Source organism: Streptomyces sp. NPDC001450, from assembly GCF_053597295.1.
The window spans coordinates 171,910-229,580 of the sequence record NZ_JBSFHY010000012.1 but is presented as its reverse complement, the minus strand read 5'-3'; the positions used below and the strand labels follow the sequence as shown (position 1 = coordinate 229,580).

Here is a 57,671-nt window from a genome sequence, read left to right as displayed (position 1 = left end):
CTGGAACAGGGTGAGTCCGAGGCGCCGTACGACGAGATGGCGCAGCGCAGGGAGCGGGCCGCCTATCTCGACGCGAAGCTGAAGGGCGTGAGCACGCCGGACGGGGGCGACGGACACACCTACCAGCAGTACGTGGTGCGGGTGCCGGGCAATGGCCGGCCCGACCGCGATGCGTTCGCCCGGGCCCTGCGGGCCAGGGGAGTTGAGTGCCGTGTTCCCGTGAAGACGCCTGTGCACCGGCTGCCCGAGTTCCGGCGCTGTGTGGCTCTGCCGGAGACCGAGCGGGCCGCGGACGAGACGCTCGCGCTGCCCGTGGACGCCTCGCTGACGAAGCGTGAGATGCAGCGGATCGTCTCTGCCTGCAACGCCCTTGGTGGCCTGCTCCAGCCCGCCTTCTGAACGGGCACCGAACGAATTTGGGAAACGGCCCTGTTCAGGGTATTCTTTTCCTGTCGCCGCGAGGGAAACCTCGAAAGCGACAAGGCCCCTATAGCTCAGTCGGCAGAGCGTCTCCATGGTAAGGAGAAGGTCAACGGTTCGATTCCGTTTGGGGGCTCAGCAATGAAGGCCTCGCCCTATCGGGCGAGGCCTTCGTCGTATGTGCGGGTGGGACCCGCGCGGGCCCGGGGCCCGAGGGCCTCAGTCCTTGTGAAGCCCCGGGACCCGCATCGCCAGGATCGCCATGTCGTCGGACGGGGCATCGGACGCGAAGCGTTCCACGGCGCGCATGACGCGTGCAGCGACCGCGCCCGCGGTGAGGCCCGTGCAGGCGGTGAGGACGTCGGCGAGGCCGTCGTCGCCCAGCATGCGCGTGCCCTCGCGGCGTTCGGTGACGCCGTCCGTGACGCAGAGGAGGACGTCACCGGGGTCGAGGGTGACCGTCTCCTCGTACAGCTCCAGGTCCTCGATGACGCCGAGCAGCGGCTGGGGTTCGGCAGCGGCCGCCACCGTTCCGTCCTGGCGCAGGCGCAGCGGGAGCGGGTGCCCGGCGCAGACCACCTTCAGCTCGGCGCTGCCGTCCTCCTGGGGCCGCAACTCGCCGTACAGCAGCGTCAGGAAGCGGCTGCGGTCGCCCTCGTCGAGGATCGCGGAGTTCAGGCGCTCGAGGACTGCCGGGCCGGACAGGCCCTCGCGGGCCAGCAGGCGCAGCGCGTGCCGCGCCAGGCCCGTGACCGCCGCCGCGTTCGGGCCCGTACCGCAGACGTCGCCGATGGCGAAGCCGTAGGCGCCGTTGCCGATCGGGAAGAGGTCGTAGAAGTCGCCACCGACCTCGTTGCCCTCGCCGGCCGCGCGGTAGATGACCTCGACCTCGACGCCGTTGATGTGCGGCAGGCCGGGCGGGAGCAGGCTGCGCTGGAGGGACTGGCTGATGGCTGTGCGTTCCGAGTACAGCCGGGCGTTGTCCAGGGCGAGGGCGGCCCGGCGGCTGAGGTCCTCGGCCAGTTCGAGGATCTCCTGCCGGAAGTGCTCGTCGGTGGGCTTGCCCAGGGTCAGCATGCCGATGACGCGGTTGCGGGCGACGAGCGGCAGGACGACCGTCTCGCCGCCGACGGCGGAGGCCGTCGCGAGCGTCGGGCCGATGCCCGAGGCGACCTGGTGGATCGGGCCGCCGGTCAGGCCGAGGCTGCGCATCGAGCTGCGCAGGGCGGCGTCGTGGGCGGCCTCGCCGGGGGCGGTCCAGACGCGGGCACCGGGCGTGGGTACCGGGTCGGGCGGGGGGATCTTCGACAGCAACGACTTGATGCCGTCGATGAGTTCCTCGTCCTCGTGCAGCACGTACGACAGGTACGGCTCGGAGGCCTGGTCGGCGATCGTGTAGACGGCACACCAGGTGGCCAGTGTCGGGACGGTCATCTGGGCCATCAGGGCCAGGGTCTGGTCGCGGTCCAGGGTGCCGGCCAGCAGGTCGGAGGCCTCGACCAGGAAGCTCAGGGAGCCGCGGCGTAGCCGCTCCAGCTCGCCGAGGCGGGCCGACTCCACCGCCAGGGCGATGCGGTCGGCGGCGAACTGCAGGCGCAGCGCCTCCTCGTTGGAGTACCGGCCGGGCGCCTCGGCCGCCACGCCGAGGGAGCCCGTGAGGCGGCCCTCGACCTTCAGCGGGACCGTGACGACCGAGCGCATGCCGGTGCCGGCCAGCAGCGGTACGGCGCCGGGTACGGCGCTGAGGTCGTCGTGGACGGCGGGCATGCGCGCGGAGCCGTAGCGGCCGGGGCCGGCCTCGACGGGCACGCGGGCGAAGCGCTGGCGGGCGGAGGGCAGGCCGGTGGAGGCACGGACCTCCAACTCGGTCTCGTCGTCGGTGGCGAGGAGCAGGAACGCGGAGTCGCCGTCGAGCATGTCGCGGGCCCGCTCGACCGTGCGCTGCAACAGGCCGTCGAGGTCGTCCGGGGCGGGGGAGCCGATGAACACCTCGAAGGGGTCGCTGCTCTGGCCGTCGGAGCCGGTTGTCTGGTCGGTGGTGGGGACGCGCAACGGAGTCTGCAGGACCGCGCGTTCGTGGTCCCGTACCAGGAGGCACACGGTGGAGGGTTCGCCGCCGGTGTCGCGGACCCTGAGATGGGAGGCGTAGACCCGGGCCACTCGGCCGTCGGAACCGCGGACGCCGTAACTGCCCTCCCAGCGTGAGAGCTGGAGAGCCTCGGCGATGCCGGTGCCGGTGCCCGGGGTGTGCGGCCAGGCGGCGAGGTCGGTGAGGGGCTTGCCGATGACCTCGGGGGCCGGGTAGCCGAACAGGTCCTCCGCGTCCTCGTTCCAGGCGCTGATGGAGCCCTTCCGGTCGATCTGGAGGACCGCGACGCGCACCCGGCCGTCGGCGAGCGGGAGGAGGTCGGCGGGGAGGGAGGGGCCGGCGGCGCGGGTGCCGACCGGACGCTCGGGCAGGTCGAGATGGAACCAGACGTTCTTGTGGGTGGGGGTGTAGTCCACGCCCCAGCGGGCGGCCAGGGCCGCGCACAGCTGCAGGCCGCGTCCGCCCTCGCGGTCGGGGCTGCCCATGGAGGCCGGCGAGGCCTGGAGGGGGACTTCGCGCTCCGGGTAGCGGTCCGAGACCTCGATGCGCACGCCGTCCTCGGTACGCAGGCACAGCACTTCCGCGTGTGTGCCCGCGTGTACCACCGCGTTGGTCACCAGTTCGCTGGTGAGGACCACCGCGTCGTCGACGACGTCGGCGAAGCCCCAGCCCTGGAGGGTGTCTCGGACGAAGGACCGGGCGGTCGCGACAGATCGTCCGACGGGCTCGAAACTGGCGGCCGCGCGCGCGGTGATCACAGAACTCCTCGGCCGGTTGTCGACGTGCAGGGCAGCGTGGCCGGCCGGCTCGCGCCGCTGCTGCGGCATCCGCTCGCCCGTCGGCCGTGGCTCCGGGGGATGTCCCCCGGGGATCAGTCCGGTGGTCATGGTCTGCGGCCGCCCCTCCGATGCCCGCTCGTGCTCGTGCCACCGCCCAGGCCGGTCGGACCGGTGTGGCTGGACAGCCGCATGCAAGGTTACTTACCTTCGCCCTCCGAGCGGATGCCGGTCGCCGGTGTTTACGCCCCCAGGGTGTGCGGACGGTGTGCGAAGCTGCCGAACTGTTATGGCCTGGTTCGGCCAGGGTGAAACACTGGGCAAGCTTCTGGTGAAGGTCCGCCCATGCTGCGTGTGTTCCGTGTACAGCGGGCAGCAGCCCCTGGTGTGGCCGGATCTCGTCTGGCAGAAATACCGAGCAGTAACGGGTACGCGGAATTATCCGGTAAGCCGGGTGATCGGCCTTCCGGGCCGACGCGGTGAGCACGGCAGTGATGGTCTACCCCTTCGGGAGGGACACAGTGGAGTCTGGCGCAGCGGCGCGGGGCACGAAGACGCGCGCGAAGGGCGGACCGTCCCTGGGCAGGAACGGCGGTACCACCGTGGTGGACACGGCCGCCCTGAACCGGCTGCTGGCGGCCCTCGTGTCGATGCGCGACGGCAACTTCCGCAAGCGGCTCACGGTGTCCGGCGACGGCGTGATGTCGGAGATCGCTGCGGTCTTCAACGAGGTGGCCGACCGGAATCTGCACCTGACCGGTGAGCTGTCGCGGGTACGGCGGATGGTCGGGCGTGAGGGAAAGCTCACGGAACGGCTGGAAACAGGCGCCTGCCAGGGCTCGTGGGCGGCCGCGATCGACAACTCCAACGCGCTGGTCGACGATCTCGTCTGGCCCGTCTCGGAGGTCAGCCGGGTCCTGACGGCGGTCGCCGAGGGTGATCTGTCGCCGCGGATGGATCTGCGCACCCAGGCGCCCGACGGCACCGGGCATCCGCTGCGGGGCGAGTTCCTGAAGGTCGGCCGTACCGTCAACAATCTGGTCGACCAGCTGTCGACGTTCACCGACGAGGTCACGCGCGTGGCCAGTGAGGTCGGCACCGAGGGCAAGCTCGGCGGCCAGGCCCGGGTACGCGGTATGTCCGGTTCGTGGAAGGACCTGACCGAGTCCGTCAACACGATGGCGAACCGGCTCACCGCTCAGGTGCGGGACATCGCTCTCGTGACGACCGCGGTCGCGCGGGGTGATCTGTCACGCAAGGTCACCGTCCATGTCGCCGGCGAGATGCTGGAGCTGAAGAACACCGTCAACACGATGGTGGAGCAGCTGTCTTCCTTCTCCTCCGAGGTGACCCGGGTGGCCCGTGAGGTGGGCACCGAGGGCATCCTGGGCGGCCAGGCGCAGGTGCCCGGGGTGGCCGGCGTATGGAAGGAGCTGACCGACTCCGTCAACACGATGGCGGGCAACCTGACCGCGCAGGTGCGGGGGATCTCCCAGGTCACGACGGCGGTGGCGAACGGTGACCTGTCGCAGAAGGTGACGGTTCCGGCGCGTGGCGAGGTCGCTCAGCTCGCCGAGACGATCAACCAGATGACCGAGACGCTGCGGATCTTCGCGGACGAGGTCACGCGTGTGGCCAACGAGGTCGGTGGGGAAGGACGGCTCGGCGGGCAGGCGAACGTGCCGGGCGCGGCCGGTACGTGGAAGGACCTGACGGACTCCGTCAACACGGTGTTCCGGAATCTGACCACACAGGTGAGGGACATCGCCGCGGTGACGACCGCCGTGGCGAGCGGTGACCTGTCGCAGAAGGTCACCGTGGACGTGGCCGGCGAGATGCTGGAGCTGAAGAACACCGTCAACGGCATGGTGGACCAGCTGTCGGCGTTCGGTGCCGAGGTGACGCGGGTCGCGCGGGAGATCGGCGTCGAGGGTGAACTGGGCGGCCAGGCGCAGGTGTCGGGCGCGGCCGGTACCTGGAAGGACCTGACGGACTCCGTCAACACGGCGTTCCGCAACCTGACCGGTCAGGTGCGCAACATCGCCCAGGTGACGACGGCGGTGGCCAACGGTGACCTGTCGCAGAAGGTCACCGTGGACGTCTCCGGCGAGATGCTCCAGCTGAAGAACACCGTGAACACGATGGTGGACCAGCTGTCCTCGTTCGCGGACCAGGTCACGCGGATGGCCCGGGACGTGGGTACGGAGGGCCGGCTGGGCGGTCAGGCCCGGGTGGACGGTGTCTCGGGCACCTGGAAGGAGTTGACGGACTCCGTCAACTTCATGGCCGGAAACCTCACCTCGCAGGTGCGCAACATCGCCCAGGTGACGACGGCGGTGGCCAACGGTGACCTCTCGCAGAAGATCGACGTCGACGCGCGCGGGGAGATCCTCGAGCTGAAGAACACCATCAACACGATGGTCGACCAGCTCTCCGCCTTCGCGGACCAGGTGACCCGGGTCGCCCGGGACGTGGGTACCGAGGGCCGGCTCGGCGGTCAGGCGCAGGTGCCGGGCGTGGCCGGTGTGTGGCGGGACCTCACCGACTCCGTGAACGGCATGGCCGGAAACCTCACCGCCCAGGTGCGCAACATCGCTCAGGTCGCCACCGCCGTGGCCCGCGGTGACCTCTCCCAGAAGATCACCGTGGACGCGCGCGGGGAGATCCTGGAGCTGAAGAACACGCTGAACACGATGGTCGACCAGCTGTCGTCGTTCGCCCAGGAGGTCACGCGTGTGGCCCGTGAGGTGGGCACGGAGGGCATCCTCGGCGGTCAGGCCGAGGTCCAGGGCGTCTCCGGCACCTGGAAGGACCTCACGCAGTCCGTGAACTTCATGGCGAACAACCTGACCATCCAGGTGCGCAACATCGCCGAGGTCACGACCGCGGTCGCCAAGGGCGACCTGTCCAAGAAGATCACCGTTGACGCGAAGGGCGAGATCCTCGAACTCGTCACGACCGTCAACACGATGGTCGACCAGCTGTCCAGCTTCGCCGAGCAGGTGACCCGGGTGGCCCGTGAGGTGGGTACCGAGGGCATCCTGGGCGGCCAGGCGCACGTTCCGGGTGTCACGGGCATCTGGAAGGACCTGAGCAACAACGTCAACCTGATGGCCAACAACCTGACCATGCAGGTGCGCAACATCTCCCAGGTGGCCGCGGCCGTCGCCAACGGTGACCTGACGCGTCAGGTGACGATCGAGGCGAGCGGTGAGGTGGCGCAGCTCGCCGACACCTTCAACACGATGGTGAAGACGCTGAGTTCGTTCGCCGACCAGGTCACCAAGGTGGCCCGTGAGGTGGGCACGGACGGCATCCTGGGCGGTCAGGCGCACGTACCGGGTGTGGCCGGTACGTGGAAGGACCTCACCGAGTCCGTGAACCAGATGGCGTCCAACCTGACCGGTCAGGTGCGCAACATCGCCATGGTGACCACGGCCATCGCCAAGGGTGACCTGACGAAGAAGATCGACATCGACGCCCGCGGTGAGATCCTCGAACTCAAGACGACGATCAACACGATGGTCGACCAGCTGTCCAGCTTCGCCGAGGAGGTCACCCGGGTCGCCCGCGAGGTGGGGACCGAGGGACAGCTCGGCGGTCAGGCACGCGTGCGTGACGTCGACGGCACCTGGCGGGATCTCACCGAGTCGGTGAACGAGATGGCCGGGAACCTGACCCGGCAGGTGCGCGCCATCGCGCGCGTGGCGACCGCGGTGACCCGCGGCGACCTGAACCTGAAGATCGACGTTGACGCGTCCGGCGAGATCCAGGAACTGCAGGACTACATCAACAAGATGATCGCCAACCTGCGCGACACCACGATCGCCAACAAGGAGCAGGACTGGCTCAAGGGCAACCTCGCCCGCATCTCCGCGCTGATGCAGGGCCGCCGGGACCTCGAGGACGTGGCGTCGCTCATCATGAGCGAGTTGACACCGGTGGTCTCCGCGCAGCACGGCGCGTTCTTCCTGACGATGCCGCTGATGGAGGGCCAGGACCTCAGCGGCGACGCCGAGGACCGCTACGAGCTGCGGATGCTCGGCTCGTACGGCTACTCGATGGGCTCCATGCCGACGTCGTTCCGGCCGGGTGAGGCGCTGATCGGCACGGCCGCCAAGGAGAAGCGCACGATCCTGGTCGAGAACGCGCCGAGCGGCTATCTGAAGATCTCCTCCGGGCTCGGCGAGGCCCCGCCCGCGCAGGTGATCGTGTTGCCGGTCCTCTTCGAGGGCAAGGTGCTCGGCGTGATCGAGCTGGCGTCGTTCACGCCGTTCACGCAGATCCAGAAGGACTTCCTCAACCAGATCGCCGAGATGATCGCGACCAGCGTCAACACCATCTCGGTCAACACCAAGACCGAGCAGCTGCTGAAGCAGTCGCAGGAGCTGACCGAGCAACTCCGTGAGCGGTCGGCGGAGTTGGAGAACCGGCAGAAGGCGCTGCAGGCCTCCAACGCCGAACTGGAGGAGAAGGCCGAGCTGCTGGCCCGGCAGAACCGGGACATCGAGGTGAAGAACACCGAGATCGAGGAGGCCCGGCAGGTCCTGGAGGAGCGCGCCGAGCAGCTCGCGGTGTCGATGCGCTACAAGAGCGAGTTCCTCGCCAACATGTCGCACGAGCTGCGTACGCCGCTCAACTCGCTGCTGATCCTGGCCAAGCTGCTCGCCGACAACGCGGACACCAACCTCACCCCGAAGCAGGTGGAGTTCGCCGAGACCATCCACGGCGCGGGCTCCGATCTGCTCCAGCTGATCAACGACATCCTCGACCTGTCGAAGGTCGAGGCGGGCAAGATGGACGTCTCCCCGACGCGTATCGCGCTCGTCCAGCTCGTGGACTACGTGGAGGCCACTTTCCGGCCGTTGACCGCGGAGAAGGGCCTGGACCTGTCCGTGCGGGTCTCCCCGGAGCTGCCCGCGACCCTGCACACCGACGAGCAGCGGCTGCTGCAGGTGCTGCGGAACCTGCTGTCGAACGCGGTGAAGTTCACCGACTCCGGGTCGGTGGAGCTGGTGATCCGGCCCGCCGGTGCCGGTGTGCCGCAGGTCATCCGTGAGCAGTTGCTGGAGGCCGGCTCGCTCGGTGATCCGGACGCGCCGCTGATCGCGTTCTCGGTGACCGACACCGGTATCGGTATCGCGGCCGGCAAGATGCGGGTGATTTTCGAGGCGTTCAAGCAGGCGGACGGCACGACCAGCCGCAAGTACGGCGGCACGGGCCTCGGCCTGTCGATCTCGAGGGAGATCGCGCAGCTGCTCGGCGGTGAGATCCACGCGCAGAGCGAGCCGGGCCGCGGCTCGACGTTCACGCTGTACCTTCCGCTGCACCCGAGCGAGCTGCCGCCACAGGGCTACCAGCAGTCGGTGACCCCGCTGGCGGCCGGCGAGCTGGTCGCCTCCGCGGCCGAGCCGTCGTCGGAGCTGTCCGCCGTGGAGATCGAGACGCCGGCGGAGGTGAAGTCGTACCAGGAGACGCAGAACGGCGCCGCCGCGCTCTTCCGGCGCCGCCGCCGTAGCCTGCTGCCGGCCGAGCAGCGGCCCGAGCAGTGGGCGACGGTCGGCGAGCTGGAGAGCACGCCGCAGCCGGCCCGCGCGATGCGGTTCGGAGGCGAGAAGGTGCTGATCGTCGACGACGACATCCGCAACGTGTTCGCGCTCACCAGCGTCCTGGAGCAGCACGGGCTGTCGGTGTTGTACGCCGAGAACGGCCGCGAGGGCATCGAGGTGCTGGAGCAGCACGACGACGTGGCGGTCGTGCTGATGGACATCATGATGCCCGAGATGGACGGGTATGCGACGACCACGGCGATCCGCAGGATGCCGCAGTTCGCCGGGCTGCCGATCATCGCGCTGACCGCGAAGGCGATGAAGGGCGACCGGGAGAAGGCGATCGAGTCGGGGGCCTCCGACTACGTGACGAAGCCGGTCGATCCGGACCATCTGCTGGCGGTCATGCGGCAGTGGATGCGTGAGGAGTGACGGGGTGACCAGCGCGGATGTGAACGGTGCGGGAACCCTGGGTGTGTATATGGAGTTGTCGTTCCGAGGGGGCCGGGGGCGTGCGGGAATCCCGGATTCCGGGAACTTTCCGGTCTCTCGCCGCGTTTCCGTTGCGTGCACAGTGACATCGCGGTGACAGGGTGTGGCGACAGGCGGGGTGCGGCTACGATGACCGGCACAAGGACGGGCGGCGAAAGGGAGTCGTCCCCTGGGGCGGCGCCCGGTGTACCGCCGGGGCGAGGAGGGCGGGCCATGGTGCAGAAGGCCAAGATCCTCCTGGTCGATGACCGGCCGGAGAATCTGCTGGCGCTGGAGGCCATCCTCTCTGCGCTCGATCAGACACTGGTGCGGGCATCGTCCGGGGAGGAAGCGCTCAAAGCACTGCTCACGGACGACTTCGCGGTCATTCTGCTGGATGTCCAGATGCCGGGCATGGACGGTTTCGAGACCGCCGCGCACATCAAGCGGCGGGAGCGGACCCGGGACATCCCGATCATCTTCCTCACCGCGATCAACCACGGCCCCCACCACACCTTCCGGGGCTATGCGGCGGGCGCGGTCGACTACATCTCCAAGCCGTTCGACCCGTGGGTGCTGCGCGCGAAGGTGTCCGTCTTCGTCGAGCTGTACATGAAGAACTGCCAGCTGCGGGAGCAGGCGGCTCTGCTGCGGCTCCAGTTGGAGGGCGGTGGCAAGGGCGCGGTCGGCGGCAAGGAGTCGGCCGGGCTGCTCGCCGAGCTGTCCGCGCGGCTCGCGGCCGTCGAGGAGCAGGCGGAGGCGCTGTCCAAGCAGCTGGACGACGAGTCCGCGGACGCGGCCGCGGTGGCCACGGCCGCCCATCTGGAACGCAAACTCACCGGGTTGCGCCGCGCGCTCGACGCCCTGGAGCCCGGCGCGGGCAGCGGCGCCACGTCGGTGCCGACGCAGAACTGACGAATGCCGGGGGCGCAGTTGCCCATGAGCGTCCGTCAGCTCCGCGCCCCGGCAAGGGCGACACGAACGGGTGAAGCAGTGGGCACGCGTGTCCACTGTCGTCTCCCCCGGTAACCTCACACCCATGGCCTCACGTCCCTCCGCAGCCAAGAAGCAGCCCGCGAAGAAGGCGGCCGCTCCCGCGAAGGCTCCGGCGAAGAAGGCCGCAGCGAAGAAGGCCCCGGCCAAGAAGGCGCCCGCCAAGAAGACCCCGGCGAAGAAGGCCGCGCCCCCCAAGCCGGCACCGAATCCCACGGGGGGTGTGTACCGGCTCGTGCGCGCCGTCTGGCTCGGTCTCGCGCACGCGGTCGGCGCCGTCTTCCGGGGCATAGGGCAAGGCGCGAAGAACCTCGACCCGGCCCACCGCAAGGACGGCGTCGCGCTGCTGCTCTTCGGCGTCGCGCTGATCGTCGCCGCCGGTACGTGGGCCGATCTGCGAGGTCCCGTCGGCGACCTGGTGGAGATCCTGGTCACCGGCGCCTTCGGCCGGCTCGACCTGCTGGTGCCGATACTGCTCGCGGTGATCGCCGTACGGTTCATCCGGCACCCGGAGAAGCCGGAGGCCAACGGCCGGATCGTGATCGGTCTGTCCGCGCTTGTCATCGGCGTGCTCGGCCAGGTCCACATCGCGTGCGGCTCGCCCGCCCGCGGCGACGGCATGCAGGCCATAAGGGACGCCGGCGGTCTCATCGGCTGGGCGGCGGCGACCCCGCTGACGTACACCATGAGCGAGGTGCTCGCCGTACCGCTGCTGGTGCTGCTGACGATCTTCGGTCTGCTGGTGGTGACCGCCACCCCGGTCAACGCCATCCCGCAGCGGCTGCGCGCGCTCGGCGTGCGCCTGGGCCTGGTGCCCGACCCGGAGGAGTACGAGCCCTCCGATGACGAGGCGCGCTATGAGGAGCAGTGGCGCGAGTCGCTGCCCGCGCGCCCTCGCAAGCGCAGGAGCGCCCCCAAGGCGTACGACCCCGACAGCGCCGAGGAGGAGGCCCTCTCGCAGCGCCGCGGTCGCCCCAGGCGCTCCGCGGTACCCCAGCCCGATCTGCAGCGCCAGATGGACGCGGTGGACGTCGCGGCCGCGGCCGCTGCCGCCCTCGACGGTGCCGTCCTGCACGGCATGCCGCCGTCCCCGCTCGTCGCCGACCTCACCCAGGGCGTGAGCGTGGGCGACCGCGAGGAGACCACACCGGTACCCGCGCCGTCGCCGGAGCCCACGCCGGCGCCGGTTCCGGCCGCGCGGCCCAAGCAGGAGAAGCTGGAGGTCGCGAGCGTCCCCGACCTCACGAAGGCGGCCCCCGAGGAGCCCCGAGACCTGCCCGCGCGCGCGGAGCAGCTCCAGCTCTCCGGGGACATCACCTACGCGCTGCCGTCGCTGGACCTCCTCACCCGCGGAGGCCCCGGCAAGGCCCGCAGTGAGGCGAACGACGCGATCGTCAACGCCCTGCGCAACGTCTTCTCCGAGTTCAAGGTGGACGCCGACGTCACCGGGTTCACCCGGGGCCCGACGGTCACCCGCTACGAGGTCCAGCTCGGCCCCGCCGTGAAGGTGGAGCGGATCACCGCGCTGACCAAGAACATCGCGTACGCCGTGGCCAGCCCGGACGTGCGGATCATCAGCCCCATCCCGGGCAAGTCCGCGGTCGGCATCGAGATCCCGAACACCGACCGGGAGATGGTCAACCTCGGTGACGTGCTGCGCCTCGCGGAGTCCGCCGAGGACGACGACCCGATGCTGGTCGCCTTCGGCAAGGACGTCGAGGGCGGGTACGTGATGCACTCGCTGGCGAAGATGCCGCACATGCTCGTGGCCGGTGCGACCGGTTCCGGCAAGTCCTCGTGCATCAACTGCCTGATCACCTCGGTCATGATGCGGGCGACTCCGGAGGACGTCCGGATGATCCTGGTCGACCCCAAGCGCGTCGAGCTGACCGCGTACGAGGGCATCCCGCACCTGATCACGCCGATCATCACCAACCCCAAGCGGGCCGCCGAGGCGCTGCAGTGGGTCGTACGCGAGATGGACCTGCGCTACGACGACCTGGCCGCGTTCGGCTTCCGCCACATCGACGACTTCAACCAGGCCATCCGCGACGGCAAGGTGAAGCTGCCCGAGGGCAGCGAGCGCGAGCTGCAGCCGTACCCGTACCTGCTGGTGATCGTGGACGAGCTGGCCGACCTGATGATGGTCGCGCCGCGGGACGTCGAGGACGCGATCGTGCGCATCACGCAGCTCGCGCGCGCGGCCGGCATCCACCTGGTGCTCGCCACCCAGCGCCCGTCGGTCGACGTGGTCACCGGCCTGATCAAGGCCAACGTGCCCTCCCGGCTGGCGTTCGCGACCTCCTCGCTCGCCGACTCCCGGGTCATCCTCGACCAGCCCGGCGCCGAGAAGCTCATCGGCAAGGGCGACGGGCTGTTCCTGCCGATGGGCGCGAACAAGCCGACCCGTATGCAGGGCGCGTTCGTGACCGAGGCCGAGGTCGCGGTCGTCGTGCAGCACTGCAAGGACCAGATGGCACCGGTCTTCCGGGACGACGTCACCGTGGGCACCAAGCAGAAGAAGGAGATCGACGAGGACATCGGCGACGACCTCGACCTGCTGTGCCAGGCGGCCGAGCTGGTGGTCTCCACCCAGTTCGGGTCGACGTCCATGCTCCAGCGCAAGCTGCGCGTGGGCTTCGCCAAGGCCGGGCGGCTCATGGACCTGATGGAGTCCCGGAACATCGTCGGGCCCAGCGAGGGCTCCAAGGCACGTGACGTTCTTGTGAAACCTGACGAACTGGACGGCGTGCTCGCGCTGATTCGCGGGGAGTCTGACGGGTAGGTCAGCGGGCCGCCCGGCGTGTCGGGTTTACGCCGGGTGGCGGCACGACCGTGATCCACCCGTTAGTGAACCGCGAGCAACCGTTTCCCTTTGTCGCACGTCAAGTTGAGCGAGAGGACAGGTTCGGGGCTCCCTGTGGGCTTTGCGTCTGGCCCGCCGTTGGGATGAGCGGCCTTTCCGATGGCGTACAAATCGCACCGCCCGGTCGCCCCACTCTTTCGCACCCCCCTAGACTGAACCTCCAGCACAGGTGGCTCACACGCTCGAAAGGCGCCCCCGTGTCCATCGGCAACTCCCCTGAAGACGAGCGTCCGTTCCAGGACGTGTCCGAGGAAGCCCGTCCCTCCGTGGGACGCGCCCTGAAGCAGGCACGTATCGAGGCCGGGCTCACCGTCGACGACGTCAGCAGTGCCACTCGTGTCCGTGTCGCCATCGTGCACGCCATCGAGGCGGACGACTTCGCCCCCTGCGGCGGCGACGTGTACGCCCGTGGGCACATCCGCACGCTGGCCAGGGCCGTACACCTCGACCCCGCATCGCTGGTCGCGCAGTACGACGCCGCGCACGGCGGGCGGCCCGCACCCACTCCGGCGGCGCCCCTGTTCGAGGCGGAACGTATCCGCCCCGAGCGACGCGGGCCCAACTGGACCGCGGCCATGGTCGCCGCGATCGTCGCCGTCGTCGGCTTCGTCGGGTTCACCGCCTTCAAGGGCGGCGACAGCGGGAGCGACGCCAAGTCGCAGGTGGCCGACGGCGCCACCTCGCCCACGCCCAGCAAGGCCGCCTCGCCCACGCCCAAGAAGGACAAGCCCGGCGCACCGACCTCCGAGGCGTCCGACAGCGCAATCGCGGCCGCCCCGCAGGACAAGGTGACCGTCCAGGTCAGTGCGGCGGGCGGGCGAAGCTGGATCTCCGCCAAGGACCACAACGGCCGGATGCTCTTCGACGGGCTGCTGAAGAAGGGCGAGTCCAAGACCTTCCAGGACAGCTCCAAGATCAACCTTATCCTCGGTGACGCCGGCGCGATCCAGCTCTACGTCAACGGAAAGAAGATCGAGGACAACTTCCAGCCGGGCGCTGTGGAACGCCTCACGTACACGAAGGGCGACCCCGAGGCCGGATGACGGGCCCTTGGGGGAGCGACACGAAGGGGTTGGCCAAGATCGGCCAACCCCTTCGACGTGGGGTGTCGGACAGACGAAGTAGTCTTGAGCCCATGCCTGAACGCCGTACCGTCGCTCTCGTCACTCTTGGCTGCGCCCGTAACGAGGTGGACTCGGAGGAGCTCGCAGGCCGTTTGGAGGCGGACGGCTGGCAGCTCGTCGAGGACGCCGCGGACGCCGACGTCGCCGTGGTCAACACCTGTGGCTTCGTCGAAGCCGCCAAGAAGGACTCCGTCGACGCCCTGCTGGAGGCCAACGACCTCAAGGACCACGGCAGAACCCAGGCCGTCGTGGCGGTGGGCTGCATGGCCGAGCGGTACGGCAGGGAACTCGCCGAGGCGCTGCCCGAGGCCGACGGCGTGCTCGGCTTCGACGACTACGCCGACATCTCCGACCGCCTGCAGACCATCCTGTCCGGCGGCATCCACGCCTCCCACACCCCGCGTGACCGGCGCAAGCTGCTGCCGATCAGCCCGGCCGAGCGGCAGGAGTCGGCCGCCTCCGTCGCGCTGCCCGGCCACGGCCCGTCCGACCTCCCGGAGGGGGTCGCGCCCGCCTCCGGCCCCCGTGCGCCCCTGCGCCGCCGCCTGGACGGCTCCCCGGTCGCCTCGGTCAAGCTCGCCTCCGGCTGCGACCGGCGCTGCTCCTTCTGCGCCATCCCGTCCTTCCGCGGCTCCTTCATCTCCCGCCGTCCGAGCGACGTGCTGAACGAGACGCGGTGGCTGGCCGAGCAGGGCGCGAAGGAGATCATGCTGGTCTCCGAGAACAACACCTCCTACGGCAAGGACCTGGGCGACATCCGCCTGCTGGAGTCCCTGCTGCCGGAGCTGGCCGAGGTCGACGGCATCGAGCGGGTGCGGGTGAGCTACCTCCAGCCGGCCGAGATGCGCCCCGGCCTGATCGACGTCCTGACGTCCACCCCGAAGGTCGTCCCCTACTTCGACCTGTCCTTCCAGCACTCCGCGCCCGACGTGCTGCGCGCCATGCGCCGCTTCGGCGACACCGACCGCTTCCTGGAGCTGCTGGACACCATCCGCGGCAAGGCCCCCGAGGCCGGCGTGCGCTCCAACTTCATCGTCGGCTTCCCCGGCGAGAGCGAGTCGGACCTGGCCGAGCTGGAGCGCTTCCTGAACGGCGCCCGGCTGGACGCCATCGGTGTCTTCGGCTACTCCGACGAGGAGGGCACGGAGGCGGCGACGTACGAGAACAAGCTCGACGAGGACGTCGTCGCCGAGCGCCTGGCCCGTATCTCCCGGCTCGCCGAGGATCTCGTCTCGCAGCGCGCCGAGGAGCGTGTCGGCGAGACCGTGCGCGTCCTCGTGGAGTCCGTGGACGAGGAGGAGGGCGTGTACGGCCGTGCCGCGCACCAGGCGCCGGAGACGGACGGCCAGGTGCTGCTGACGAGCGGCGAGGGCCTGAGCGTCGGACGTATGGTCGAGGCGAAGGTGGTCGGTACGGAAGGTGTCGACCTGGTTGCCGAGCCGCTGACCGGCTCGCTCGCGTGTAGTGAGGAGGCGGGCAGATGACCGGAGTCCCGGCATCCGCCGCGGGCGGCTCCTCCGGCGCGCAGGGCGCGCAGGGTTCCGCCGCCGCTGCCGACGGCGCTGTTTCCGAGGTCTCCGGTTCTGCTTCCGACTCCGCTGCCGAAGATGTGAAGCCCGCGCGCGGCGCGAAGATCGCGGCCGCGGCCGTCAACCAGGCCAGCCTGTGGAACGTCGCCAATCTGCTGACCATGCTCCGGCTGGTGCTGGTGCCCGGTTTCGTGGCGCTGATGCTGGCGGACGGCGGTTACGACCCGGCCTGGCGCTCGCTGGCCTGGGCGGCCTTCGCCGTCGCCATGATCACCGACCTGTTCGACGGGCATCTGGCACGCACCTACAACCTGGTCACCGACTTCGGGAAGATCGCCGACCCCATCGCCGACAAGGCGATCATGGGGGCGGCGCTCATCTGTCTGTCCGCCCTGGGCGATCTGCCGTGGTGGGTGACGGCCGTGATCCTCGGCCGGGAACTCGGCATCACGCTGATGCGTTTTCTGGTCATTCGCTACGGCGTGATCCCCGCGAGCCGGGGCGGCAAGCTCAAGACGCTCACCCAGGGCGTGGCCGTCGGGATGTACGTCCTGGCACTGACGGGGTGGCTGGCCACCCTGAGGTTCTGGGTGATGGCCGTGGCGGTCGTCCTCACCGTCGTCACCGGCCTCGACTACGTGAGACAAGCCATTGTGCTGCGCCGGCAGGGAATCGCCGAGCGCGCGGCCGCGTTGGAGGAGAAGGAAGCGTGAGTTCCCCGGCCACCGAACTGGTGCGACTACTGACCGTGAGGGGCGAGAGCCTCGCCGTCGCGGAGTCGCTCACCGGTGGCCTCGTCGCGGCGGAGATCACGGCCGTCCCCGGGGCGTCCAAGGTCTTCCGGGGTTCGGTCACCGCCTACGCCACCGGGCTGAAGCACGAGCTGCTCGGGGTCGACGCCACTCTGCTGGCGGCGCATGGGGCGGTGGATCCGCAGGTCGCGGCCCAGATGGCGGCCGGGGTCCGCAAGGCCCTGGGAGCCGACTGGGGTATCGCGACGACCGGGGTCGCCGGGCCCGAACCGCAGGACGGCAAGCCCGTCGGGACGGTCTTCGTGGCCGTCGACGGACCGCTCACCTCCGACTCCGGTTCTGCCGGTGGCGGAAAAGTGGCGGCCCTGCGGTTGAACGGCGACCGTGCGGAAATTCGTATGGAGAGTGTACGGAGCGTACTCGCACTGCTTCTGAGGGAGCTTGCGGGCGAACAGACCGGGAATGAGCGGGCACAGGATACGGAACGGAACGGGGGGTTTTGATGTTTACAGCCCTGAGTGAACACGACATCGCTCCCCGCACGGCCGCGGCGCGAGGCGGTACGGTGGGGCGAGAAGGATGCGGCTACGCGGTCCGAGGAGGGAGCCACCGATGATTCTGCTCCGTCGCCTGCTTGGTGACGTGCTGCGTCGGCAGCGCCAACGCCAGGGCCGTACTCTGCGCGAAGTCTCCTCGTCCGCCCGAGTCTCACTCGGCTATCTCTCCGAGGTGGAGCGGGGGCAGAAGGAGGCTTCCTCTGAGCTGCTCTCCGCCATCTGCGACGCGCTGGACGTACGGATGTCGGAACTGATGCGAGAGGTGAGCGACGAACTGGCGCTCGCCGAGCTGGCCCAGTCCGCCGCGGCCACCGAGCCCGTGCCCACGCCGGTCCGTCCGGTGCTGGGTTCCGTGTCGGTGACCGGCGTGCCACCGGAACGGGTGACCATCAAGGCGCCCGCCGGTGCGGTCGCCGCGTGACGTCCGTGTGCGCGGCTTAGCGACCCGGAAGGTGTGAGGCCCCGGCCGGGCTTCCCCAGGCAGACCTGGGGAAGCCCGGCCGGGGCTTCTGTACGCTCCGAACGTGTGATTCGCGTCTCTTTTGCCTCCATTTGCCGGTATTCGGTGAGGCGGTCATCGTGGAGGGACGTGTCGGCGCCGAAATCACCGGAGGAAGTGGATGTACGTCGTGAAGAGCCCGCTGCCCGATGACGATCTGAAGACCGTTTCCGAGGCGCTGCACGGTGCCCTGGTCGACCTGGTGGACCTCTCGCTGGTCGCCAAGCAGATCCACTGGAACATCGTCGGACCCCGCTTCCGGTCCATCCATCTCCAGCTCGACGAGGTCGTCGGCTCCGCCCGCACGCACTCCGACACGGTGGCCGAGCGGGCGTCCGCCCTCGGTGTCCCGCCCGACGGGCGCGCGGCCACGGTGGCCTCCAGCAGCGGCATCGAGACCGCTCCGGCCGGCTGGATCAAGGACACGGACGCGGTCCGCACGATGGTGGACGCCCTCGGCGCGGTGATCACCCGGATGCGGGAGCGGGTCCAGGCGACCGGCGAGGCGGATCCGGTGTCCCAGGACATCCTCATCGGGATCACTGCGGACCTGGAGAAGCATCACTGGATGTTCCAGGCGGAGAACGCCTGAGCGTGTCGGAGTGCCCGGTGTTGCATCGGTGAGCCCTCGGTGCGCCTCCCGTGCGGGTCACGAGGCGTTCTAGCTTCCCGCTGGAGGTGGCGGCCATGGTGGGGCGGATACTGCGCTGGGGGCCCGTGCTCGGGCTGGGGGCGGTGTGGTGGTGGGCGGTGCTGCGGATCGCCGTGGGGTCCGGCGCCGGGGTGCTCGAAGGGGCCGTCGCGGTCAGCGGGTGGGGGCTGAGCGTGCTGCCGGTGCACTGTGTGCCCAAGAGACGTGCGGTGGGAGCCGTGGAAACGGGGCGGTGGGCCGCCGCCTGGCGGGCGGAGGCCGCTACCAGGGCATCGCCACGCCCCCGTTCGGACGCAGGATCTGACCCGTCGTGAACGCCGACGCGTCCGACGCCAGATGGAGCACCGTGTGCGCGACGTCGTCCGGCTCACCGACCCGGCCCAGCGGCGACATCCGGGCCATCAGGAACTCGGTGTGCGCCTGGACGTCCCGGTCGTGACGGTCCGTCATGGGCGTCCGGATCCAGCCCGGCGCGACCGCGTTGACCCGGATACCGTGCCGGCCGACCTCGGTGGCCAGCGTCTTCGTCAGCTGCACCACGGCCGCCTTCGCCGCGCCGTAACAGAGCAGTCCGGGGCCGCCCGTGTCGACCGCGCCGGAGGCCATGGTGACGATGCTGCCCCGGATGTCGTGGGCGAGCATCAGCCGGGCCGCCTCCTGGCAGGCGTACAGCACGCCCTTGAAGTTGACGTTCAGGACCCGGTCCAGGTCCTCGTCCCGGGTCTCGAGGACCGGGCTGCTGTGCATGATCCCGGCGATCGCGGCCATGACGTCCAGGCGTCCGCAGAAACGGACGGCCGCCGCGAGGGCGGTCCGGTCGGTGACGTCGACGACGTGCGTACGGGCCGTGCCGCCGCGGTCCTCGATCAGCTTGGCCGTGCCCTGCAGGCCGTCCGCGTCCAGGTCGGCGCAGTGCACCGCGGCTCCCGCCGCCGCGAGCAGGACCGCGGAGGCCCGGCCGATGCCGCCGGCGGCTCCGGTGACGAACGCGGTGCGTCCGGTGAGGTCGTACGCCTTGAGGGGCATACAGCGACGGTACGAGCATTTCTGACGGACCGTCAATTAGTCGGACGGGGATAACGGTTACGCCACTGCTGTGCCGTCCCCGGCGCCGGTGCGGGGCCCGTCTGGCAGGTCGGGCACCAGTAGGTGGGGCGCTCCTGGGATCCGTCGCCCTGGTCGGCCACCCGGACCGGGGTGCGGCAGCGCAGGCAGGGGCGGGATGCGCGGCCGTACACGAACAGGTCCTGCCGGTGCAGGCCCGTGGTCTGGCGGACCGGGCGGTCGCGGTTGGCCTCCAGGAGCTTCTTGGCGAGGGCGGGAAGCCTGGCGGCACGGTCCGCGGGCAGGGCGCCGACCGGCAGCCAGGGCGTCACGCCGAGCAGGAAGCACAGCTCGCTCTTGTAGACGTTGCCGATGCCGGCGAGATTGCGCTGGTCGAGCAGGGCCACGCCGATGGGGCGGGCCGGGTCCGCGAGGAGGTTGGCCAGGGCGCGCTCGGGGTCCCAGTCCGGGCCGAGCAGGTCGGGGCCGAGATGGCCGACGACGCGCTCCTCCTCGCCGGTGCGCAGGAACTCCAGCACCTGGAGGCGATAGCCGACGGCGGTGCGATCGGCGGTGCCGAGGATCGCCCGGATCTGGTGCGCCGGGCCGCCCCGCCAGCGCTCGCCCGAGTCGTACACCTTCCAGGCGCCCTCCATGCGCAGGTGCGTGTGGAGGGTCAGGTCGCCCTCGAAGCGGGTGAGCAGGTGTTTGCCGCGCGGGATCGTGCCCAGGACCGTACGGCCCGTGAGGTCGACCGTCGCGTATTTCGGCACCCGGAAGTCGCTGCGGGTCAGGACCTTGCCCGCGAGGGCGTCGTGCAGCCGCCTCGCGGCCTGCCAGACCGTGTCACCTTCGGGCATGCGTCAAGCGTGCCACGGTGGGGTGACGTGCGACGCCGTGCCCGGGGCCACCGTGCTCAGGCCCTCAGGCGCAGACCGCGCGGGGTCGCGATGAAGCCCGCTGCCTCCAGCAGGGTCCCCAGGGGAGAGGTCAGGGCCTGGGCGCCGTTGATCCGCTCCACCGTGACCGTGCCGAGCGAGCCCGCGCGGGCGGCCGCGGCCAGGGCCTCCGCGGCCGTACGCAGCCGTGGGTCGTCGGTGGCGGCGGCGTCCGGGTCGGAGGGCCAGGCCAGCAGCGTCCTGCCACCGCGCTCCATGTACAGCGTCAGCTCGCCCTCCACCAGCACGACCAGGGAGCCCGCCTTGCGGCCCGGCTTGTGCCCCGCTCCGTTCGGCGGCTCGGGCCAGGGGAGCGCCGCGCCGTAGGCGCTGGCGGGGTCGGCCGCGGCGAGGACCACGGAGCGGGGGTCGGGGGACGACGAGCGCGAACTGCGGTCGCCGAAGCCGCGGTTCGCCGGTGAGCCGTACGGGGAGGCCGCGCCGCCGCCACGGGGGCCGCCGTAGCCGGGGGAGGCGAAGGGGTCGGTGGGAGCGAGGTCGCGGGGGGAGACGTACTCGTCGGCGCGACGGTTCTCCGGCGGCCAGGTGAAGTCGCCGGGCGTGGCCGGGTGGTCCTCGGGGGGCCAGGTGAAGTCGCCGTCGAGGCCGGGGTGGGCGAGTCCGGCGTCGGCCTGGTCGAAGACGTTGGGGGTGGTGTGGCAGCCGTCGAGGAAGTGCGGGTTTTTGCTGCCGAAGCCGTTGGGGACGGCCGGGGCGGGCAGGCCCTCGCCGCGTTCGCGGGCGTTGGACACCGCGCGGAGGCGGTCGACCGCGCCGTCCATCGCGAACTGGGCGGCGCCCAGGCCCTCGACCACGTAGCCGCGCCGCGCCTGACCGCTCTCCTCGAACGCCGACAGCACGCGGTACACCGCCGAGAAGCCGCCCTCGACGCCCTCCGCGGCGACCGCTCCCCGGGTGACCACGCCATGCCGGTCGAGGAGGGTGCGGGCCAGCGCGTGGGCGCGCACGGTGGTGTCCGGTTCGGACGCGGGGAGCAGCGCCCAGCGGCCGGCCACCGTCGGCGGGCCGGTGCGGGAGGCAGGGCGGGCGGCGGCCGTCAGGGAGCCGTAGCGGCCGCGCGGGACGGTGCGCTTGGCGCGGTGCGCCGTCGAGCCCGCCGTACGGCCCGAGCCCAGCAGGGAGCGCATCGGGGCGAGGGTGTCGTTGGTGAGCCGCCCCGACCACGCCAGGTCCCACAGGGCGTCGGCCAGCTGGGGGTCGGTGGCGTCGGGATGGGTGGTGGCGCGGACCTGGTCGGCGATCTGGCGGAAGAACAGGCCGTAGCCGCCGGAGAGGGCGTCCAGGACGGACTGGTGGAGCGCGGTCAGCTCCAGGGGATGCGGCGGCGGCAGGAGCAGCGGGGCCGCGTCCGCCATGTACAGGGAGACCCAGCCGTCCTTGCCGGGCAGGGCGCCCGCTCCGGCCCACACCACCTCGCCGGCGGAGGTGAGTTCGTCGAGCATCGACGGCGTGTAGTTCGCCACGCGGGAGGGCAGGACCAGCTTCTCCAGCGCGGAAGCCGGTACGGCGGCGCCCTGCAACTGCTCGATGGCGCGCACCAGTCCGTCGATGCCACGCAGCCCGTGGCCCTTGCCGATGTGCTGCCACTGCGGCAGGAACTGCGCCAGGGCGGCCGGCGACACCGGCTCCAGCTCGTGCCGCAGCGCGGCCAGGGAGCGGCGGCGCAGCCGGCGCAGTACGGCGGCGTCGCACCACTCCTGGCCGATGCCCGCCGGATGGAACTCGCCCTGTACGACACGGCCGTTCGCGGCGAGCCGCTGCAGGGCGCCCTCGGTGACCGCCACGCCCAGGCCGAAGCGGGCCGCCGCGGTGGCCGAGGTGAAGGGGCCGTGGGTGCGGGCGTAGCGTGCGAGGAGGTCGCCGAGCGGGTCCTTCACCGGCTCGGTGAAGGCCTCGGGGACGCCGACCGGCAGCGCCGTGCCGAGCGCGTCGCGCAGCCGGCCCGCGTCCTCGACGGCCGCCCAGTGGTCTCTGCCCGCGACGCGGACCCGGATGGCCCGGCGGGCGGCGGCCAGCTCCCGTGCCCACTGCGGCTCGGCGCCCCGCTCGGCCAGTTCGGCGTCGGCCAGCGGGCCGAGCAGGCGCAGCACGTCGGCCACGCCCTCCACGTCCTTGACGCGCCGGTCCTCCGTCAGCCACTGCAGCTCGCGCTCCAGCTCGGCCAGCACCTCCGCGTCGAGCAGCTCGCGCAGCTCCGCCTGGCCCAGCAGCTCGGCCAGCAGCCGGGAGTCCAGGGACAGCGCGGCGGCGCGGCGCTCGGCGAGCGGGGAGTCGCCCTCGTACAGGAACTGGGCGACGTACCCGAACAGGAGGGAGCGAGAGAAGGGGGACGGCTCCGGGGTGGTGACCTCGACCAGGCGGACCTTGCGGGACTCGATGTCGCCCATCAGCTCCACGAGGCCGGGGACGTCGAAGACGTCCTGGAGGCACTCGCGCACTGCTTCCAGGACGATCGGGAACGAGCCGAACTCGCTCGCCACCTGCAGCAGTTGGGCCGCCCGCTGGCGCTGCTGCCACAAGGGCGTGCGCTTGCCGGGGTTGCGGCGCGGCAGCAGCAGGGCGCGGGCCGCGCACTCCCGGAACCGGGAGGCGAACAGGGCGGAGCTGCCGACCTGGTCGGTGACGATCTGGTCGACCTCGCCCTTGTCGAAGGCGACGTCCGCCGCGCCCACCGGAGCATGCTCGCTGTCGACCGCCGTGCCGAGGGGGGTGCCCGCCTTCATGGGCTCCTGGTCGAGCAGGTCCAGGCCCATCAGATCGGCGTCGGGCAGGCGCAGCACGATGCCGTCGTCGGCGTGCATGACCTGCGCGTCCATGCCGTACCGCTCGGAGAGGCGGGCGCCGAGCGCGAGAGCCCAGGGGGCGTGCACCTGGGCGCCGAAGGGGGAGTGGACGACGACCCGCCAGTCGCCCAGCTCGTCGCGGAAGCGCTCGACCACGATCGTGCGGTCGTCCGGGACATGGCCGCAGGCCTCGCGCTGCTCGTCCAGGTAGGACAGGACGTTGTCCGCCGCCCACGCGTCCAGGCCCGCCGCGAGCAGGCGCAGCCGGGCGTCGTCCTTGGACAGCGAGCCGACCTCGCGCAGGAACGCGCCCACCGCGCGCCCCAGTTCGAGCGGGCGGCCCAGCTGGTCGCCCTTCCAGAACGGCAGCCTTCCCGGCACGCCCGGCGCGGGGGAGACCAGCACCCGGTCACGGGTGATGTCCTCGATGCGCCAGGAACTCGTGCCCAGCGTGAAGACGTCCCCCACCCGGGACTCGTACACCATCTCCTCGTCCAGCTCGCCGACCCGGCCGCCGCCCTTCTTCGGGTCGGAACCGGCGAGGAAGACCCCGAAGAGGCCGCGGTCGGGGATCGTGCCGCCGGAGGTGACGGCGAGGCGCTGGGCGCCCGGCCGGCCGGTGATCGTGCCGGCCACGCGGTCCCACACCACGCGCGGGCGCAGCTCGGCGAACGCGTCGGACGGGTACCGGCCCGCGAGCATGTCGAGGGTCGCCGTGAACGCCGACTCGGGCAGCGAGGCGAAGGGGGCCGCGCGGCGGACCGCGGCGAGCAGGTCGTCGAACTGCCAGGTGTCCAGTGCCGTCATGGCGACGAGCTGCTGGGCGAGCACGTCCAGCGGGTTCGCGGGGACCTTCAGGGACTCGATGGCACCGGTGCGCATCCGCTCGGTGACCACGGCCGCCTGGACCAGGTCACCCCGGTACTTGGGGAAGACCACGCCGGTGGAGACGGCGCCCACCTGGTGCCCCGCGCGGCCGACGCGCTGGAGCCCGGAGGCCACCGAGGGCGGGGACTCGACCTGCACGACGAGGTCGACGGCGCCCATGTCGATGCCCAGCTCCAGGCTGGACGTGGCGACCACGGCGGGCAGCCGGCCCGCCTTCAGGTCCTCCTCGACGAGGGCGCGCTGCTCCTTGGAGACCGAGCCGTGGTGCGCGCGGGCGATCACCGCGGGCGCGCCCTGTGCCGCGCCCGAGCCGCCCATCAGCTCGGCCGGGGCGTGATGCTCCTCCAGCGTCTCGCCGGTCGCCCGCTCGTAGGCGATCTCGTTGAGCCGGTTGCACAGCCGCTCGGCCAGGCGCCGGGAGTTGGCGAAGACGATCGTGGAGCGGTGGGCCTGTACCAGGTCGGCGATCCGCTCCTCCACGTGCGGCCAGATCGACGGCTTCTCCGCCCCCTCGTTGCCGTCGGCCGCCGGGGAGCCGCCCAGCTCACCCATGTCCTCGACCGGGACGACGACGGAGAGGTCGAACTCCTTGCCGGACTCCGGCTGGACGATCTCCACCTTGCGGCGCGGCGAGAGATACCGGGCCACCTCGTCCACCGGGCGCACGGTCGCCGACAGGCCGATCCGGCGGGCCGGCCTCGGCAGCAGCTCGTCCAGCCGCTCCAGGGACAGCGCGAGGTGCGCGCCGCGCTTGGTGCCCGCGACCGCGTGCACCTCGTCCAGGATCACCGTCTCCACGCCCGTCAGCGCGTCACGCGTGGCCGACGTGAGCATCAGGAACAGCGACTCGGGGGTGGTGATCAGGATGTCCGGCGGGCGCGTGGACAGGGCGCGCCGCTCGGCGGCCGGGGTGTCGCCGGAGCGGATGCCGACCTTCACCTCGGGCTCGGGCAGGCCCAGGCGCACGGACTCCTGACGGATACCGGTCAGCGGACTGCGCAGGTTCCGCTCGACGTCGACCGCGAGCGCCTTCAGCGGTGACACGTACAGCACCCGGCAGCGCTTCTTCGGGTCGGCGGGCGGAGGGGTCGAGGCCAGCTGGTCCAGGGCGGCGAGGAACGCGGCCAGCGTCTTGCCCGAGCCGGTGGGGGCGACCACCAGCACGTCCGAGCCCTCGCGGATGGCCTGCCACGCGCCCGCCTGAGCCGCGGTGGGCGCGGAGAACGCCCCCGTGAACCAGCCGCGGGCCGCGGGCGAGAAGCCGTCGAGGGCTCGGTGTGCGGAGCTGACCATGCCACCCATCCTGCACCCGGCCACTGACAATCGTGCTGACCTGCGGAGAACAGGCGGACGCGGGCGGTCGGCGGGTGGGACGGACAATGGCCGTATGGCGGGTTCAGCGGAGCGGGCACGGCACTGGCGGTACGAGGAGCTGCCCGGCGTCGACCTGCTGCGGGCCCACTACATCCGCAAGACCTTCGTCCGGCACACCCACGAGAACTTCGTGATCGCGGCCATCGCCGACGGTGTCGAGGTCTTCCACCACCGCGGCTCCGACGTGTCCGCCGGTGCGGGCGCCCTCGCGCTGGTCAATCCGGACACCCCGCACACGGGCCGGGCCGGCGTGCCCGAGGGCTGGCGGTACGGTGCGGTCTATCCCTCGCCCGAGGTGGTGGCCGGGATCGCGGCCGAGACCACCACGATCCGCGGCACACCCGGCTTCGTCAGCCCGGTCCTCGACGATCCGTACACCGTCCGCCTGGTCCACCAGGTGCTCCGCGCCGCCGACGAGGGCAACGCACTGGCCGCCGACACCCTGCTGCGCGTGGCCGTGACCAGGCTGCTGCGGCTCAACGGCGGGCCGCTGCCACAGCGGCCGACACGGACCTCCGGAGCGCGGACCGCGGCACGCGCGCGTGCCGTGCTGGAGGAGCGGATGGCCGCGCCGCCGACCCTGGAACGCCTCGCCACCGACCTCGGAACCAGCCCGTTCGCCCTGCTGCGGGCGTTCCGCGACGCCTACGGCATGCCGCCGCACACCTGGCTGACCGACGCCCGGGTGCGGCGTGCCCGGCTGTTGCTGGACGCGGGAACGGCGCCCGCCGAGGCGGCCGTCGCCGTCGGCTTCACCGACCAGCCGCACCTCAACCGGCACTTCACCCGGATCGTAGGCGTGCCTCCGGGCGCCTACCAGCGCGAGCGCAAGAACGTACAAGACCCGGGCTGACGGCCGCCCGTACCGTCCGGAGCGTGGCACAACAGACAGCACTCGCGGACATGGCCGCCGACAGCGCGGGAAAGCCCGACGCCGCCGTCGTACGGGACGCCCTGGGCGTCGGCGTCGCCGTCGGGCTGTCCGGGTTCGCCTTCGGGGTGACCTCGGTCGGCAGCGGACTCGGACTCCTGCAGACCTGCGCGCTCAGCCTCCTGGTGTTCACCGGCGCCTCCCAGTTCGCCCTGGTGGGTGCGCTCGCCGCCGGCGGCAACCCGTTGACGGCCGCCGCCGGCGCGTTCTTCCTGGGCGTGCGCAACGCCTTCTACGGGCTGCGGCTGTCGCAGCTGCTGGCCCTCCCGCGCGCGGTGCGGCCGTTCGCCGCCCAGTGGGTGATCGACGAGACCACGGCGGTGACCCTGGCCCAGCCGACCCGGCGGGCCGCGCGGATCGGGTTCACCGTCACCGGGCTCAGTCTCTACCTGCTGTGGAACCTCACCACGCTGCTCGGCGCGGTGGGTGCGAAGGTCATCGGAAACAGCGACGCGTGGGGCCTGGACGCGGCCGGGCCGGCGGTCTTCCTGGCCCTGCTCGCCCCGATGCTGCAGACGTCCACCGAGCGCAGGGCCGCGGGCCTCGCGATCCTGCTGGGCCTTGGCCTGCTGCCCGTCCTGCCGGCCGGCGTACCGGTCCTGGTGGCCGCGCTGGCGGCACCGGCCGTGCTGTTCGCCGAGGGCCGGCGCAGCGGTCGCACCCGACAGAACGAGCAGAACGAACCGGAGGAACCCGACGAGCCGGACGAGCCGAATGAACAGGGCGGACCGGCGGGGCCGGGCGGACGGGGCGGATCGGAGGAGGTCCGATGAACACGTGGATCGCGATCGGCGCGACCGCTCTCTGCTGCTACGCCGTCAAACTCGCCGGACTGCTCGTCCCCGCAGACGTCCTGGAGCGGCCGTTCGTCCGGCGGCTCGCCGCCCTGCTGCCCGTCGCCCTCCTCGCCGCGCTCACGGCCCAGCAGACGTTCGCCGACGGGCACACGCTCATGCTCGACGCCAGGGCCGCCGGAGTCGGTGCGGCCGCCGTGGCGTTGGTGCTGCGCGCACCGTTCCTGCTGGTCGTCGCGGCGGCCGTGGTGGTGACGGCGGGGGGGCGGGCGATCGGTGGGTGAGCGCGGCCGGGCTCAGCGCGCTCAGCGAGGTCAGCCGGGATCGGCGAGGCCGGTCTGGCTCAGCCGGGAGCCGCTGGGGTCAGCCCACGAAGCGGCCGTACGTCTTGAGGGTGCGCAGCGCCTCGATGGTCACCATGGGGCGCGCCTCCAGCGTGGGAGCCGGTGCCCAGTGGCGCCAGCGGACGGGCCAGCCACCGTCCTCCTGCTGCTCGGCGGCGAGGAAGTCCAGGGAGCGCGCCATCTCCTCGTCGGTGAACCACGCGCGCGCGAGCGAGTGCGGGCTCCTCGCGAAGTCGTGCGGGAAGTGGTGCTCTCCCGGCGCGTAGCCGGGAGCGACCGGGTGAGCGTCGAGATGATCCGGGTCCAGGGCCGCCAGCCGCTGCTCGCGCACCAGGCGGCCGAGACGGTCGGCGGCGGCCTCCGCGCGCGGGCGGTCGGTGGCGGAGTCCAGGAAGGCCACGGCGGCCTCCACCTCGTAGGGGTGGGACTTCTTCAGGGACTCCACGGCCTGCCAGCAGAAGTCGGTGGCCCGGAACAGCCAGGCGTGCCATACCTCGTTGCGGTGCAGCAGCCCGACCACAGGACCGGTGGCGAGCAGTGAGCCATGGGGGTCCCCCCGGCCGAGCGTGTTCGAGGCTGGGGGAGGGTCGTCCATGACCGGGACGAAGGGGGCCACCGGGTAGCCGCGCTGGCTGGGATGGATCGCCGGCAGGGCACCGTCCGCGGTGGAGACCGAGGTCAGATAGCGGCACACCCGCTCCACCCGCTGCCCGCCGCAGCGCCCGACGGCGTCCAGCACGCGCAGCGCGTGACCGGTGTGCAGGGGCTGGCTCACCGGGCCGCGCAGATCGGGTTCCAGTGCGTGGCCGTACCCGCCGTCCTCGTTGCGGTAGGCGTCCAGCGCCGCCTCCACCGGATCGGCGGCGCCGTTCAGGAAGTGGTACGCGAAGAGCCGCTGCTCCAGCACGCGCGCGGTGAGCCAGACGAACTGTTCGGCGCGGAAGAGCGGGGAGCGCGCCGGGGGCGTAGGGGGCGGGGAGGAAGCTCCTGTTTCGGGCATGCGACAGACCGTAGGGCGGAAAGCGGTCTCGGCAAGCGGTCCCGGGCGGGCCCCACCCCCAGGGGCGGGATACTGGAGTCATGCGGTTGACGGTCTTCTGGCAGCGGATGGCGGAACACTTCGGTCTGGGGTACGCCGACACCTTCGCGCGCGATCATGTGATGTCGGAGCTGGGCGGGCGCACGGTGCACGAGGCGCTGGACGCCGGCTGGGAGGCCAAGGACGTGTGGCGCGTGGTCTGCTCGGTCATGAACGTGCCCGGGGAGCAGCGCTGACCGGGCACGAAGACCCCGGGCGGGCAACGGGTTGTCGGCGGCGTGGGCGACACTTGGCCCGTGGCACCCACTGACGAGACCGTGCCGGTCGACCGGCACGCAGCATCCCCGACCGCTACGACGACGCCCGACCGGCCCCCGGCCGACGCCGCCGCGCCGGGCGGCCGCATGCCGCGCTGGCTGCCGCGCGCCATGGTGCTCGCGCTCGCGCTCATAGCCGCCTTCCAGCTGGGCAGCTGGGCCTTCCACCAGCTGACCGGGCTGTTGATCAACATATTGATCGCGTTCTTCCTGGCCCTCGCCATCGAGCCCGCGGTGAGCTGGATGGCCGGCCGCGGCATGCGCAGGGGACTCGCCACCTTCCTCGTCTTCCTCGGCCTGGTGATCGTGACCGCCGGCTTCATCACGTTGCTCGGCTCGATGCTGGCCGGCCAGATCATCAAGATGGTCGAGGGCTTCCCCGGCTACCTGGACTCGGTCATCAACTGGATCAACGAGACGTTCCACACGGACCTGAGGCGCGTGGACGTCCAGGAGGGCCTGCTGCACTCCGACTGGCTGCGCAAGTACGCGCAGAACAGCGCGGCCGGAGTGCTCGACGTGTCCGCCCAGGTGCTCGGCGGCCTCTTCCAGTTGCTGACGGTCACGCTGTTCTCGTTCTACTTCGCCGCCGACGGCCCCCGGCTGCGCCGCGCGCTGTGCTCCGTCCTGCCGCCCGCGCGCCAGACGGAGGTGCTGCGGGCCTGGGAGATCGCCGTCGACAAGACGGGCGGCTATCTCTACTCGCGGGGCCTGATGGCGCTCATCTCCGGGATAGCGCACTACATCCTGTTCCAGGCCCTGAGCGTGCCGTACGCGCCTGTGCTCGGTGTCTGGGTGGGCCTCGTCTCGCAGTTCATCCCAACCATCGGCACCTACCTCGCGGGTGCGCTGCCGATGCTGATCGCGTTCACCGTGAACCCCTGGTACGCGGTGTGGGTGCTGATCTTCGTCGTGGTCTACCAGCAGTTCGAGAACTACATGCTGCAGCCCAAGCTGACCGCCAAGACCGTCGACATCCACCCGGCCGTCGCCTTCGGCTCGGTGATCGCGGGCACCGCGCTGCTGGGCGCGGTCGGCGCGCTGATCGCCATCCCGGCGGTCGCCACGCTGCAGGCGTTCCTGGGCGCGTACGTGAAGCGGTACGCCGTCACGGACGATCCCCGGGTGCACGGACACCGCACGCGGGGGCCGGGCCGCCCAGGGGGGCGCACGCGCATACGGCAGCTGTGGGAACGGCGGCCCAGCGCGGAGGAGTCCTCGTAGGGGCCTCCGCCCGGGGGCGTGGTCAGTACGTCAGGACCGCCCACACCCCGGCGGCTGCGACGGCCGCGGCGTAACAGCCCACCGCGGTGGCCACGACGCGCTCCCGCGCCCGCTCGCTCCAGGACGTACGGGACAGCAGCCAGGCCAGCAGCGGCAGGACCAGGACGGCGTGCAGGCTCACCCCGTGCAGCGGCTTGAGCGGGGCCGTCGAGTGGTAGGCGGCCTCCTGGTGGCCGGTCCGGGTGAGCACGACGCCGCGCGCGATCATCGCCGCACCCGAGGCCAGCGCCACGAGAAGGATCGCGAACCCCGAGCGCACCGCGAGCGGCATGCCGGCGGGGCCCGCGGGACGGTGCCGGAAGGCCGCGACGGCGAAGACGGTGAGCAGCGCCACCAGGACACCACCGCCCACCGCGAGCGTCATGGACACCGCGGTCTCGAGGGGGGTCTCCATGTTCAGGTGCGAGGGAACCCGGCGCCACGCCTGAAGGGTGATGCCGCCGGCCTCCACCACACAGTCCGCGGCGAGGACGACGAGCAGGACGGTGCGCAGCCGCGCCCCGACGCGCAGGTACGACGTGACCCAGGTGATCGCGATCAGCGTCGCCCCGAAGGAGAGCCCGAACGTGACGGGCTTGCGCCAGGAGACGGGACCGTCCCAGGGGCCGCCGTCGGCCGCGAACACCAGCAGGTGGGCGAGACCGGAGAGGACGAGGAGCAGACCGGCCGTGTGACACAGGCGCTCGGCGGGGCGGGGATTCTTCATGGCCCCAGGCTCCCGGGAGCGCTCCGCGCGGTCGTCGTCCGGCCGAGGACACCCGCCGTACGACGCCGGGAGTAGCGGCGTGCGCCGCGGCTCGGAAGGGGCTCCGGGCACCGTGTGGTGCGCTTGACACTAAAATCGAACATCCATTCTCATGGAGGCTCGGGCGAGGCTCCAGACGGGGATTTCGACACGTTTCGTGTTGAGATGTCCTCTTGTTATCCACAGGCCGGGCCGACGTCGGGGCGCATTGTCAGTGGCAGGCGTTAGCGTCTTTGACGTGAAGCGATCGACTCAAGCAAACCGGGTGGAACCCATGGCAGGAACCGACCGCGAGAAGGCGCTCGACGCCGCGCTCGCACAGATTGAACGACAATTCGGCAAGGGCGCGGTCATGCGCATGGGCGAGCGGTCGAAGGAGCCCATCGAGGTCATCCCGACCGGGTCGACCGCACTCGACGTCGCCCTCGGCGTCGGCGGTCTGCCGCGTGGCCGTGTCGTAGAGATCTACGGCCCGGAGTCCTCCGGTAAGACGACCCTGACCCTGCACGCCGTGGCCAACGCGCAGAAGGCCGGCGGTCAGGTCGCCTTCGTGGACGCGGAGCACGCCCTCGACCCCGAGTACGCGCGCAAGCTCGGTGTCGACATCGACAACCTGATCCTCTCCCAGCCCGACAACGGCGAGCAGGCCCTGGAGATCGTGGACATGCTCGTCCGCTCCGGCGCCCTCGACCTCATCGTCATCGACTCCGTCGCCGCGCTCGTCCCGCGCGCGGAGATCGAGGGCGAGATGGGCGACAGCCACGTCGGTCTGCAGGCCCGACTGATGAGCCAGGCCCTGCGGAAGATCACCAGTGCGCTCAACCAGTCCAAGACCACCGCGATCTTCATCAACCAGCTCCGCGAGAAGATCGGCGTGATGTTCGGCTCCCCGGAGACCACGACCGGTGGCCGGGCGCTGAAGTTCTACGCCTCGGTGCGCATCGACATCCGCCGCATCGAGACCCTGAAGGACGGCACGGAGGCGGTCGGCAACCGCACCCGCTGCAAGGTCGTGAAGAACAAGGTCGCGCCGCCCTTCAAGCAGGCCGAGTTCGACATCCTCTACGGTCAGGGCATCAGCCGCGAGGGCGGCCTGATCGACATGGGCGTGGAGCACGGCTTCGTCCGCAAGGCCGGCGCCTGGTACACGTACGAGGGCGACCAGCTCGGCCAGGGCAAGGAGAACGCGCGCAACTTCCTCAAGGACAACCCGGACCTGGCCAACGAGATCGAGAAGAAGATCAAGGAGAAGCTGGGCGTGGGTGTCCGGCCGGAGGAGCCCTCCGCCGAGCCGGGCGCGGACGCGGCGGTGACCACCGCGGCCGAGGGCGACGCCAAGGCGGCGCCCGCCAAGGCCACCAAGCCCAAGGCCGCCACTGCCAAGAGCTGACCCGTGACACGACGAACCGACTGGGCCGAGTACGAGTACGCCACCCCCGGTACCCCACGGGGGAGGGGCACCGACGGCGACTCGCGCTCCGCCACAGCCGGTGAGGACGGGTACGGCGACGGGGAGCACGGCGGGGCCGGGCCACGGGGCGGTCGGGGGCGCGGCCGTGGCCGTAGGCAGGGCGGCTTCGGGGAGCCGCCCGGTGAGGACGAAGACACCCCTACCTCGTCGAGGGCCGAGCGGGGGGAGTCTTCAGGGGACCCGGCTGAGCGGGCGCGGGCGATCTGTCTGCGCCTGCTCACCGGGACCCCGCGCACCCGCAAGCAGCTCGCGGACGCCCTGCGCAAACGGGAGATCCCCGAGGACGTGGCCGAGGAGGTGCTGTCCCGGTTCGAGGAGGTCGGGCTCATCGACGACAGCGCGTTCGCGGACGCCTGGGTGGAGTCCCGGCACCATGGCCGGGGGCTCGCCCGCCGCGCACTCGCCCAGGAACTGCGCACCAAGGGCGTCGACTCCGAGCTGATCGACGAGGCCGTCGGCCGGCTCGACTCCGAGCAGGAGGAGGCGACCGCCCGTGAGCTGATCGCCCGCAAGCTGCGGGCCACCCGTGGCCTCGACCGCGACAAGCGGCTCCGGCGTCTCGCCGGCATGCTCGCCCGCAAGGGCTACCCCGAGGGCATGGCCCTCCGCGTGGTCCGCCAGGCCCTGGAGGAAGAGGGCGAGGACACCGAGTTCCTCGAGGGTGAGTCCTTCTGACAGCCGGGCGCCCGGCGTGGCGGTGGGGTTAACCCCCGCCCAAGACGCCGGGCCACCGCAGTGCTTCCGGACCCGTGCACGCGCGAGTGTGTATCCATGCCCCGGACCACGGCCCACGCCGAGGCCGGGCGGCGCACGGACCCCGAGACGCACAACAGAAGAGAGCCCGCCCCCATGATGCTGCGTTACGCCCTCCAGACCGTCCGCGCCCGAAAGGCGGGCTTTCTCGGTGCCTTCATCGCCCTGATGTGCGCGGCCGCTCTGATCACCGCCTGCGGCACCCTCCTCGACACCGGCCTGCGCGGCACCATCCGCACCGAGCGCTATGCCGCCGCTCCCGTCGTGGTCTCCGCCGACCAGTACGTCCACCGGACCACCGTGAAGCACAAGAAGGGCAAGACCAAGGTCAAGCACAAGGCGAAACCCATCGCCGAACGCGCCTGGCTCTCCGCCGACCTGCGGGCAACCCTCGCCCGCACCCCCGGCGTCGCCCGTGTCGTCCCCGAACTGACCTTCCTCGCACAGCCGATGACCCCGGCCGGCACCGGCGGTCGTACCGCCTACGGGCATGCCTGGGACTCCGCGGCGCTGACGCCGTACCGGCTGACCGCGGGCGGCGCGCCCCAGGCCGCCGGTGACCTCGTCATCGACGACGACCTCGCGGCACGCGCCCACCTTGGGCCCGGCGACCACCTCACCGTGCAGTCGACGCAGTCCCCGCGCAGCTACCGGATCACCGGTGTCGCCACACCGGCCACCGCCGTTCGCCACCAGACATCGCTGTTCTTCTCCACGGCGGAGGCCGAGCGGCTGGCCGCGCACCCCGGACAGGTCACCGCTTTCGGCGTGCTCCCGGCCAAGGGCACCGGCCCGGAGGCGGTGCGGCAGGCCGTGGTGCGGGCGCTGCACGGCACCACCGCGCAGGTCAGCACCGGCGACGCCCGTGGTCCCGTAGAGTTCCTGGACGCGGCTGCCGCCCGCACCCGGCTGGTCAGCATGGGCGGCGCGATGGGCGGCACCTCGCTGCTGGTGGCGGTGCTCGTGGTCGTCGGCACCTTCGCGCTCTCCGTCCAGCAGCGCCACCGCGAACTCGCCCTGCTCCGCGCCATCGCCGCCACGCCCGGACAGATCCGCACGCTGCTGGGCCGGGAGGCACTGATCGTCGGTGCGGCGGCGGGCAGCACCGGTGCCCTGCTCGGGCTGCCGCTGGGCGGCTGGCTGCACTCCAGGTTCGTCGCCCTCGGCGCCGTACCCGTCACGCTCCAGCACTCCGTCAGCGTCTTCCCGCCGCTCGCCGCCCTCGCCGCCACCCTGCTCGGTGCCTGGGCGGCGGCCCGGATCGCCTCCCGCAGGATCGCCGGGATCCGCCCGGCGGAAGCCCTGGCCGAGGCCAGGACCGAGCGCACCCGCCCGGCCTGGGGGCGCATCGCCGCCGGTCTGCTGCTCCTCGCCGGCGGAGTCGTCCTCGTCGCCGTCCTCACCTCCCTGCGCACCGAGCCCGCCTCGACGCCCGTGACCTTCCTCGCCGTCGTCGTCCTGTCCACCTCCGTCGCCCTGCTCGGCCCGCTGCTGGTCAAGGCGGCCGCGCTGCTGCTGGCCGGTCCCCTGCGGCTCACCGGTCACGGCGGCCGCCTCGCCACCGCCAACCTGCGCGGCAACGCCACCCGGATGGCCTCCGTCGTCACCCCCCTCACCCTGCTCATCGGCATGACCTGCACCGTCCTGTTCGTCCAGTCGACCCTCGGCGACGCCGCCCGGACCCAGGCGCGTGAGGGGGTCACCGCCGACTGGGTCGTCGCCGCCCAGGGGCCCGGCGTCCCGGGCGAGGCCGCACGGCGGCTGCGCGAGCAGCACGACACCGTCACCGAGGTGGTCCGCACGACCGTCCGCATCGGCCTCGACAAATACGCGGCCCAGGGCCTCACGCCGACCGGTCTGACCCGCACCTGGGACCCGAAGGTCACCGCCGGCTCCCTCCGCGATCTCGCCCCCGGCACCGTCGCCGTCAGCGAACTGGCCGCGGACCAGCACCACTTGAAGCCCGGGAGTACTCTGAAACTCACGCTCGGCGACGGCACGCCCGCCACGCTCACCGTCGCCGCCGTCTACGCCCGGGGTCTCGGCTTCGGCGACCTCACCTTCGCCCACGACCTCGTGGCCCGGCACATCGACAACCCGCTCGCCTCCTCCGTCCTCGTCAGCACGACCCGTACAAAGACACAACTCGCGACTACACTGCGTGAGTTCCCGGGTCTGCGGATTCTTTCGCCGGCCGCCGCGGATTCCCTCCAGGCCGACCGGCAGCAGGCGAACGCCGAGGTCAACTATCTGGCCATGGGGCTGGTGCTGGCCTTCACCGCCATCGCCGTCGTCAACACCCTCGCCATGTCCGTCGCTGAACGTGTCCGGGAGTTCGCCCTGCTCCGCCTCGCCGGAGCGACCCGCCGTCAGGTGCTGCGCGTGCTGCGCACCGAGGCACTGTCGGTGCTGCTTCTCGCCACCACGCTCGGCAGCGGCATCGCGCTCGCCGTACTCACCGCGTTCAGCGTCGGCATGACCGGCCGGGCGGCCCCCACGGTCACGCCCCTGCTCTACGTCGGCGTGGTCGCCCTCGCCGGCCTTCTCGCGCTCGTGTCCAGCGCCCTTCCGGGACGCGCGGCGCTGCGTGTCCCGGCGGTGACGGTGGCCACGGCGAAGGAGTAAGGAGTAGGGACAGGCCTTGGTCGCCGCCCCGCTGAGCCTGCGTCAGCCGGTCACCGGCTCCACCGGCAGCCCCTGCGTCCGCCACGCCTGGAAGCCGCCCACCAGGTCCGTCGCCCGGTGCAGGCCCAGCTGATGGAGGGAGGCGGCTGCCAGGCTGGAGGCGTAGCCCTCGTTGCAGATGACGACGACGCGCAAGTCGTGGCCGGTGGCCTCGGGGACCCGGTGGCTGCCCTGGGGATCGAGGCGCCACTCCAGTTCGTTGCGCTCGACGACGAGCGCGCCGGGGATCACGCCGTCCCGCTCGCGCAGGGCCGCGTACCGGATGTCGACCAGCAGGGCCGCACCGCTGCCGGCCGCCTCGTACGCCTCCTGTGCCTCGATGCGCCGGTAGCCCGCGCGGACCCGCTCCAGCAGGTCGTCGACGCCGACCGGCCGGGTCTCCGTACCGTCGCTCACTGCCAGTCCTCCGGGCGCTCGACCTGCTCCAGGCGCAGCACCTGACCCGTGCGACTGTAGCGACGGATCCGCGGCAGCGGCGGGTAGTAGGCGTGGACGGAGATCGCATGCCGGTCCGGGGCCTCGTTCAGCACCTCGTGCACGTGGTGGCGGCCGAAGGAGCGGCCCTGCCCGGCGGGCAGCCGACGCTCGCGGTCGACGCCCTCGGTGAGTTCCAGGGTCCTCCAGCCGTCGGTGGGCAGCCGGGCGGCCAGCGAGTACTCCTTGAGTTCACCCGCCGCGGTGACGAAGGCGCCGACCGAGTCGGCGTGGTCGTGCCAGCCGGTGCCGGTGCCGGGCGGCCAGCCGATCAGCCAGGCCTCGCTGCCGTCGGGGCCCTCGAGGCGCACCCAGGTGCGGCCCTCCGGGTCGAGCGGCAGCGACGCGATCAGCTCGGTGTCGGCGGCCGTGCGCCGCGCGAAGTCGAGGAGGTCCGCCTGGGCCGGCACCGAGCCGGCCACACTGACGGTGGCAGCGGGGGAGACGGAGGGGGATACAGAGGATACGGACACGTGCACCGTCCTGAAGAGGGTTCGCCGAACGGGCGCACAACGGCGCCCGGAGAAAGAAGAGGGGGAGCGAATTCAGCAGGACGGGCGACACACGCAGCCCGCATAGCGGACGAGGTCCATATGGACCCTCCGCCACAGGCGCACACAGGTGTCGGTCACGATCGGAGTACAGCACGGTGCTGTACTCCGGTCAACTCACCGTCACCATGTGGACAGAGGGTGACCGGGCGGACGGTCAGCGCGCGCCGGAGCCGGCCTCCGCCTCCTCCTTCTCCTTCTCCTTCTCCTCCTTCTTCACGGCGCCGCCGAGCGTCGCCTCGGCCGCCGCGTACAGGTCGGCCGGACGCACCCCGCTCAGCGCGGTGACCAGATGGCCGTCGGGGCGCACGAGCAGCACGCTGTGCGCCGGCGCACCCGGGTAGTCCTCGGCGACCAGCAGCTCGGCCGGGTGCGGAAGCGCCGTCACCGCGGCGGCGAGCCGGGGCATGACCCCGGCCGACACCCAGTGCTTGCGGTCCCACACGCCCGTGCCCGGTGCGATCAGCACGACGAGCAGCGCGCCACGGCCCAGCCGGTCGCGCAGTTGTACGAAGGAACCGTCCTCCGCGGTGACCCCAACATCGGTGACCGGCGAGCCGAACGGGGTGTCGACCGGGATCTCCGCCTCCAGGTGTCGGGGTGCGAGCGGCGAGTCGGCGTACGCCCCCGGCGCACCCACCGGGCCGCGCCCCAGATGACCGTCCGTGAGCAGCGCGTCGTGACCCCGGGCGGCGCCGGGGACGTAGTGCCGCAGCCCGCCTCCGCCGCGCAGCACCGGCAGCAGCTGGTCGGCGGCGCGCAGCCGGGCGGCCACCACCGCGCGCCGCTCGGCCTGGTAGCTGTCGAGCAGTGCCTCGTGGTGCCCGTGGTGCCAGGCCGGGGCCAGCTTCCAGGCCAGGTTGTCGGCGTCCCGGAGGCCCTCGTCGAGCCCCTGGGTGCCGAGCGCGCCGAGCAGGTGGGCCGCGTCCCCGGCGAGGAAGACCCGGCCGGCCCGCCAGCGCCGGGCCAGCCGGTGGTGCACCGTGTGGACACCGGTGTCGAGGAGGTCGTACGCCGGTGTGGTGCCGTCCGTCCAGCCCGCGAGGGTCTCGCGGATCCGGGCCACCAGGATGTCGGGCGTGACCAGGTCCTTGCCCGGCGGCAGCAGCCAGTCCAGACGCCACACGCCGTCCGGGAGGGGGCGGGCGGTCACCTCCCCGGCCGAGGGCCCGGACGACCGCCACGGCGGCATCCGATGGAGCAACGCCTGGCCCTCCCACGGAAGTTCCACACGCAGGGCCGCGACCGCGTGCCGCTCCACCGCCGTACGGCCCGGGAAGCGGATGTCCTGCAGCTTGCGCACGGTCGAGCGGGGCCCGTCGCAGCCGACCAGATAACTGCCGCGCCACCAGGTGCCCTTGGGGCCGCGGGTGTGGGCGGAGATGCCGGAACGCTCCTGCTCGATCGAGTCGAGCCGGCTGTCCGCGGCGACCTCGACCAGCGGCTCGCGCGCGACGGCCGCGCGCAGGGCACCGGTGAGGACGTGCTGGGCGAGGTGCAGCGGGGCCGCGGGATCGCCCTCTTCGAAGGTGATCTCGTTCATCACCTGCCGGCGCCTGACCGACCGCCATCCGGTCCATCTCACACCGTGGTCACCGAACGCGACTGCGGTCAGCCGCTCCAGCAGGGCGGCCGTGTCCTCGCGCAGCACGACGGTGCGCGCCGGGCGTGGTTCGTCCTTGCCGGGGCCCTCGTCCAGGAGGACGGAGGGCACCTCCTGACGGGCCAGCGCCAGGGCGAGCGTGAGCCCGACGGGCCCCGCTCCGACGATGATCACCGGATCCACGGCGCAGCGCCTCCTGCCCGCAGCGGTGCCCTGACGGACAGGGAGGAACAGAGAGGTGAAGCGGGGTGCACGATCACAGAACGTATGCAACCCATTGGCAGAGTTTGCGTCAAGTGACCAGAGGCAGTGGCGATCATGCCACTGCCTCCGGGGGCCGTACGGGTGAAGTGACGGCTTATCAGACGATGCCACCGGGGCCGGTCCCGGCGCCGGCGCCGTCTCCGGTCGCCGCCGTACCCGAGATGTTCGCCAGGTCCTCGGGCCCGAGTACCGCGCCGGTCGACTTCTTGCGCCGCCGCAGCCGTCCCTCCAGCCAGCTCGCGAACGAGGTCAGCGAGAAGTTGATGATCACGAAGATCACGGCCACGACGGTGAGGGAGGCGATGATGTTGCCGTAGTAGCCACTCATAGTGTTGGCCGAGGCCAGCAGTTCGGGGAAGGTGAGGACCGCACCGCCGAGGGCGGTGTCCTTCACGATCACGACAAGCTGGCTGACAATGGCCGGAAGCATCGTGGTGACCGCCTGCGGCAACAGGATGAGCCGCATCACCTGACCCTTGCGCAGGCCGATCGCCATGGCCGCCTCGGACTGGCCCTTCGGCAGAGCGAGAATGCCCGCGCGGACGATCTCCGCGAGCACCGATGCGTTGTACAGCACGAGGCCAGTCACGACTGCGTAGAGCGGACGGTCGTCCGAAGCGACGTCCGTGTACTGGGCGTAGAGCGCGTTCCCGAAGATCATCAGGACCAGGACGGGGATCGAACGGAAGAACTCGACCACGATTCCGGCCGGTACGCGCACCCACACGTGGTCCGAGAGCCGGGCGATACCGAGGACGGCACCCAGCGGAAGCGCGATGACCATCGCCAACGCCGCCGCCTTCAGGGTGTTCTGCAGGCCGGGCCAGATGTACGTCGAGTACGCCTCGGTGCCGCTGAAGAAGGGCTTCCACAACGACCAGGCCAGCTGCCCCTTGTCGTCGAGGGACATGTACACCCACCATGCGAGGGCCATGAGGACGACGACGAAGACCGCCGTGTACAGGACGTTGCGCCGCTTGGCGCGGGGCCCCTGAGCGTCGTACAGGACCGCACTCATCGCTTCACCGCCACCTTCTTGCTCACCCAGCCGAGGATCAGACCGGTCGGCAGGGTCAGGCAGACGAACCCGAAGGCGATGACCGCCGAGACCGCCAGCAGTTGCGCCTCTTTCTCGATCATGTCCTTCATCAGGTACGCCGCCTCCACGACGCCGATCGCGGCGGCCACCGTCGTGTTCTTCGTCAACGCGATCAGCACGTTGGCCAGCGGGCCGACCGCCGCGCGGAACGCCTGCGGCAGCACGACCAGACCCAGAACCTGGGCGAAGCTGAGACCGATGGCCCGTGCCGCCTCCGCTTGGCCGACCGGCACGGTGTTGATGCCGGCCCGGATCGCCTCGCACACGAAGGCCGAGGTGTAGACGATCAGACCGAGCACGGCCAGCCGGAAGTTGATCGTCTTGAAGTCGTGCGCACCGAGGCTGATTTCCAGTGTCTGATTCAGGCCGAGCGAGGAGAACAGGATGATCACCGTGAGTGGGATGTTCCGCACGATGTTGACGTAGGCGGTGCCGAAACCGCGCATGAGTGGCACCGGGCCCACCCGCATGGCGGCCAGCAGAGTGCCCCAGACCAAGGAGCCCACCGCGGACAACAGCGTCAGCTGCACTGTCGTCCAGAAGGCGCCCAGCACGTCGTACTTGTCAAGAAAGTCGAACACGATCTCCCGCGCTTCCGCGTGTAGGGATGCCCCCGGTGCACCGCCGCCGTCTCGGGGACGGCGCACCGGTGGGGCGTTGCCTCAGCTCTTGATGTCGCCGGTCTTCGGGGCGGGTTCGTTCTTGTAGTTGGCCGGGCCGAAGTTCTTCTTCACGGCTGTCTCCCAGGAACCGTCGGAAACCATCTCCTCAAGAGCCTTGTTGATCTTGGCCTTGAGGTCGCTGCCCTTCTTGACGCCGATGCCGTAGTTCTCGTTGGTCATCTTGAAGCCGCCCAGCTTGAACTTGCCCTTGAACTGGGCCTGAGCGGCGTAACCGGCGAGGATCGAGTCGTCCGTGGTGAGGGCGTCGATGGCGCCGCTCTGCAGGCCCGACAGGCAGGCCGAGTAGGTCGGGTACGTCACGAGGTCGGCCTTGGGGGCCAGCCTGGCCTTGACGTTCTGCGCCGAGGTCGAGCCGGACACCGAACACAGCTTCTTGTTGTTCAGGTCCGCCGGCGACTTGATCTTCGTCTCGTCCGCGCGGAGCAGCACATCCTGGTGAGCCAGCAGATAAGGCCCGGCGAAGTCGACCTTCTGCTGACGCTCCGGGGTGATCGAGTAGGAGGCCGCGATGAAGTCGACGTCACCGCGCTGCAGCATGGTCTCGCGGTCGGCGCTCTTCGACTCCTTCCACTCGATCTGGCCGGGCTTGTAACCGAGCTTGCCGGCCACGTAGGTCGCCACGTCGACGTCGAAGCCCGCGTAGCCCTGCGGGGTCTTCTGGCCGATGCCGGGCTGGTCGAACTTGATGCCGACCGTGATCTTCTTGCCGCCGGAGGAGCCGCCCTCGTCCTTCTTGTCGCCGCCGCACGCGGTGGCGGACACAGTGAGGGCGAGTACGACGGCGGAGGCGGCGGTGACCTTGCGGAGCTTCATCGTGAACATCCTTTGAGTGGTGAGGAACGCGGTCCGTGAGGGACGGGTGGTCCCGGGGTCGCCCGGGGCGCGCGGGCTCGGTGCCGTCAGTGGTGCAGGATCTTCGACAGGAAGTCCTTGGCCCGGTCACTGCGCGGATTGCTGAAGAACTGGTCGGGCGCAGCCTGTTCGACGATGCGGCCGTCTGCCATGAAGACCACCCGGTTTGCAGCCGATCGTGCGAAACCCATCTCGTGGGTGACGACGATCATCGTCATGCCCTCCCGGGCGAGCTGTTGCATGACCTCGAGGACCTCGTTGATCATCTCGGGGTCGAGGGCCGAGGTCGGCTCGTCGAAGAGCATGACCTTCGGGCCCATCGCCAGCGCTCGGGCGATGGCGACGCGCTGCTGCTGGCCGCCGGACAGCTGGGCCGGGTACTTGTCGGCCTGGGTGCCGACACCGACCCGGTCGAGCAGGGCACGGGCCTTCTCCTCGGCCTGCTTCTTGTCCGCCTTGCGGACCTTGATCTGCCCGAGCATCACGTTCTCGAGCACGGTCTTGTGCGCGAAGAGGTTGAAGGACTGGAAGACCATCCCGACGTCGGCGCGCAGCCGGGCCAGCTCCCTGCCCTCGTGGGGCAGTGGCTTTCCGTCGATCGTGATGGTGCCCGAGTCGATCGTCTCCAGGCGGTTGATGGTGCGGCACAGGGTCGACTTTCCGGACCCGGAGGGCCCGATGACCACGACGACCTCACCGCGGGCGATCGTCAGGTCGATGTCCTGGAGTACGTGCAACGCGCCGAAGTGCTTGTTGACGCTCTTCAGGACGACCAGTTCGCCGGACGCGGCCACGTCTTCCTTGGCCACCGATACTTTGGTCATCGCTCTCAGGCTCCGTCCTCCTCGGTTTCGGTGGACAGTAGTGATGGCCGGTGACCAGCGTCATCACATCTGAGGGGAATCTGAGCATCACGATCCGATAGCAATCGGACACGTGTCGTAGCACTTGAGACCCGTACGCGTATCGGGCGGATAACGGAAGCGGCAGGCAACCGGAACCCTCTTGACGCCGTCCTTGTCCATCGGCGTGACTTCCATGGTGCACGCGCGCGTGCGCACGATCTACAAGCCGAACGAGAACCATGACCGTATGACCGCTGAACCGGAGGGGGCCGGGATGAGACTGTTGCTCGTGGAGGACGACAACCACGTCGCGGCCGCCCTGTCCGCGGTCCTCGCGCGGCACGGTTTCGACGTCACCCACGCGCGCAGCGGCGAGGAGGCCCTCCAGGCACTCGTCCCCGAGGGCGCCGGATTCGGCGTGGTCCTGCTCGACCTGGGACTGCCCGACCAGGACGGCTACGAGGTCTGCGGCAAGATCCGCAAGCGCACCAGCACGCCGGTGATCATGGTCACCGCGCGCTCCGACGTCCGCTCCCGCATCCACGGGCTCAATCTGGGCGCCGACGACTACGTGGTGAAGCCGTACGACACCGGGGAGCTGCTCGCCCGGATCCACGCCGTCAGCCGGCGCACCGCCCACGAGGACGCGGTACCGGGCGCCGAGACCTCGCTGCGTCTGGGACCCGTGCTCATCGAACTGCCCAACCGCCAGGTCAGCGTGGACGGTTCGGTGATCCAACTGACCCGCAAGGAGTTCGATCTGCTCGCGCTGCTCGCCCAGCGGCCGGGCGTCGTCTTCCGGCGGGAGCAGATCATCAGCGAGGTCTGGCGCACCAGCTGGGAGGGCACGGGCCGCACCCTGGAGGTGCACGTCGCCTCCCTGCGCGCCAAGCTGCGCATGCCCGCGCTGATCGAGACCGTACGCGGCGTCGGCTACCGGCTCGTCGCCCCGGCCGTCTAGCGGGGTCGGGTGCGCACACGGCTCCTGCCGCTGCTCATCGTCCTGATGGCGGCCGTACTCCTCGCCCTCGGCGTCCCGCTCGCCGTCAGCGTGGCCGCAGCCCAGCAGCAGAAGGTGGTCGTCGACCGGATCGACGACACCGCGCGCTTCGCCGCGCTCGCGCAGTTCGTCACCGACGCGCCCAGCGGATCCCGCCGCACCGCCCCGGACGAGCGCCAGGAGACGCTCCGCCGCGAACTGGACAGCTACTACGGCGTCTACGGCATCCGCGTGGGCGTCTTCTACGGCAACGGCTCGGTCATGGCCAACGCCCCGGGTGACTGGGTCGTCCCGCAGACGGGGGAGGTCCGGGAGGCGTTCGGCGAGGCGCTGCTGAGCCGCCGCAGTCACGACCCCCGGCAGGTGTGGCCCTGGCAGCGCAGCCGGCTGATCGTCGCCTCGCCGGTGATCCGGGACGGGGACGTCGTGGCGGTCGTCGTCACCGACTCGCCCACCGGGCAGATGCGTTGGCGGACCCTGCGCGGCTGGCTGTTCATCGGGGCCGGCGAGATCGCCGCGATGCTGCTCGCCGTCGGCGCCGCGCTGCGGCTGACCGGCTGGGTGCTGCGGCCGGTGCGGATCCTGGACGCCACCACCCACGACATCGCGACCGGGCGCCTCAAGTCCCGGGTGGCGGTTGCCGGCGGGCCGCCGGAACTCAGGCGGCTGGCCCGGTCGTTCAACGAGATGGCGGACAACGTCGAGGACGTGCTGGAGCAGCAGCGCGCCTTCGTCGCGGACGCCTCGCACCAGTTGCGCAACCCGCTCTCTGCGCTGCTGCTGCGCATCGAACTGCTCGCCCTGGAACTCCCGCAGGGCAACGAGGAGATCGCCTCGGTCCGCACCGAGGGCAAGCGCCTCGCGCAGGTCCTGGACGACCTGCTCGACCTGGCGCTGGCCGAGCACGCCGAGGCCGACCTCGCTCTGACCGACGTCGGAGCCCTGGCCGAGGAACGGGTGGCCGCCTGGGCACCGGCCGCCGCCGCCAAGGGCGTCCGGCTGGTCGGCGACTGCCCGCCCACCACCGCCTGGGCCGACCCGATCACGTTGTCCAGCGCGCTGGACGCGGTGATCGACAACGCCGTGAAGTTCACGCCCGAGGGCGGCACGGTCGAGGTCGCCGTCGCCTCCAACGGCGACACCTCGACGGTCGTGGTCACCGACACCGGTCCCGGCCTCACCGACGAGGAACTCGCGCGCGTGGGCGACCGCTTCTGGCGCAGCGGCCGCCACCAGAACGTCAAGGGCTCGGGTCTGGGCCTGTCCATCACCCACGCCCTGCTCGCGGCGGGCGGCGGCTCGCTCACCTACGCGCACCACGAGCCGAAGGGACTCCAGGTGACCGTGGCGGTGCCGAGGAACCCGGACGGTTTCTAGGGCTTCACCGAACAGGCCCTCACGAACAGGCCCTCATGAACAGGCCCTCCCGTAGACCCTCACCGACTAGGGCTTCACCGACCAGTAGTAGCGGCGGGCGCCCTCCTGCAGGGGCAGCGGGTCGGTGTAGATCGCCGTGCGCAGGTCGACCAGCTGGGCGGAGTGGACGTGGGCGCCGATGCCATCGCGGCTCTTGATCACCGTGCGGGTCACCCACTCGGTCAGCCGGGGATCCATGTCCTTGCGGGTCATCAGCACGTTGGACACCGCGATCGTCGGCACCGCGGTGCCGTGCTGCACGGACGCGTACGCCGTCTCGGGCATGTTGGTGGCCCGGTAGTAGCGGGCGGCGTCCCCGCCGGCGTGCAGCTTGGTGACGAGGTCGCCGTCGATCGGTACGAACCTGAAGGCGTACTTCCTGGCCAGTTCGACCAGCCCTTTGGTGGGCAGCCCGCCCGACCAGAAGAAGGCGTCGATCTTGCCGTGCCGCAGCCGGTCCGGCCCGGTGTCTATGCCCTCCGCCATCGGCGTGATGTCCTTGTGCGGGTCGATGCCCGCGGCCCTGAGCACCCGGTTCGCGATCAGCCGTACCCCGGAGTCGGGCAGCCCGGTGGCCACCCGCTTGTGCCGCAGGTCCGCGACGCTGTCCACCTTCGAGTCGCGGGGCACGACCAGCTGCACGTAGTCGTCGTAGAGCCGGGCCACACCGCGCAGCCGGTCCGCGCCGCTGCGGCGCTGCAGCTCGTACGTCTCCACCGCGTCGGCCGCCGCGATCGTGAAGTCGGCCTTCCCGGTCGCCACCCGCTCGACGTTCTCCTGCGAGCCGGCGCTGTTCAGCAGCTTCACCTCCAGCCCGGGCATGTCCCGGGCCAGTTCGGTGCGCAGCCGCTCGCCGTACTCCTGGTAGACCCCGCGGGGCGTGCCGGTACTGAAGACGATCGTCCCGCTCGGCGGGGTCTCGCCCAGCGGCAGCAGCCACCACAGCAGCAGCCCGAGGGCCACGACGCCGACGGTCGCGCCCTGGAGCGCCCGGCGCCTGCTGATACGGGGGAACACCTTGGACATGCGGGCGATCCTGCCAGGCCGTGTGCGGGGCTGACCAGGGCCGGGGTCACTCCGGGGCCCTCGGGCAGCGTGGCGGGGGTGTCGGTGGCGGCCGTTAGAGTCGCCGTATGAGCTCTTCGCCCGCCCGTCTCGTCCGCGAGTTCCACCACGCCTTCGGCCTCGACGCCCGCACCAGGCCGACGGAGGTGGGACCCGAACTGGCCGCGCACCGCGGGGAACTGCTCGCCGAGGAGGCCGCGGAGGTCGCCGAGGTGTCGGTCGAGGGCCCGCTGGACAGGCTCGCGCACGAACTGGCGGACGTGGTGTACGTGGCATACGGCACCGCACTGGTCCACGGGATCGATCTCGACGAGGTGCTCGCCGAGATCCACCGCGCCAACATGAGCAAGCTGGGCCCGGACGGCCAGGTCGCCCGCCGCTCCGACGGCAAGGTCCTCAAGGGCGAGCACTACCGGGCGCCGGACGTGTCGGCCGTCCTGCGCCGCCAGGGCTGGACACCCGGCGGCGCAGCCTGACGCCTACGACGACAGCGAGCCGCCCGCCAGCTTCCACTCGCGGTGCAGGGAGCCCAGCGGGACGCTCCGCTGCAGCACCGGCGTGCCGAAGATGGAGAGCTGGATCCGCAGGGTCCCCGACAGGTCGACGCCGCCGTACACCGCCCAGGTGCCCTCGGCCTTCACCTCGGGCTTGTCGGAGGAGGCGGTGACCGTCCCGGACGCCTCGCCGCGCAGGTACGGCGCCAGGTCGGCGGTGACGCCGACGGTGCCGTAGAGGCCGACGGTCGCCTCGGCGCCGAGAGCCGTCTGCACGCTCCCGGCGGTGGTGAGGGAGGCCCGGACGGGCGTGCTCGTCATGTCCGACGAGCTGACCGGCGTCCACCCCTTGCCCACCCCGAAGGTGCCGCCCGCCTTGAAGTCGCCCTTGAGGCTCTGCTCGACGTCGACGGTCACATGTCCGTCGGCGCTGATCTGGAAGTAGCAGGTCAGGTCGAGGTTGACGACGACGGGGACCGGGCCGACCTGCAGGACGGGGTCGGCGTGCAGCTTGGCGAACGGGATCCGCAGCGGGGTGCCGGTGGTCGCGGCGGCCCGGCCCTTCACCGCCCAGCCGGAGCTCCAGTCGCCGGAGACGCCGAGGTAGGCCGAGCCGGGCGCCGCGTCGGTCCCTGTGCCGCCGTAGCTGAAGTCGACCTGCGGGGCCACCTGGACGAACCCGGACACCGAGGCGCCGGCCGAGGCCGGGGCGCCCTCGGCCGTCTGCACCTTGGCGCCGACGTCGAGCCGGAGGCTGCCGAGCGGCACGGTCGCGCCCTTGGGCCCGACGTGCACGTCACCGGCCTTGGACCAGGAGACCTTGACGTCGGGCAGCAGCTTGTCGACGGCGAAGGAGGACGGGTCGACCGGCACGGTGCCCTTGGCCGTGTCGTTGCCCAGCAGCGCGTTGAGCGCCGCCGGTTCGGTCTGCACCTCGGTGCCCCGGTCGCTCTCGCCGATCACCTTGGTGACCTTGGCGAGCAGGCCGTGCGGGGCCCCGGGCGCCGGGGCGCTGGCGATGACGTCACCCACGGCGGTCTTCTGCGGCGCCGCCGAGGAGGTGGGCGAGGGGGTCGCGGGGGACTGCGAAGTCCTCTTCCTCGCCGGTGCCTTGGAGATGACGGCGCGTCGGGTCCGGCTGTCGTACGAGCTGACGGTGAGCGTGGTCCTGTGCGCCCGCCGGCCCGTGCCGGTGGTGCCGGCCGTGGCGGTCGCGGTGGCGGCGGGGGCCGCCGCGACGGTGAGCGAGTGGCCGGTGTCGCCGGTGGGACCGTCGGTGGCCCGGACGTCCTGGCCCTGGCCTGCCGCCGGTGGTGCGGCGTGCGGCGCTGGCGAGGAGCAGCCGGCGGCGAGGAGGAGGGCGGTCACGGCGAAGGCGGGCAGGAGGGCACGCCGGTGCCTCATGCGTCTGCGCAAGGTTGGTCCTGGAGTGAAGTGGGGGGTGGTGAAGAAGGCAGTGCAGCACCGACGGCCGGCTACTCGCGGGTAGAACCGACAGGTAACTCGGTGGTGAGCCATGAGCATGCCATGGCTGCGCGCGCAGGCCCCGCACAATTCGGTCACATCCCAACGTGACCTGGAACACGCCGAGTTCAGGCCGTGGGGTGGCCGGATCCCGGTCAGGGGCAGGTCCGCCGACCCGCCCCCGACGCGCGGAGGTCAGCCCGTGAGTCCCGTGCCGCCGAGCCGGGTCAGCAGGCCGGAGAGCAGGGCGATGTCCTCCTCGCCCCACGCGGGACCGGCGAAGATCTCGGCGGCCGTCTCCTCGGCCGCGGCCAGCATCTCCTTCAGGCGCTCCCGGCCGGTCCCGGTCAGCGACGCGTAGGCCACGCGTGCGTCACGGGCGTCCGACTCCCGGGTCACCAGCCCGATCCGCTCCAGGGGAGCCAGCCCGCGGGTCACCCCGGAGGCGGTCAGCCCCAGTGCCTCGGCCAGATCGACCCGGCGCATCCGGCCGCCGGGTGCCTGCCCCAGGCGCAGCAGCATCGTGAAGTCGGCCAGGCTCACCCCGTGCAGCCCGCCCAGCCGGGCGTCGAAGCGCCGCACGAGCGCCGTCTGCGCCCGCACCAGCCGCAGCGACGCGTCCAGTGCGTCACTCATCACTCACCGGCATCCCGCTTGCTGCCCTCCTGTTGATTGCCGTCTCCTTGACTGCTCAAGTTTATGCGCCGCTGGAACGCGCGGCGCGCCGCTGCCGCTTCCCCAACGGCGCCTGGGAGAGGTCCTCCGCGCTGGACCGGAGGTTCTTGAAGCCGTAGTCGCGCTCCGTCAGCCACGCCTTCGCCGCCTCCTCGGCCCGCTCGGTCGCCTCCAGGATGTCCTCCTCTTCCTCCCCGGTGTCCGAGAAGCGGAAGACGAAGGCGGGCCGGGCGGCGATGTCGTAACTGAGGTGCCCCTCGGGCGTGTAGGCGGCCTGCAGCACGTCGTGCCGGGCGGCGTCGGCGAGCAGTTCGGCCCGCTGGGCCTCGCCGAGCCCGTCGAAGGCGCCGCGGACGGTGATACGGAAGGTTCGGGTACTCATCCCGCGACCTTAGGCACAGCGGGCGGTGCGCCTCCACCGGGTTTCCGGCACGAAACTAGACTTTGGTTGGAAGGCGGTGGCGTTCCATGCCGTACGTGACTGTGACCGCGCTGAGCCATCCCGGGCTGCTCCGTGAGCGGAACGAGGACAGTCTCGTGGTGGGCCCGTGGACCTTGTGCGCCACCGTGACCGAGAGCCCGCAGACGCTGTTCTTCCCGCTCGGGACGCCCCTGGTCGTCGCCGTCGCGGACGGACTCGGCGGGCATCCCGGCGGTGACGTGGCCAGCGCGCTGGTCGCCCGCCGGATCGCGTCGATCGGCTCCGCCCTGAGCAGCGAGGACGCCGTCCGCGACGCCCTGAGCGCCTGCAACCGCGCCGTGTACCTGGCCGCCGGCGGCGACGAGGCGAGTGAGCTGGCCGCCATGGGGACGACGGTCGCCGGCATCGTCGTACAGCCCGGCTCGCTCATGGTGTTCAACGTGGGCGACAGCCGGGTTCTCGCCGTCTCCGAGGACGGGCTGCGGCAGCTGAGCGTCGACGACAGCCCTCCCCTCGAACCCGGGCAGCGCACCACCTCCCTCGTCACCCAGTGTCTGGGCGGCAGCCCCGGCTACCGTCCCATCCGCCCCCACGTGGCGGCCGCGCCCCTGTCGCCCGGCGACCGCTACCTCATCTGCACCGACGGCCTGACCGATCCGGTGCCGCCGGAGGTCCTGGACGACGTGCTGCGGGAGCGCGAGGACAACCGGGCGGCCTTCGAGCTGTGGAAGGCCGCCATCGCGGCGGGCGGCCCCGACAACATCACGCTGGCGGTCGCGCGCGTCGTGGACGAGTAGCCCAGTCCCGGCCCGGGCCGGGATGACCCTGGTGGATGAAGGCGGCCCAGACCGCCGGGCGGTCCAGCCTCGGTCCCCTGGCCAGCTCTTCGCGCAGGCGGCCGCCGAGCGACCCCGGGGCGCGGCGGTCGGGGTCGAGCATCCAGTTCTGGGCGCACCACAGGGCGTCGACCGGGCTGTGGCCCTCTACGGCCAGGTAGTGGTGGAAGACGGCCATCATCAGGGCCGAGGCGGAGTCCTCGGCGGCCCACCGGGACCCCACCACATCGCGTGCGCCGCCCGCCAGGAAGGCGGTCGTCAGCGTGAGCGCCTCGTCGTGGTCCCGGTTGCTCAGGTCCGTCTCACAGGCACTGAGTACGACCAACGGCCCCTCGGCGGCGTCCTGTTCGACCGACGGGCGGTCGAGCAGACGGGCCACGGTCAGCTGTGCGGGGTCCGGCTGCCCGGGCCCGTCCGGTGGCGGGTCCGCCGGATCGCCGGGGTGCGCCAGCTGCAGCGCGGACTCCGTCGGGCTGGTGCCGGCCGAGCCGTGGCAGGCCACATGGAGCAGGGACGGGCTGCCGCCGAGCACGTCGAGAAGGTCGTCGGGAGTGCCGGGCGCTGCCGGTTCGACGGGCGGATCGAACATGTCGCCGTACAGCCGCGCCTGTGGGTAGAAGGCCCGGTGGAGCGCCGTCACCTCCAGCTCCGCATGCGGTAGGGAGACCATGGGGTCCGCCACCAGGACCGGGTCGGCGGCCGGGGTGCGCCGGGCGCGCCGCACCGCGTCGAGGAACTGGCGGCCGGACGCCGCGTAGCTGATCACCATGATCTGGCAGACGCGGTCGCGGGGCGCCTCGGCCGGCAGGCGGGCCGCGTGCCAGGGGACGATGCCGAGGCGGCCGCACGGCACCAGCACGATCCGGGGTGGGCCGGGACGGTCCCGGCGCCGGTTCTCGTTGGCCTGGAGCCGTTCGGCGATGCCCGTCATGAGAGGGGCGACGACCGCTTCGGTCGCCCAGTCGCACAGCTCCGAGAGGGCTTCCTCCCAGGCCTGCGTGGCAGGGGCGGAGCCCCGGCTCTGCTGGCGTTGCGCGGCCGCGTCGAGGTAGCGCTCCAGCGGGCCGCTCTTCTCGTGGGACAGCAGCGGCAGCGCCCGTACTCCGGTGCCGGTGTCGGGGCCCACCACGATCCCCATCCCGGGCAGGGTGCCCTCGCCGGCGATGAGGTACACCAGCGCGTCCGCGTCGCCCTGCGCGACCCCGGCCCGCAGCTCGTCCACCGTGGGCGTGCCGAACAGCGCTCCGCCCGGCTCCCGGTGGCCGAGCGCCTCCAGGGCGCGGCGGCGCAGGGAGCTGGGCAGTTCGCGGGGGAGTGCGTCGGCCTGCCCGGCGCCGTTGACGCTCGCGTCCCGCCAGGCCTGCGCGAGGTCCCGGTGCCCGCGCGCCTCCAGCAGCTCGGGAACTGCCCGCGAGGTGGACGCCGCACGCAGCACCAGCGCGCGGCCGAGTTCGAGCGCCGCCACGGCCTCCTCGACCCGGCCCTCGGACGCCGCCCAGATGGCGGCCCGCATCCCGCGGTCGGCTCCGGACCGGGCGGCCAGCAGCCCGTGGTCGGGGCCGGTCTGCAGGACGACGTCCCCGGCGAGCGCCTGCAAGGACTCCAGCGCCGCGTCCGTGGCGGCCTCCCGGTCCGCCGGGTCCTGGGTGTGCGACAGGCGCTAGCGGTAGTCCTCCGCGAGCGTCCAGAGGGCGGGGGCGGCGAGTTGGGGAGACTGGCCCTGGCGGACTCGCTCGCGGACCTGCTCCAGTTCGCCGATGGCCGCGTTCAGGTCGGCCGGATCCCGGGTGGCGGAGTACCGCACACTGGCCGTCATCGCGGAGACGAAGAGGGAGTACGTGGGGGCGTCCGGGGGCGCGGGGGTGTGCTCGGGCATCAGGTCGGGGGCCTCGTCCACGAGGGCCCGGTGGCGGAGGCGGTTCCGCCATCGCCGCTTTCGCCGCAACTCCCTTACTGCGAACGGAATTTGCCCGGCAGGCGCCCGGATCGACCACGTGGTCGGCGCCCGGGCGAACACCGGGCGACGTCCGGGCCGGGTGTTCACCAGACCCGGGGTCCGGTGCTTCGCTGACCTCGGGGCGGAACGACGGACGGAGGAGGCGTGGATGTCGGGGGAACGACCGCGCTCGTGGTCGCGGTCGTCGGGGTCGTCGGGACGCTGCTGTCCGCGCTGCTGACCCAGCGCGCGGCCGACCGCAGCCGCCGACGCGAGCAGGAGCACGCCGAGGAACTGCAGGAGCGGCGCAGGCAGGCCCAGGAACTGCGGTCGTGCTACGTGGCGCTGAACACCTCCGCCCGGCAGTATCTGGCCGCGCTCACCGACCAGTTGCACGCGCTGGGCCGGATCGAGGACGTACGGGTCGTACGCCAGCGGCTCACCGAAGCGCGTGACCAGTACCGGGACGTGTACGCGGAGGCGCAGCTGCGGGTGCCGGAGCGTGTGCTCGACCTCGCGGGCGACTTCAGCCGTGACCTGGGCACGGTCTACGGCATGGTCCGGCGCCTGGACGAGGGCGCGCCGCGTGCCGGGGACTCGCCGGCCGCCGTGCAGCGGGGCATCGACGCGCTGTGGGGCAGGCTGCGGCGGATACGGCGGGCGATGAGGGTCGAACTGGGCGCCTCCTGGGTGGATTCCGGGCGTTGAGCACCCGAAGCGCGGGATCTTGTCGCCACCGTTCCCGTGGATCGGCATAGTGGCGTTCAGGCCAAGGGCTGTCGAGGACCCGGAAAGGCAGGACGCCGGTGAGCGACGAGGAGAGCGGCGGCGTACGGGGGCTGCGCGCGTGGGCCGCGGACGCCGCGGAGCGGGTCAGACGGCTGGTCCCCGCCATGGGGGCCGGTACGGTGGCGCCGCGCGACTTCGACGCGTCGGTCACCGAACTCGACCAGCTGGAAAGGCTGCTGGACCACGACCCCGGGCTGCGCAGCGCGGTGAGCGTGTGGCTGGCGGGCGCGCTGACGCAGCGGCACCTGGCCGGGGGCGGTGCGCCCGCGGACCGGGAGCGTGCGGAGAAGCTGCTGAGGGAGGCACGGGACCCTGGTACGGAGCTGGGGGCGACGGCGACGGTGGAGGACCGGCGCTGGGCGGCCTTGTTCCTGCTGCCGCTCGTCACGCCGTTACGGCCGCAGCAGGGCGGGTTCGGGGCGGCGCCCGACCTCTCCGCCCTCGTCGAATGGGTCACCCGGGTGGGACCCGCCGGGATGGCGAGCGTCGTTGCGGAGATCCAGGCGCTGACCGCGGAGGTGGTCGAGCTGCCCCTGCCACCCGAGTTCCTGGGCCGGCTGCGGCAGATGCAGGGACTGTTCACGACGGCCCCGGGGCCGGGGTACTTCGACCCGCTCACGAGCATGATGCCGGCCGGGGATCCGTATGCGGATCAGCTGCGGAAGACGGTGGAAGGGGTGTTCGGCATGACCGGGGCTCCGGCGGGCGGGCAGGTGGCCGGGGCGGGGGGCAGCGTGGGGTCGGGCCCGGAGTCGGCTGCGGGGGCTGAGTCGTTTGCGGGTCGGGCGTCGTCTGAGGGCCGGGAGCCGGCTGCGGGCGCTGAGTCGGCTGCGGATCAGGTGTCGTCTGCGGGCCGGGCGCCGTCCGCGGGCGCTGAGTCACCTGCGGGCGCTGAGTCGTCTGCGGACCGGGAGCCGCCTGCCCACCCTGAGCCGCCCACTGGCCTGGAGCCGCCTGCCCACCCTGAGCCTCCTACCGGCCCGGAGCCGCCTGCCGACCCTGAGCCGCTCATGGATTCCGACGCGCCCGCGGAACCCCCGTTGGCGATGGATCCCCAACCGCCCACGGACTCCAACCCACCTGCCGCTTCAACCAACTCCGCAGCTTCCGCCTCTTCCGCGACTCCCACCCCGACTTCGCGCCCCGAGCCCCCGCCCACCCTCGACGACATCCGTCGGCTCGCCGTCGCCGTCGACGCTGTCGGGGCCACCGCATACGGTCTCGAAGACGTGCGGAAGAGCGACGATCCCGCTCGTATCCTCAACGAACTCCTCCGGCGGCTGCGCTCGGCGCAGGATCTGCCGCTGCCCGAGCCCGACCAGAGCGCCGCGCTGGAGAGCCTGAGGGCGCTCCTGCTCGGTATCGGATTCGACGTCGGCGGCACGCGGCAGGACTGGTCGGTCGCGCGTGCCCACAGGGAGAGGGTCGTCGACCTCTTCGAGAGGATCGGCGGATCGATGCCTCCGGAAGTGGGGGATCCCGTCGTCCTGGGCCGCGCGTTCGAGCTGTGCGGCCGGGTCGTCGACGCCGGGGAGTCGGAGGACGTCCAGGCGCTCCGCGATCTGGTGGACGAGGCCGAAGTGCTGGAGAAGTCCGTACCGGAAGGTCATCCGTTCCGTTTCGTCGCCTTCATGGCACTGGCCGTGGCATACGGCAGGCTCGGCATCGTCACCCAGGACAGGGAGATGCTCCTGCGTGCCGTGCCGTACTACGAGAAGGGGACGAGCGGCATCAGGACGAGCGGCCTCCCCTTCGCCGACCAGATGTATGTGCCGTACCTTCCGGACTTCGATCTGATCCGTGCCGCCCTTGACGGCGACACGGCGGCGATGAAGGAACACGTCCGCCCCCCTCAGGGCGCCACGACCGGGGAGCGCCACACCTCCGCGCTCTCCCTGCGCGCGCATTACGCCCTCACCCGTGACCCCGCGGTCCTCGACACGCTGATCGACGAGCTGGAGCAGGTCCGTGCCGGCGTCCGGGAAGGGAGGGCGCCGCGGGTCGCCGCCGACTCGCTGTGGTTTCTGGCCGAGGCCTATCGCGAGCGCGGTGTCCGCAACGAGGACGTGAAGGACGTCGCCGCGCTGGAAGCCGCCAAGGAGGCGCTGACCGCGCTCGCCGCCGACGTCCTCCTCCAGGACGGTGCGGAACACGGACTGCTGGCGGCACGCGCCGGAGCGAGCAGGGGTGTGCAGGCGGCGCTGTGGGCGGCCTCGCAGGGCCGGCTGCACGAGGCGGTGGCCGCGCTGGAACTGGGCCGGGCCCTGGTGCTGCACGCGGCGGCGGCCTCGTCGGCCGTGCCCGAACTGCTCGACGCGGGCGGGCACCACGAGCTGGCCGAGGCGTGGCGGGCGGCCGACACGGCCGAGGGCACCGGTGCCGGCGACGACGGCGTCCCCGACGAACTGCCGAGCACGCTGCGCCGCCAGGCCCTCGAAGCCCTCGGCTACCGGCGGGAGGGCGGCCTGCTCAGCACCCCCACACTGAGCGAACTCGCGGACGGGATCGAGGAGAGCGGCGCCGACGCGCTCGTCTATCTGGTCCCCGGCGAGGGCGGGAACCCCGGCGTGGTGCTCGCGGTGAGTCCGCGACTCGGTGCCGCGGTCGGGGTACGGCCGCTGCTGTCCGGCGCCGGGAGCGGCCCGTTGGAGCGCTACCTCGACGCAACCGCCGTACGCGACGCCGACCGGAACGCCCCGTCCGCCGAACAGACCTGGGAGGAAGCCCTCACGGCGCTCTGCGACTGGGCCTTCGAGGTGCTCCGCCCCCTCCTCGCCGATGTGGCGGAGCGGCTCGCCGCCGAGGGGGACCGGGACGACCGGCCGCTCAGGCTCGTCCTGGTGCCCTGCGGACGGCTCGGCATCGTCCCCTGGCACGCCGCGCGCCTCCCGGAGGAGGCGACCCACACCTACCTCTGCCAGACCACCGTGATCAGCTACGCGGCGTCCGGCAGCCAGTTCCTGCGGACGCTGAGGCGCGCGCCGCGCGAACCGGCGGCCGCCCCCGTCCTGCTGGCCGACCCGGGCATGGACCTGACGCATGCCGAGGTCGAGGTCATGGCCCTGCGGGACGCCTTCTACGGGCAGGCCCGGATGTGCGGGGGGATCTTCGAACTGGCCGACGAGGAGCTGACCCCCGGCACGCCCGACGACGTCCTCGCGTTCCTCGCCGACGGGACCTCGCTGCTCCACGTGGCCTCGCACGGATCGGCGGGCACGCGTCCCACGGTCTCGGCGCTGCGTCTCGCCGCCTCCGAGGACACCGGGGAGACGGCGGAAGAAGCGGGACCGGGCCTGCTGACGGTGACCCGGCTTCTCGACCGGCCGGACCAACAGGGCGCCGAGGACGGGCCGTTGGTCGTCCTCAGCGCGTGCCAGACCGATCTGAGCACCCGCGACCACGACGAGGCGCTGACCCTCACCACGGCGTTCGTCGCGGGCGGCGCCCGGGATGTCGTCGGATCACGGTGGACGACCCAGGACAGCGCGTCGGCGCTGCTGATGGCGGTGTTCCACCACCACCTGACCGTCGACGGGCTCAGCCCCGTCGACGCGCTCAGGGCCGCACAGCTGTGGATGCTCGACCCGCACCGCACGAACCCGGGCTCGCTCGGCGGCGAACTGCTGCGGCAGCTCGAACGCCCCGATCTCGACCGGATCGCGCTCTGGGCCGCCTTCATCCACCAGGGGCATCCGGGACCGGGAGCGGCGAGACCCGGAAGTCGTGGAGAGACAGAAGCAGGTACCGAAGGGGGGAACGCATGAACGACGGCGGCACGAGCGACGGCCCAGGCGGTTCGACGGAGCGGCTGCTCGCCCTGATCGGCGAGCACCGGGACACCATCCGCGAGGCGCTCGACGACGAGGAGTACGCGGTGCTGCTGGCCCGTCTTGAGGCCCTCGCGGCCACGGACGCGGTCGACGACAGGGCCGTGCGCAGGGCGTGCCAGGGGGTTCGTCTGGCTCTGCTGCCCCTGCCGCTGGACCATCCGGTGCGCAGGGCGCTGGACTCCGCCGTACGGCTGGTCGCGGCGCCCCCCGGGCCGAAGACCGTGGTGGGGGCGCGCGAGCTGATGGCCCTGCTGACAGCCCTGCCGCCCGCCCCCGAACCGGCGTACGGCACCGCGTCCGAAGAGGACCGGATGCTGCTCGGGGCGCCTGCCCTCTCGGCCGACGAGGCGCGGGTCCGCTGCGGCGGCGCGCCACCCCCCGAGCTGATCAGACTGACGGATCCCCGGGACGGCGACCGCTATCCGGAGTTCCAGTTCGGCGAGGGGGGCGGCACCCCGCGCGAGGTCGTCCTCGCGGTCAACCGGCTGCTCCTCGCCGACATCGACCCCTGGGGCGCCGCGGCCTGGTGGCTCAGCGGCAACACCTGGCTGGGCGGGACACCCGCGTCGCTGCTCGGCCGGCTGCCGGACCATCGGCTGGTCGGCGCTGCCACCGCACTGGTGGAGGGGGACTGATGAGCGACTTCTTCCCCATGATCGAGTTGGAGCTGCGCCCCAACCGTCTGGTGATCCCGGCCGGCACCGAGCTGTGGCGGGTGCACCAGTCGAAGTACGCGCCGGACCAGTTCAGTCCGAAGCTCGCGGACATCCACTTCGGCGGCGGCCGCTTCGAGGGCACGGTGCTGGATCCCTATCACAGCCTGTATCTGGCGGACACCCAGCTCACCGCCCTCGCGGAGAGCGTGCTGCGCTCCCGGCCCTTCGAACTGCCGGCCGGTACGCGGCGGATCCCCTACAGCGCCGTCTGGCGGCGGTCGCTGAGCGGCCTGCGCACCCGGTGCGAGCTGAACCTGGTCTCCCTGGTCGACGGGCAGGACCTGGCTGCCGTCTGCCAGGACTCCACGCTCCTTGAGGACGAGAGCAACTATGCGGTCGCGCGGCGCTGGTCGAGCGAGATCCGGGCGCAGGCACCGGATGCGATGGGGCTGATCTGGGAGTCCCGGCGCAACCGGGCCCAGCGTGCCCTGGTGCTCTTCCACGACCGCTTCGAGCACTGCGACGGCAGGCCGCTGGAGGTGCTGCGGGACGGCGGGATCCCGGACCTCGGCTCCCAGGAGGGCATGAAGAAGGCCAACGAGATCCTCGAACCGCTGCGGGCGGTCATCTCGGAGCCCGTGTGGCAGTGATGTGGGGACCGCCCCGTCCCGCTTGTCGGTGGCCGAGACGTGATGCCATCGTGGGCGCATGGCATCGTCCCTCCCTGACCTTGCGTCACTTCTCCGTGAACTCAAGGAGGTCAGGCGCGCCGGACTGGTGAGGCTGCGCGGGCGCGCGCTGCCCGGCCTGGAGTCGGCGGCGCAGGCGGTGATCGTGACCGGCGTCCGGACTCCCGGCCCGGCCGTCGAGACGCTGCTGCGGCTCGCCGTGTCGCGTCTGGACGCCGGGACCCTGCGCACCGCCGCCGAGTACACCCTGGGGCTGGCCCAGGGCACCCGGGACTGGCCCGCGTCCTCCCGCCGGGCCCGGGCGGCCTCGGTGTACGGGGTGAGCGTCGAGCGGTTCCGCA

47 protein-coding genes and 1 tRNA gene (2 of these 48 only partly in view) are annotated in these 57,671 nt (G+C 71.7%); 28 read left to right on the top strand and 20 right to left on the bottom strand.

Annotation, left to right across the window (positions count from 1 at the left end; translation table 11 throughout):
- Positions 1-399: the 3' portion of a DegT/DnrJ/EryC1/StrS family aminotransferase gene (locus ACWC5O_RS16270; RefSeq protein WP_450587116.1), read on the top strand. 264 nt of this gene lie to the left of the window's left edge; 399 of the gene's 663 nt are visible here — the last part of the coding sequence; the start codon falls outside the window, past its left edge; its stop codon occupies positions 397-399.
- Between the two features lie 84 nt (positions 400-483).
- A tRNA-Thr gene (locus ACWC5O_RS16265) sits at positions 484-556 on the top strand.
- An 83-nt stretch (positions 557-639) separates the two neighbouring features.
- Here ACWC5O_RS16265 and ACWC5O_RS16260 read toward each other — a convergent pair.
- Positions 640-3,396 carry a SpoIIE family protein phosphatase gene (locus tag ACWC5O_RS16260; RefSeq protein ID WP_450586807.1) on the bottom strand — a complete coding sequence of 919 codons (2,757 nt, stop codon included), beginning with the start codon at positions 3,394-3,396 and terminating at the stop codon, positions 640-642.
- Between the two features lie 410 nt (positions 3,397-3,806).
- Here ACWC5O_RS16260 and ACWC5O_RS16255 point away from each other — a divergent pair, with 410 nt between their 5' ends.
- The 9 genes from ACWC5O_RS16255 (at position 3,807) to ACWC5O_RS16215 (ending at position 18,217) form a co-directional block, all read left to right on the top strand.
- On the top strand, positions 3,807-9,266 hold the full coding sequence (locus tag ACWC5O_RS16255; RefSeq protein WP_450586809.1) for a HAMP domain-containing protein: 5,460 nt from the start codon (positions 3,807-3,809) through the stop codon (positions 9,264-9,266).
- 273 nt (positions 9,267-9,539) lie between these two features.
- Positions 9,540-10,220, top strand: coding sequence for a response regulator (locus ACWC5O_RS16250; protein ID WP_450586811.1), 681 nt, complete (start codon positions 9,540-9,542; stop codon positions 10,218-10,220).
- 124 nt (positions 10,221-10,344) lie between these two features.
- Positions 10,345-13,083: a DNA translocase FtsK gene (locus ACWC5O_RS16245; RefSeq protein ID WP_450586812.1), complete on the top strand. Its 2,739-nt coding sequence runs from the start codon at positions 10,345-10,347 to the stop codon at positions 13,081-13,083.
- Positions 13,084-13,361: 278 nt separating this feature from the next.
- Positions 13,362-14,207, top strand: a complete 846-nt coding sequence (locus ACWC5O_RS16240; protein WP_450586814.1) for a helix-turn-helix domain-containing protein — start codon at positions 13,362-13,364, stop codon at positions 14,205-14,207.
- 92 nt (positions 14,208-14,299) lie between these two features.
- On the top strand, positions 14,300-15,772 hold the full coding sequence (gene rimO / locus ACWC5O_RS16235) for a 30S ribosomal protein S12 methylthiotransferase RimO (protein ID WP_450586816.1): 1,473 nt from the start codon (positions 14,300-14,302) through the stop codon (positions 15,770-15,772).
- Positions 15,769-16,530, top strand: a complete 762-nt coding sequence (pgsA, locus tag ACWC5O_RS16230; protein ID WP_450586818.1) for a CDP-diacylglycerol--glycerol-3-phosphate 3-phosphatidyltransferase — start codon at positions 15,769-15,771, stop codon at positions 16,528-16,530. The genes rimO and pgsA overlap by 4 nt, the downstream gene beginning before the upstream one ends.
- Positions 16,527-17,072, top strand: coding sequence for a CinA family protein (locus ACWC5O_RS16225; RefSeq protein ID WP_450586820.1), 546 nt, complete (start codon positions 16,527-16,529; stop codon positions 17,070-17,072). Before pgsA ends, ACWC5O_RS16225 begins: the two co-directional genes overlap by 4 nt.
- Before the next feature lie 109 nt (positions 17,073-17,181).
- Positions 17,182-17,547, top strand: coding sequence for a helix-turn-helix domain-containing protein (locus tag ACWC5O_RS16220; RefSeq protein ID WP_450586821.1), 366 nt, complete (start codon positions 17,182-17,184; stop codon positions 17,545-17,547).
- Positions 17,548-17,746: 199 nt separating this feature from the next.
- Positions 17,747-18,217: a Dps family protein gene (locus ACWC5O_RS16215; RefSeq protein WP_450586823.1), complete on the top strand. Its 471-nt coding sequence runs from the start codon at positions 17,747-17,749 to the stop codon at positions 18,215-18,217.
- Positions 18,218-18,538: 321 nt separating this feature from the next.
- Here the strand turns inward: ACWC5O_RS16215 and ACWC5O_RS16210 are convergent, their stop codons facing one another.
- From ACWC5O_RS16210 to ACWC5O_RS16200, 3 genes are read right to left on the bottom strand one after another with little or no spacing between them, the layout of a single operon-like run.
- Positions 18,539-19,303, bottom strand: a complete 765-nt coding sequence (locus ACWC5O_RS16210; protein ID WP_450586825.1) for an SDR family NAD(P)-dependent oxidoreductase — start codon at positions 19,301-19,303, stop codon at positions 18,539-18,541.
- 32 nt (positions 19,304-19,335) lie between these two features.
- Positions 19,336-20,181 (bottom strand): Fpg/Nei family DNA glycosylase, encoded by an 846-nt coding sequence (locus tag ACWC5O_RS16205; protein WP_450586827.1) that lies wholly within the window; start codon positions 20,179-20,181, stop codon positions 19,336-19,338.
- Positions 20,182-20,237: 56 nt separating this feature from the next.
- Complete coding sequence (locus ACWC5O_RS16200) at positions 20,238-25,244, bottom strand: ATP-dependent helicase (RefSeq protein WP_450586829.1); 5,007 nt, start codon at positions 25,242-25,244, stop codon at positions 20,238-20,240.
- A 94-nt stretch (positions 25,245-25,338) separates the two neighbouring features.
- On the opposite strand from ACWC5O_RS16200, the gene ACWC5O_RS16195 reads away from it, so the two are divergent.
- The 3 genes from ACWC5O_RS16195 to ACWC5O_RS16185 are packed head-to-tail and all read left to right on the top strand — an operon-like array spanning position 25,339 to position 27,334.
- Complete coding sequence (locus ACWC5O_RS16195) at positions 25,339-26,178, top strand: AraC family transcriptional regulator (protein WP_450586831.1); 840 nt, start codon at positions 25,339-25,341, stop codon at positions 26,176-26,178.
- Between the two features lie 23 nt (positions 26,179-26,201).
- Positions 26,202-27,029 (top strand): AzlC family ABC transporter permease, encoded by an 828-nt coding sequence (locus ACWC5O_RS16190; protein ID WP_450586833.1) that lies wholly within the window; start codon positions 26,202-26,204, stop codon positions 27,027-27,029.
- Positions 27,026-27,334, top strand: coding sequence for an AzlD domain-containing protein (locus ACWC5O_RS16185; RefSeq protein ID WP_450586835.1), 309 nt, complete (start codon positions 27,026-27,028; stop codon positions 27,332-27,334). The genes ACWC5O_RS16190 and ACWC5O_RS16185 overlap by 4 nt, the downstream gene beginning before the upstream one ends.
- Positions 27,335-27,413: 79 nt before the next feature.
- Here ACWC5O_RS16185 and ACWC5O_RS16180 read toward each other — a convergent pair whose 3' ends face one another.
- Positions 27,414-28,394 carry a hypothetical protein gene (locus tag ACWC5O_RS16180; protein WP_450586837.1) on the bottom strand — a complete coding sequence of 327 codons (981 nt, stop codon included), beginning with the start codon at positions 28,392-28,394 and terminating at the stop codon, positions 27,414-27,416.
- Between the two features lie 80 nt (positions 28,395-28,474).
- Here ACWC5O_RS16180 and ACWC5O_RS16175 point away from each other — a divergent pair, with 80 nt between their 5' ends.
- Together ACWC5O_RS16175 and ACWC5O_RS16170 are read left to right on the top strand one after the other, a co-directional pair.
- Positions 28,475-28,669: a DUF3046 domain-containing protein gene (locus tag ACWC5O_RS16175; RefSeq protein WP_450586839.1), complete on the top strand. Its 195-nt coding sequence runs from the start codon at positions 28,475-28,477 to the stop codon at positions 28,667-28,669.
- A gap of 60 nt (positions 28,670-28,729) precedes the next feature.
- On the top strand, positions 28,730-29,974 hold the full coding sequence (locus tag ACWC5O_RS16170; protein ID WP_450586841.1) for an AI-2E family transporter: 1,245 nt from the start codon (positions 28,730-28,732) through the stop codon (positions 29,972-29,974).
- A 22-nt stretch (positions 29,975-29,996) separates the two neighbouring features.
- Here the strand turns inward: ACWC5O_RS16170 and ACWC5O_RS16165 are convergent, their stop codons facing one another.
- The gene (locus ACWC5O_RS16165) at positions 29,997-30,740 is read right to left on the bottom strand and encodes a hypothetical protein (RefSeq protein WP_450586843.1); all 744 of its coding nucleotides are present in this window, start codon (positions 30,738-30,740) and stop codon (positions 29,997-29,999) included.
- A gap of 313 nt (positions 30,741-31,053) precedes the next feature.
- Here ACWC5O_RS16165 and recA point away from each other — a divergent pair, with 313 nt between their 5' ends.
- The 3 genes from recA (at position 31,054) to ACWC5O_RS16150 (ending at position 35,628) form a co-directional block, all read left to right on the top strand.
- Positions 31,054-32,169, top strand: a complete 1,116-nt coding sequence (gene recA, locus ACWC5O_RS16160; RefSeq protein WP_450586845.1) for a recombinase RecA — start codon at positions 31,054-31,056, stop codon at positions 32,167-32,169.
- Positions 32,170-32,172: 3 nt separating this feature from the next.
- Positions 32,173-32,925, top strand: coding sequence for a recombination regulator RecX (gene recX, locus ACWC5O_RS16155; RefSeq protein ID WP_450586847.1), 753 nt, complete (start codon positions 32,173-32,175; stop codon positions 32,923-32,925).
- Positions 32,926-33,099: 174 nt separating this feature from the next.
- Positions 33,100-35,628, top strand: coding sequence for an ABC transporter permease (locus tag ACWC5O_RS16150; RefSeq protein ID WP_450587117.1), 2,529 nt, complete (start codon positions 33,100-33,102; stop codon positions 35,626-35,628).
- Between the two features lie 42 nt (positions 35,629-35,670).
- Here the strand turns inward: ACWC5O_RS16150 and ACWC5O_RS16145 are convergent, their stop codons facing one another.
- From ACWC5O_RS16145 to ACWC5O_RS16110, 8 genes are all read right to left on the bottom strand, one after another.
- Positions 35,671-36,084, bottom strand: a complete 414-nt coding sequence (locus ACWC5O_RS16145) for a rhodanese-like domain-containing protein (protein WP_450586849.1) — start codon at positions 36,082-36,084, stop codon at positions 35,671-35,673.
- Positions 36,081-36,635 carry a cysteine dioxygenase gene (locus ACWC5O_RS16140; protein ID WP_450586851.1) on the bottom strand — a complete coding sequence of 185 codons (555 nt, stop codon included), beginning with the start codon at positions 36,633-36,635 and terminating at the stop codon, positions 36,081-36,083. The genes ACWC5O_RS16145 and ACWC5O_RS16140 overlap by 4 nt, the downstream gene beginning before the upstream one ends.
- A 72-nt stretch (positions 36,636-36,707) precedes the next feature.
- Entirely contained in the window at positions 36,708-36,755 is a 48-nt protein-coding gene (locus tag ACWC5O_RS16135; protein ID WP_309506048.1) for a hypothetical protein, read from the bottom strand.
- Positions 36,756-36,870: 115 nt separating this feature from the next.
- Complete coding sequence (locus ACWC5O_RS16130) at positions 36,871-38,499, bottom strand: FAD-dependent monooxygenase (protein ID WP_450586853.1); 1,629 nt, start codon at positions 38,497-38,499, stop codon at positions 36,871-36,873.
- Between the two features lie 178 nt (positions 38,500-38,677).
- Positions 38,678-39,598, bottom strand: coding sequence for an amino acid ABC transporter permease (locus ACWC5O_RS16125; RefSeq protein WP_450586855.1), 921 nt, complete (start codon positions 39,596-39,598; stop codon positions 38,678-38,680).
- Positions 39,595-40,260, bottom strand: coding sequence for an amino acid ABC transporter permease (locus tag ACWC5O_RS16120; protein ID WP_450586857.1), 666 nt, complete (start codon positions 40,258-40,260; stop codon positions 39,595-39,597). The genes ACWC5O_RS16125 and ACWC5O_RS16120 overlap by 4 nt, the downstream gene beginning before the upstream one ends.
- Positions 40,261-40,341: 81 nt before the next feature.
- Positions 40,342-41,175, bottom strand: a complete 834-nt coding sequence (locus ACWC5O_RS16115) for a glutamate ABC transporter substrate-binding protein (RefSeq protein WP_450586858.1) — start codon at positions 41,173-41,175, stop codon at positions 40,342-40,344.
- 86 nt (positions 41,176-41,261) lie between these two features.
- Positions 41,262-42,038, bottom strand: a complete 777-nt coding sequence (locus ACWC5O_RS16110; protein ID WP_450586860.1) for an amino acid ABC transporter ATP-binding protein — start codon at positions 42,036-42,038, stop codon at positions 41,262-41,264.
- Positions 42,039-42,333: 295 nt separating this feature from the next.
- Here ACWC5O_RS16110 and ACWC5O_RS16105 point away from each other — a divergent pair, with 295 nt between their 5' ends.
- Positions 42,334-43,020 carry a response regulator transcription factor gene (locus ACWC5O_RS16105; RefSeq protein WP_450587119.1) on the top strand — a complete coding sequence of 229 codons (687 nt, stop codon included), beginning with the start codon at positions 42,334-42,336 and terminating at the stop codon, positions 43,018-43,020.
- 9 nt (positions 43,021-43,029) lie between these two features.
- Positions 43,030-44,436 (top strand): ATP-binding protein, encoded by a 1,407-nt coding sequence (locus tag ACWC5O_RS16100; RefSeq protein ID WP_450586862.1) that lies wholly within the window; start codon positions 43,030-43,032, stop codon positions 44,434-44,436.
- A 66-nt stretch (positions 44,437-44,502) separates the two neighbouring features.
- Here the strand turns inward: ACWC5O_RS16100 and ACWC5O_RS16095 are convergent, their stop codons facing one another.
- Positions 44,503-45,501, bottom strand: coding sequence for a TAXI family TRAP transporter solute-binding subunit (locus ACWC5O_RS16095; RefSeq protein WP_450586864.1), 999 nt, complete (start codon positions 45,499-45,501; stop codon positions 44,503-44,505).
- Between the two features lie 107 nt (positions 45,502-45,608).
- Here ACWC5O_RS16095 and ACWC5O_RS16090 point away from each other — a divergent pair, with 107 nt between their 5' ends.
- Positions 45,609-46,016, top strand: a complete 408-nt coding sequence (locus ACWC5O_RS16090) for a pyrophosphohydrolase domain-containing protein (RefSeq protein ID WP_450586866.1) — start codon at positions 45,609-45,611, stop codon at positions 46,014-46,016.
- Between the two features lie 3 nt (positions 46,017-46,019).
- Here ACWC5O_RS16090 and ACWC5O_RS16085 read toward each other — a convergent pair whose 3' ends face one another.
- From ACWC5O_RS16085 to ACWC5O_RS16075, 3 genes are all read right to left on the bottom strand, one after another.
- Positions 46,020-47,438: a hypothetical protein gene (locus ACWC5O_RS16085; protein ID WP_450586868.1), complete on the bottom strand. Its 1,419-nt coding sequence runs from the start codon at positions 47,436-47,438 to the stop codon at positions 46,020-46,022.
- Between the two features lie 255 nt (positions 47,439-47,693).
- Positions 47,694-48,134 (bottom strand): MarR family winged helix-turn-helix transcriptional regulator, encoded by a 441-nt coding sequence (locus ACWC5O_RS16080; protein WP_450586869.1) that lies wholly within the window; start codon positions 48,132-48,134, stop codon positions 47,694-47,696.
- A gap of 61 nt (positions 48,135-48,195) precedes the next feature.
- Complete coding sequence (locus ACWC5O_RS16075; RefSeq protein WP_450586870.1) at positions 48,196-48,555, bottom strand: DUF6204 family protein; 360 nt, start codon at positions 48,553-48,555, stop codon at positions 48,196-48,198.
- An 86-nt stretch (positions 48,556-48,641) separates the two neighbouring features.
- Here ACWC5O_RS16075 and ACWC5O_RS16070 point away from each other — a divergent pair, with 86 nt between their 5' ends.
- On the top strand, positions 48,642-49,391 hold the full coding sequence (locus ACWC5O_RS16070) for a PP2C family protein-serine/threonine phosphatase (RefSeq protein WP_450586872.1): 750 nt from the start codon (positions 48,642-48,644) through the stop codon (positions 49,389-49,391).
- On the opposite strand, the gene ACWC5O_RS16065 is transcribed toward ACWC5O_RS16070, so the two are convergent.
- The gene (locus ACWC5O_RS16065; RefSeq protein WP_450586874.1) at positions 49,357-51,027 is read right to left on the bottom strand and encodes a CHAT domain-containing protein; all 1,671 of its coding nucleotides are present in this window, start codon (positions 51,025-51,027) and stop codon (positions 49,357-49,359) included. The genes ACWC5O_RS16070 and ACWC5O_RS16065 overlap by 35 nt on opposite strands.
- Before the next feature lie 63 nt (positions 51,028-51,090).
- A complete protein-coding gene (locus tag ACWC5O_RS16060; RefSeq protein WP_450586876.1) occupies positions 51,091-51,327 on the bottom strand; it encodes a hypothetical protein in 237 nt (78 codons plus the stop codon).
- A 204-nt stretch (positions 51,328-51,531) separates the two neighbouring features.
- Here ACWC5O_RS16060 and ACWC5O_RS16055 point away from each other — a divergent pair, with 204 nt between their 5' ends.
- The 5 genes from ACWC5O_RS16055 to ACWC5O_RS16035 all read left to right on the top strand — a co-directional run.
- Complete coding sequence (locus tag ACWC5O_RS16055) at positions 51,532-52,074, top strand: hypothetical protein (RefSeq protein ID WP_450586877.1); 543 nt, start codon at positions 51,532-51,534, stop codon at positions 52,072-52,074.
- A 98-nt stretch (positions 52,075-52,172) separates the two neighbouring features.
- Complete coding sequence (locus tag ACWC5O_RS16050; RefSeq protein WP_450586878.1) at positions 52,173-55,919, top strand: CHAT domain-containing protein; 3,747 nt, start codon at positions 52,173-52,175, stop codon at positions 55,917-55,919.
- Complete coding sequence (locus ACWC5O_RS16045; RefSeq protein ID WP_450586880.1) at positions 55,916-56,620, top strand: hypothetical protein; 705 nt, start codon at positions 55,916-55,918, stop codon at positions 56,618-56,620. The genes ACWC5O_RS16050 and ACWC5O_RS16045 overlap by 4 nt, the downstream gene beginning before the upstream one ends.
- Positions 56,620-57,291 (top strand): RES family NAD+ phosphorylase, encoded by a 672-nt coding sequence (locus tag ACWC5O_RS16040; RefSeq protein WP_450586882.1) that lies wholly within the window; start codon positions 56,620-56,622, stop codon positions 57,289-57,291. The genes ACWC5O_RS16045 and ACWC5O_RS16040 overlap by 1 nt, the downstream gene beginning before the upstream one ends.
- Positions 57,292-57,349: 58 nt before the next feature.
- On the top strand, positions 57,350-57,671 hold the 5' portion of the coding sequence (locus tag ACWC5O_RS16035; protein ID WP_450586884.1) for a hypothetical protein. It continues 824 nt past the right edge of the window; 322 of the gene's 1,146 nt are visible here — the first part of the coding sequence; it begins with the start codon at positions 57,350-57,352; the stop codon falls past the right edge of the window.

Excerpts from the sequence above, each read along its gene's own strand:
- ACWC5O_RS16260 (WP_450586807.1), bottom strand. The coding sequence starts at position 3,396 with ATGACCACCGGACTGATCCCCGGGGGACATCCCCCGGAGCCACGGCCG.
- ACWC5O_RS16250 (WP_450586811.1), top strand. The coding sequence starts at position 9,540 with ATGGTGCAGAAGGCCAAGATCCTCCTGGTCGATGACCGGCCGGAGAAT.
- ACWC5O_RS16245 (WP_450586812.1), top strand. The coding sequence starts at position 10,345 with ATGGCCTCACGTCCCTCCGCAGCCAAGAAGCAGCCCGCGAAGAAGGCG.
- rimO (WP_450586816.1), top strand. The coding sequence starts at position 14,300 with ATGCCTGAACGCCGTACCGTCGCTCTCGTCACTCTTGGCTGCGCCCGT.
- pgsA (WP_450586818.1), top strand. The coding sequence starts at position 15,769 with ATGACCGGAGTCCCGGCATCCGCCGCGGGCGGCTCCTCCGGCGCGCAG.
- ACWC5O_RS16220 (WP_450586821.1), top strand. The coding sequence starts at position 17,182 with ATGATTCTGCTCCGTCGCCTGCTTGGTGACGTGCTGCGTCGGCAGCGC.
- ACWC5O_RS16215 (WP_450586823.1), top strand. The coding sequence starts at position 17,747 with ATGTACGTCGTGAAGAGCCCGCTGCCCGATGACGATCTGAAGACCGTT.
- ACWC5O_RS16210 (WP_450586825.1), bottom strand. The coding sequence starts at position 19,303 with ATGCCCCTCAAGGCGTACGACCTCACCGGACGCACCGCGTTCGTCACC.
- ACWC5O_RS16205 (WP_450586827.1), bottom strand. The coding sequence starts at position 20,181 with ATGCCCGAAGGTGACACGGTCTGGCAGGCCGCGAGGCGGCTGCACGAC.
- ACWC5O_RS16200 (WP_450586829.1), bottom strand. The coding sequence starts at position 25,244 with ATGGTCAGCTCCGCACACCGAGCCCTCGACGGCTTCTCGCCCGCGGCC.
- ACWC5O_RS16195 (WP_450586831.1), top strand. The coding sequence starts at position 25,339 with ATGGCGGGTTCAGCGGAGCGGGCACGGCACTGGCGGTACGAGGAGCTG.
- ACWC5O_RS16185 (WP_450586835.1), top strand. The coding sequence starts at position 27,026 with ATGAACACGTGGATCGCGATCGGCGCGACCGCTCTCTGCTGCTACGCC.
- ACWC5O_RS16180 (WP_450586837.1), bottom strand. The coding sequence starts at position 28,394 with ATGCCCGAAACAGGAGCTTCCTCCCCGCCCCCTACGCCCCCGGCGCGC.
- ACWC5O_RS16175 (WP_450586839.1), top strand. The coding sequence starts at position 28,475 with ATGCGGTTGACGGTCTTCTGGCAGCGGATGGCGGAACACTTCGGTCTG.
- ACWC5O_RS16165 (WP_450586843.1), bottom strand. The coding sequence starts at position 30,740 with ATGAAGAATCCCCGCCCCGCCGAGCGCCTGTGTCACACGGCCGGTCTG.
- recA (WP_450586845.1), top strand. The coding sequence starts at position 31,054 with ATGGCAGGAACCGACCGCGAGAAGGCGCTCGACGCCGCGCTCGCACAG.
- ACWC5O_RS16150 (WP_450587117.1), top strand. The coding sequence starts at position 33,100 with ATGATGCTGCGTTACGCCCTCCAGACCGTCCGCGCCCGAAAGGCGGGC.
- ACWC5O_RS16125 (WP_450586855.1), bottom strand. The coding sequence starts at position 39,598 with ATGAGTGCGGTCCTGTACGACGCTCAGGGGCCCCGCGCCAAGCGGCGC.
- ACWC5O_RS16115 (WP_450586858.1), bottom strand. The coding sequence starts at position 41,175 with ATGAAGCTCCGCAAGGTCACCGCCGCCTCCGCCGTCGTACTCGCCCTC.
- ACWC5O_RS16110 (WP_450586860.1), bottom strand. The coding sequence starts at position 42,038 with ATGACCAAAGTATCGGTGGCCAAGGAAGACGTGGCCGCGTCCGGCGAA.
- ACWC5O_RS16105 (WP_450587119.1), top strand. The coding sequence starts at position 42,334 with ATGAGACTGTTGCTCGTGGAGGACGACAACCACGTCGCGGCCGCCCTG.
- ACWC5O_RS16095 (WP_450586864.1), bottom strand. The coding sequence starts at position 45,501 with ATGTCCAAGGTGTTCCCCCGTATCAGCAGGCGCCGGGCGCTCCAGGGC.
- ACWC5O_RS16090 (WP_450586866.1), top strand. The coding sequence starts at position 45,609 with ATGAGCTCTTCGCCCGCCCGTCTCGTCCGCGAGTTCCACCACGCCTTC.
- ACWC5O_RS16085 (WP_450586868.1), bottom strand. The coding sequence starts at position 47,438 with ATGAGGCACCGGCGTGCCCTCCTGCCCGCCTTCGCCGTGACCGCCCTC.
- ACWC5O_RS16080 (WP_450586869.1), bottom strand. The coding sequence starts at position 48,134 with ATGAGTGACGCACTGGACGCGTCGCTGCGGCTGGTGCGGGCGCAGACG.
- ACWC5O_RS16075 (WP_450586870.1), bottom strand. The coding sequence starts at position 48,555 with ATGAGTACCCGAACCTTCCGTATCACCGTCCGCGGCGCCTTCGACGGG.
- ACWC5O_RS16070 (WP_450586872.1), top strand. The coding sequence starts at position 48,642 with ATGCCGTACGTGACTGTGACCGCGCTGAGCCATCCCGGGCTGCTCCGT.
- ACWC5O_RS16045 (WP_450586880.1), top strand. The coding sequence starts at position 55,916 with ATGAACGACGGCGGCACGAGCGACGGCCCAGGCGGTTCGACGGAGCGG.
- ACWC5O_RS16040 (WP_450586882.1), top strand. The coding sequence starts at position 56,620 with ATGAGCGACTTCTTCCCCATGATCGAGTTGGAGCTGCGCCCCAACCGT.